Here is a 48,098-nt window from a genome sequence, read left to right as displayed (position 1 = left end):
AAACTTGTGGTCACATGTCTACGAATTTCACTTTGTGAACTTGCTTTAAGCGACCTTTCTTTAATGTAAGAGTCGCAAACTTCGCGCAACGTAATAGACATTAATGCATGTGCTTTTGCCTGCGCTGTTGGGCTTGTACCCATACGCATTGTGCGTAAATGCTCGCGGGCAATATCACGTGCTTGGTCAGGGGCAAAGACACCATACTGCCCGATAGTAATACGCTCCGAGCGACCATTAACACGGTTTTGAACAATAAAGCTAACACGACCTTTCGGGGTAACTCGAATACCGAAACCTTTTAATTCAGTATCCCATTCAAATTTATCTTTGCTAATTGGTGCAGGGTATTTGTCGATGAAGCTCTTAGTCAACTTAGGCATGATAGAACTCCTCACCGACATTGTAGTTGGTGATAAATGTAGTATGATTCATTTGTTGATTCCTAGTAGGGATATAACCACAGGCAAGGGCTATTGGCGTAGTCGCTTGCCTTTTGTTTGCACTGTAACTCGTAAGCAATTTGTAAGCGATACAGGGAAAGCATAAACAAGCTACATAAAACAAAATATAGCTTCAAGGCATTGTTTTGTAAAGGAATGTATGGCTTACTAAATGTTAATAAAGCCTAGTAAAGTGTAAGTCCCAATAACTTGAAAACCGACGAGGGTGTGAGTCCTCCGTGAGTTCGAATCTCACCGCTTCCGCCAAATTTTGAAAAAGCCCTTGTATTTGCAAGGGCTTTTTTCTTGCTTAAGGTTTTACCTCTCAACCTACCCCTCATCAAATTTTGAATTGACTCAAGCCTCAAAACAACAAAATAAGACAGAGCAAGACGGCTAGTTTATTTGGTATAACTTATTCTCAAGTTATCCGAGTCAGATTTGGTATTATTCTTTTAGAATGAATAATCAAGATTTTTATTGTAGAAACAAATGTTAAGAAGTTTAGATTTCCCTAAACCATCCCAACTGCGTCGATAACAATTTGCCTATTTTCCATATCTTTCTGCCTAAATGCTTAATGATTTTAGCCATTTATTTCGCTCTAATGAATGAGTCCTTGTATATTTGCAAGGCATCGCATTGTTTCTTGGCGGAATCACTGCATGTGTTTGTCGATCCCAAATGACCTGTCGAAAGGATTTTGTGTCATAAGCACCATTAGTATAGATGGAGTCAATCCTTTCATTATTTTGAATTTGATCAAGCGAATTTATGAACATTTGTGAATTACTAACATTATTTGTCGTGAGCGAAACAGCACATATTTGCGGGGTTTTAGTATCTATACCGATATGAAGTTTACGCTATTGACGACGATATTTATTTTGATGTTTTTTTGGCTTCTATTTGACATTATCTAAAAATTTCAAACCAATAGATCTTCTATGAACAGTATACGGCTCATAGAACAAGACCAATTTATTCTGCGGTAGATTTTTGATGAAGCTTATGTAGCTAAGCATTATATTGCTGAATAAACCTTTAGACATAAGTTTGTGAAATAAAGATTTTATGAATTAAAAAATTAAGTTTTGATATCAATGTTTTGGAAATAAAAGAGCCTAAAAAACATATTTTTTTTAACACTTATATGAAAATATGTGTTTCATTTCACATAAACATAGATATTATGTAGAGGTAATGAAAAAAAGATTTGTTTTATTGTAAGTGTGTCAAGTTTGTTTAGAAGTGAAATTTAAAATACAAAGCAGAACTTTTTCAATCATTACATAAATTTTTCTGTAAAAAATTCGATTGATTTAAAAAGGTTTTAGTGATGAAACGATTTAATTTAGCTTTACTTGCAACAACTTTATGTGCTGCTGGTGCAACAACTTCTGTTTTCGCTACTGATGGTACGATTACGATTAATGGTCGAGTGATTACTAGTACATGTACTTTAACGGGTAGTGGTACGGCTGGTACTGGTATTCAAAATGTGACAGTGACACTTCCAACAGTACCGAATTCAGTATTTGCGGCAGCAAATAGTTCAGCTCAGGCAACTAATTTTAATTTATCACTAACGAATTCTGCTGGAACTGCTGCATGTGATGCAGTCACCATTGCGGGTTTGCAAGGGATTACTTTGGGTGGACCTACGAATGCAAGTCAATATGTAAGTGGTGGTACAACTCGATTGGTTAATACTGTTTCAGGATCAACAGTAAATGTCCAACTTAAATTGGCTTCAGTATCTTCACCAATTGATTTTGCTTTAACGAATCAATTGACAAATAGTAATGCTACTAGTACGACAAGTGGTATTTGGAATATGCAAGCACAGTATTTTTCTCCTTCAGCAACACCTACTGCTCAACAAGTAAATTCTGTTGTTAATTATATCTTGAACTACAACTAAGCGTTTGGGTATGAGGAAAAATATGCGTAAGTTCAGTTTTATTCTTTCGATATTCTTGATTAGCCATTATACAAATGCTGGTGTAAGTATAGATGGTACTCGCATTATTTTTCCTTCCAATGCTAAAAGTGTTAGTGTGCAATTACGTAATGAATTTGCAACGCCAGCCTTGGTTCAGACATGGATTGATCAGGGCGATATGGGAACTATACCCGCAGCTGATCAAATTCCTTTCGTACTTACTCCACCTTTATCTCGTGTTGAGTCTAAAAAAGGGCAGATTATCCGGATTATACCTACAGGTTCACCCACATTACCTCAGGATCGTGAATCCTTGTATTGGTTTAATATGTTGGATATTCCACCCGAAGATCCAGCAAATGAAAGTAAGAATGTACTGACTTTTAATGTGCGCAGTCGAATTAAACTGTTTTACCGTCCGACTAGTTTAAAAATTTCGTCCGATAAAGCTTTTGCCAGTGTTCGTTACAACTACAATAACAGTACTCAATCTGTCACTTTGGATAACCCAACGCCATATTTTGTCACAGTCACTAAAGCGGATTTTAAAAATCAAAATCAAACAGCAAGCTATACCGCAGATGCCGTTATGCTGGCGCCTTTTTCACAACAAACATTGAATAAGTTTCAGTTGAAGTTTCAGCCTGATCAAATGAGTTATACAATTATTAATGATTTAGGTGGAAATCAGACTTTTGAGGTGAAATAAATAACCACTCACTGAGTATTTAACGGTATGAAAATCAGATATTCAAGTAGTTTTCTATTGCTTATTCTTCTTGTAAGCAAATCTTATGCTTCTTCCGAATTGGATATTTCTGGTCAAAATCCGGATAAAATATTGGCTCAAAATAATAAAAATATTTTAACGTTTAGTTCTTCTTCACTATTTGGAGGGCAAAATCAAAGTGTTGACTTGTCGATATTTCGTAGTGCGAATTATGTTGCTGAAGGTACTTATATTGTAGATACAACAGTCAATGATCGTTCGATTGGCGAGCTAAAACTATTATTTAAGCATTTGGATGCAAATCCCACCGCAGTTTTATGTATTGATACAGATATGTTAAAACGTTTGGATTTGCAGTCACACTATTTGAATTCTCTGACTAAAAAAGACTGCTTGACCATTAAAGATGTTAGTCCAGATGCATATTATGATTTTGACCTATCAACTCAAAAAATAGCGATTTACATCCCGCAAAAATTTGTTGTAGATCGACCTAAGGGCTACATTGATCCTGCGCTATTTGATTCAGGTATTACTTCTGCTTTTGTTGGTTATAATGCCAACTTCAACCAAAATGATCAGGAAGACAGTAAATATTTGGCTTTAACAGCAGGATTAAATCTAAATGGTTGGTATTTTCGTCATGCAGGGAATTTTGACTCGAAGGATTCTGGTTTAGGAACGTATCGCTCCTATCAAAATGTACTTTATCGTGATATCACCGCGATAAATGCGCGTATAAGTAGTGGGCAGTTTAATACATCTAGCTTACAAACTGAAAGTTTACCAATTGTGGGAGTACAACTCGCTTCAGATTTGTCGATGTTACCTTGGTCTATGCGTAGCTACGCACCAGTAATTGAAAATGTTGCCAATACCAATGCGCTGGTCCGGGTTTTTCAAAATGGCCAAAAAATCTATGAGAAAACAGTTCCCGCGGGCCCATTTCGTATTACTGATTTAACTTCTTTTGCTTCAGGAGTGATGACGCTAGAAATTACAGAGAATGGTGGCGAGAAGAAAACCTATATTATCCCTGTGCAAAATAATATGAATTTATTAAAGTCTGGACAAAAGACATTTAGCATTGCACTTGGGAATTATAAAACTATTGAAAAATTGACAGATGACAGTGTGTTACAGGGTAGTTATAACTATGGGTTAAATAACTATTTAACATTGTTGAGTGGAATTAATTTAACTGAAGATTATCAGGGTGTATTACTAGGGGCAGGCTTAAATACCTTTTTTGGTGGGGTAAGTATTAAGGCAAATGCAAGTTCTGCTACATGGCAGGATCAGGACTATAATGGTCAAAAAGTTGCGTTGGATTATTCTTATTATATGCCTGTATACAAAATGAATTTTTATGCAAATGCGCAAACTCAAACACGACATTATTTTTCGGTATCTAATTTACTTTCTTATAAAAATTACGATGATTTAAATCAAAATGAGTTAAATGATTTATATTTAACTGCTGATTTAAAAAATCAGATCAATTTCAGTTTAAGTAAAAGCTTCGATAACCCAAGAATAGGTGCGTTTAGTGTAGGGTTTTTAGTAAGTGATTATTGGGATAAAGATAATAATAGGTACCAATATAACTTGAGTTATGGCAATTCATGGAAACGCTTGTCTTATTCGATTGGATTTTCTCAAACTAATTATAAAGAGAATAATTTTGACAAGGATCAAAGTGTTTATGCTAGTCTCTCTTTGCCTCTTGACTTTCGAAAGTCTAATCTCAACCTTAACTCGACTTATCAGCAGGGTGAACAACAAGGACGCGATAGCGATAGCTTTGGTACTTATTTGTCTGGTACGGCAGGTCATAATAACAATCTTAACTTTGGTTTAGGGGCAACTTCCAATCGTTATGATGGCAGCACCAATACCTCATACAATGCCAATGTAAACTATCTATTGCCTTATGTGAATTTAGGGGCAACGGTGTACCATGCTAATCAAGATACCCAATATTCAGTTTCAGCACAGGGTGCAATTGTAGTACATCCTTATGGTATTACAGCAACCAATACTGCAGCAGATACTTATACTATTATTCATGTTGATCATGGTGCTGGTGCAAGTATTGACAACGCATGGGGGATAAAACTTGACCGTTGGGGAAATGCAATTTATCCAAATGCTTTAGCCTATTCGATCAATACGATTTCGATCAATCCAGATCAATTGCCGCCTGAAATTACTTTGGATGGTAACCAAGCTCAAGTTATTCCGCGTATGTATAGTTCAACTCTTGCGACGTTCAAGGCGAATCAACAAAGCAATATTTTAATGCGTATTCATGGTAAAAACATACAACAATTTCCGATGGGAAGTCGTATTGAAACATCAAGTGGTCAGTTAATTGGTTTGATGGGACAGTCAAATCAATCCTTACTTACTCATGATATTCGTGATTTAAAAGAACCTTTAAAAGTTGTATGGGGGGATCAGTTAAAACAAAGCTGTAGTATTCCTATAACAGAGTTTGGTTCAATCGTTAAGAAAAAGAATAGTCAATTAGATATTCTTAATGTGGAGTGCCATTAAATGTATAAGAGAATAGCGCTAGTCATAATGTGTCTATTGGCTTTTGCCTCCAAAACTCATGCAGTCTGTACGGCCAGAACAAACCCTGTTAACTTTGCTGCAAATTTAACCAAAGCGCACAGTGATAATGCTTATCTACAGCTTGTATCTCAAACTATAGCTGCGTCATCACCGCAACCGATTGATTCATGTAGTGGATCAGGTCCGAGTACTTTCACCATGAATGGGGGAACTGACTTAATGACCAGCAGTACGATTTCCAAAGATGGTTATACCTATTATCAGATTCCCTCTGCTAAAATTACTCCATCAGCAGCCTCAGCAAATATTAAAGTCTATATCGCTTTTAGCGTTAAGGATAATCAGACTACTGCAGCAGACTTCTGGATCAATAGCCCAACGGCCTCTTATGTAATCTATAATGGGAGCAGTGATACACGTGGTTTGAGGCTACAAGATGTTCGGCTATTAGTATCGGGTTTGGGAAATACAGCAGGTACCTATACGATTTCCAACTTAAAATTAGGTAATTTTTCAGCAAAAGGTTCTAGCAGTACGATTGCAACTACAGAGATCGTATTAACTAACACTACGTTTCAAATTACAAAATCTACCTGCGTAATTAATAATGGTTCAGCGATTAACGTCACTTTACCCACTGTGCCGAGTAGTAGCTTTACTGCGGCAGGTCAAACAGTCGGAGATACGACATTTACTGTAAGTGTCACTGGTTGTGGGAGTGGTGATGCCAGTAAAACTTTAGTTGCTTTGTTAACTGATAATAATAATACGACCGTAAGTAATATCAGTGGATTATTAAAAAATACTTATTCTACTAATGTGTCAGTTCAAATTACTGACAGTGCAGGAAGTGCTTTACCTATTGCACCGAAAAATATTGATAGTTCAAGCAGCTTTTTTAGTTTCGGAACCATTGATTCAGGTGGTACGGTTTCCAAAGCATTTAAAGCGCGTTACTATTCTAATGTCGCAGCTGTAACAGCTACGTTAGTTCAGGCACAGGCTACTATTACGCTGATATATAATTAAACAGAGAATGAAAGGTTTTTAATTTTTGCTATTTGATGTGTTTGGCTTCATGACCAAAGGTTTATACGCAATGACTAATTAGACAATCTTTATAAAACCAAGAAATATCAATTTAGGTAGAATCAGATATTTTTGAGTTTTAGGATTATAGTTGCACAAGTATTTAAAATCTGAAGGTATCTAAATTTACCGAATTGAATACATGAGAAGCATAGCCTCGCAGGGAGGTATGAGGTCTATTCAACTCCGTTGATAACAACCTAGCCATTTTTCGGTATTTTCCTGACTAAATGGTTAATTATTATTAATAATTCATTTCGCTGTAATGAGTGAGTTATTGTATTTTTCCAGAACTCAGCATTTTTTAGTGGAATAACGGCATGTTACTGATAAGATTTTCAATATGTAAACCTGGTTTTTAATTTAACTAAAATATAATAATGTTGAAATATTCATGGAAATAACAGGTCTATATTTTTTCATTGATTTCATAATTATAAGGTTTAAAAAAAACTCAGTTAAAATTAAGATTAAATACATTTAAATGTGGTTATATGGTTTGAGATTTTTATAACAATAAGTTGTAGAGCAGATGAGATTATTTGAGTGCGAATTTTATTTTAAATTTTATAGCTGATAAATATAAACGTGTGTGTTGATTTATGTTGTATAGATAAATTATATCGAGTCAATTGACTCATTATCATGTTGTTTTAGCGCTATTGTTGTCATTCTTTTGAGTATATATCCAGTCATTTTAAAAATGATAACCAAAGTGCTGCTCAAAAACTTGTTTAAAATATTGTGTGCTACTGTAGCCGATTTGGTTGGCTACGTTGTCTAAAGAAACACCTTCTTTTAATAATAATTGGGCATGTTTCATTCGAACATCACGTAAAAAATGGCCGATGGTTTGCCCTGTATATTGTTTAAATAAGCGTTTTAAATCACATTCATTAATTCCAGCTTGTTTAGCCAAAGTACGAATCGTAATTTTCTTATCAAATTGGTTTTCTAATATAAAGATACTCTTTTGAATGGCGAGAGGGAGTGAATTTTCTTTAGCGTTTTTATGCAAAATTAAACTTAATAATTCAAGCGCAGCACCTTCGAGGTGCAGTAAATCTATTGAACTCTGTGCAGGAGCTAAATTGAGTAAATAATGTGCCTGATGCAAAATATCTTTATTGGGAATATTACATGTCTGTATTGTGGGTGAGGACGGGTCTAAAAAGAAACGTGTTACATCGCAATCTCGGATGTTTGATGTAATCATTTTCAACATGGTTTCATTAAAATCTAAACTAATGAGAGACATCATTTTCTGAGGTTGTAAGTAGATCGTCTGTAAGCCTAAATTCCCTTTGCGTAGAATAATCATTGGTGAATGGATTTCATATTCCATTTTATTTTTATGATTTTGAATATGATGAGTGCCAGAAAGTAACAAGGTTAAGCCGAAAGAATGAAGAGACGCTTCGGCACTCATGGTCAAAGGTTGGGTTAGCCAATATTTACCTTTACCTACACAGAGCTTACCGAAATCATAGAGCTCACTATAACCTTCACCATCAGATGGATTAAAATGATTAAGTTGGTGGTTGGGCAACTGAGAATGAGCATCCAAAAATATATTGCCCACTTGTTCTAATACCGATTTATGAGAATCAATGTAGATCGACATCCACAGCGCTACTTTAAATTACAAATGATAATTATTTTCATTTTAACGATGGGGATTGTCAATCCTTAATTGATGGGTATATAGGATTTAAGCCCCAATTTTTCTGTAACGTAATCGGTGATTGAAACCGATTATGATTAAAAAATAATGTATAGCTTTGCAATCAAGTTTAAATCCTGCGGTTAATTTTTATATTAAAAAACAGACACTTTCCCAATTCTGTAAACATATTTCCAATATTATTTTTTATTGAGAATGATTCTTGATAGTATTCCTCAACTTTCAAATACACTTGTCCCGTTTAAGGTGAAAAATGAATACAGTGTTTCAGGTAAAAAGATCCATGTTGTCTTTGAGTATTGCATTGTTATTAACCCAAAATGTGGTTGCAGGGGAAAGCATAGACATCCAAGGGGAAAAAAACAGTCAAGGCGCGAGTCAGTTAGCAACGATTGTGAGTTCGGCCGTTTCTGAAAATGAATTGGCAAGTGGTCAAGTAAGTAAAAAAAGTCAGATTGGGATTTTAGGTGAAAAAGAGGCATTAGATACACCATTTAGTATCACGAGTTATACCTCAAAATACATAGAAGATCATCAGGCGAAAACGGTTGCAGAAGCACTACAAAGCGATCCTTCTGTACGCACTGTAATGTCCTCAAATGGTCTGGGAGAATATTTTAATATTCGTGGTTTATATACCCAAAGTCATGAACTGGCATGGAATGGTGCTTTTGGCTTAGTCCCTCATAATCGTGTTCCAACTGAGTTTTTAGATCGTGTCGAGGTGTTTCGTGGCACCAGTGGGTTGTTGTATGGAATGTCATTAGGCGGGGCTGTTGGAGGGGTTATTAATGTGGTGCCAAAACGTGCAACAGATGATCCGATCACACGATTAACGACCACCTATTCTTCAGATTCGAACTTAGGGGCGCATGTCGATATTGGCCGACGTTTTGGTGAAAACAATGAGTTTGGTCTACGCGTGAATGCGTTGAAATCGCATGGCGATACGGCTTTGGATGGTCAAACTGAAGATCGACGTTTAGGTTCGATTGCTCTAGATTATCGCGGGGAAGATTTACGTGCGTCTTTAGATATTTATGATATTAAGGAAGAGCTATCAGGCGCTATGCCCTTAATGCTGTCTTTTGCGTCATCTAATATTCCTAAAGCACCCGATGCGTCTATTAACACGATGCCAGGTTCATACGGTGTTACAGAAACAACGGCTGCAATTGGTCATGTTGAATATGACTTTGTAGATGATTGGACGGCTTATCTAACAGCAGGAACTAAGCACCAAAAAGCACATGGTTATATGGCGAATAATGCACTTGGTATGAATGCTCAGGCCAATGGCAACTATACGGCTGTTTCTCGAAGTACAGCAAATGTAACCGATGTCGATTCGGCTGAAGTAGGGATTCGTGGCCATTTTGCGACAGGGAATATTAATCATCAGTTGGTTTTGAGTGCCAATGTGATTGATCAAGATGTGCATATGGGTCTTTCGACCAAAAACGCAGCTGGTACAGCAGCAATGTGGTCTTCAAATATCTATTCTCCATCTACCCCTGCTGCATTAGCAGTAACTCCAACGTATGTTCCTAAAACATCAGATGTCACTTTAACTAGTGTTGCACTCGCAGATACTCTTTCATTTAAGGATGATAAATATCAACTTATTCTTGGACTTCGTCACCAACAAGTTAAGTCTCAGAGCTTTAGCATTAATGATGGAAAACCTGTAGAAGGCTCTGCATACAATAAAAATGAAATCACTCCAGCAGTCGGTTTTGTTATTAAACCATGGAATAACTCAGTGGCATTGTATGGTAACTATGTTGAGGGTTTATCGCCTGGGGAGTCAGTGACAGATACGACTGCATCCAACTATGGAGCAACACTTGCACCGTATAAATCGAAGCAATATGAGCTTGGTACGAAATGGGACAGTGGGACTTTTAGAAATACCTTAAGTATTTATCAGATTACGAAACCGCTGATCATGGGTGATTCTCTAACGAATTACTACAGCATGAGTGGAGAACAGCAAAACCGAGGCGTGGAGTGGACTACAGCGGGCGAGCTCCGTGACAACTTACGAGTTTTAGGTGGCGTGGTGTATATGGATGCAGAGCAAGCCAAAACAACACAAGGAAAATATGATGGAAATGATGTCTATGGCATTCCACATTGGCAGTCGAATTTAGGTTTTGAGTGGGATGTAAATCAGTTACAGGGGCTCACCTTAACTGCAAATACGATATATACAGGCAGTATGTATGTTAATGCTGCAAATACACAAAAGCTACCAAGTTGGGCTCGTTTGGATTTAGGGGGACGTTATGTAACGTCACTTGCAAATCGAAAGGTCACGTTTAGAGGTGGAGTAGACAACGTTTTTGATAAACAGTATTGGGCAGGTGTTTGGAATGGTGCTTTTGTTTCTGTAGGTCAGCCACGTACTTACAAGCTTTCAATGCAGTTCGATTTTTAAAATCAAAATCATTCTCAACATTGGAAAATTGTTTATGAAAGCAAATACGAAGCCTTGGCCACTTTTGATTAGTGTATATACCACGCAATATATTGGTATCGCTTTTATGATTTCTGCCACATTTGCCATTTTGAGGCAAAGTGGTATTGCACTCGATAAATTGGCATTAATGAATTTAATTGCACTTCCAATGTTGGGCAAAGTTTTATATGCACCATTTATTGATAGTTTCCGTTTTTTCTTTCAGGGGCAGTATCGTAGTTGGCTTATTCTTGCTCAGATGTGCATGACTCTACTATTGTTGATTTGTGGCATATTGGATATTCATAAGCAATTTAGTGTGATCTTAATTCTGTTTATTGTTTATACCTTGTTTATGAGTATACAGGATGTCTCAATTGATGGATTAGCATGTAAAATTTTTAGTGCACCTGAACGCCAATTTGCCAATAGTATTCAATATGCCAGTAATTTATTGGGCAATATTATTGGTGGCGGTCTATTACTCATTTTATACCCTTGGTTGCAGTGGCAAGGAGCCTTATGGTTATTGGCTGGGCTTACGGCAATGACATGGTTCCAGCTTATTTTCTATTCAGAACCTGAAAATAAATGGGAAAACCCGCATCAAGGTATAGGCCCTCAATTTAAGAGCCTATGGACGCAACTTAAGCTCTTTTTAATCCAACATCGGCTTTGGTTTTTCCTACTGTTTTTATATCCAATCGGTTTTACTGCTGTGTTTGGCATTCTAAATCCGCTGTTGGTCGATGCAAAATGGTCTATGGCTGATATTGGTTTTGCGACCAAAGTATTTGGTTCGATGATCGGTGTCATTTCTGCTTTTCTCGCCACAGTATTCATCAACAAATTAAAGCGTAAAGCAGCACTTATCACTTTCACCTTATTACAGGGTGGGACACTTTTATTATTCATTCCATTAACTTTAGGGTATACATCTAAGGCTTTGGTTTATCTGGCTATTTTTGGATATTTTATTGCTAACCCCGGCTTAATGGCGACCTTATCTACATTGATTATGGATCGCGCATCAACTATGCCAGCTCGAGCTACATTCTTCAGCTTACAGTTAAGTCTAATTGTATTTATGGGCTTTGCCTACTCAGCGATGGGGCTCATGTTAGCCCAACATTTTGGCTACACATTTGTGGTGGTCATGACCTTTGTTTGCGCAGTAATCGTAGCAGGACTGGTATGGAAACTATTACCCAAGAGCTCTCCAGAATTGACGATTTGAAGCAGAGATTTCTTTAGGCATATTTAGGCAATTTTTATGAAACATTACACCACGATACAAGATCAAGATCGTAAGCTCGATATTATGGATCATGTGAACCAAGATCATAGCAAAGAGCTTTTAATTATTGCTCAAACCTATGGTAAAAACGATCAAATCAGTAACGCCACAATTGCGGATATTTATGAAGAGGGGATTTTGCTACATATTCAAGATTTGACAGGAGAGCAACCGCTTTTTGTTGAGTTTGAATTAAAAGGTGATCTTGAGGAGCAAATTTTATATTTAGCTTATAACTCTTTTGCAAAACAAAAAATTGAGTTTAGTCATAACGCACGCCAATTTTTTGAGGTAATTCAAAAAGAGCAAGTCAGCAAGAATATGACACGCTTGACGATTAAAAGTCAGCGAGCATTACCGCGATATTATGCAGGTTATGCTTATGGATTTATTTTAAAGGCTTTAGAGAAAGTCCCTGTGCTATCCCCAAAAAAGTCGAATAAAAGTGGACGCTTAAAAAATGCGTTTGATCATGGTTTTTTATGGCTCATTAAGCATCTTTCTAGTCCAAAGCGTCAGAAATTATTGGAATCTATGAATAAAGACATTCGTTTGTACACGTTACGTCAGGCTTTTAGTCTAGATCAGCAAACTGCAGATTTGCATTATGGTTATGTCGATATTTTTACACATGGTCGCAGCCCTGGAAGTCTATGGGTGGAACAACTACAAGCAGGCTCATTAATTTCAAGTCGAACAGAAACAGATGATAAACATGAGCATTTACTTGAAGGACAAACGGTCTTAATTGCGGATGAGACTGCTTACCCAGCTTTGGCTGGTATTTTAGATTTTTGGTCAAATCCTATTCACCCAATCATTATTTTGTTATGTGCAGATGAAAAGGATCTTGAATATTTTCAGACATTTACTTTCCCTGAGCATTGTACGCTTAGAACCGTCGTTGGTACTTTAGAGCAGCAGGCGGATGAAACAATCCTAATACTTCAGGCATGTCCGCAGATTGATGCCGTATGGGGAGCAATGGAAAATAAAGTTGCCAAAACAATCCGTCATTATGTACGTAATGACCTAAATCTACAGGGTAAAAATAATCATATTAAAGGTTATTGGCGCTTTCAAACGAACGCACGTATTCAGTGATTTTTAGCAATTTGTGAGTATGAGTAACCAAATTATCTATGAATATTGTTAAAGATATCACAGTACCCATTCTTCAACTTGCACTACCTTTGATTCTTATTCAGTTGTGTCAAGCTTTATTGGGTTTAGTTAATACAATTGTGGCAGGTCGTTATCATTATTTAGATTTAGCTGCTATTGGCTTGGGTAGTAATATTTGGGCACCTGTTTTCATTCTATTTACTGGGATTTTATATGTATTGGTGCCAAAGTTTTCGCTTTTAAAATATAAAGAGGATAGCCAACAGACAGCACAATTATATCAGCAGGGAAAGAGAGTATCTTTTCTGTTGGCGATGTTGGGTTTTGTGTTTATACAGACTCTCGCATATTTATGTCCATTGTTTATCCCAGATACTGATGTTGCAAAAATTTGCAAGAATTACTTACATTTGATTGCATTTGCCATGCCTGCATTGGTTTATATGGTTTTTTACCGTTTTATCAGTGAAGGATATAGCCAACTTCATCCAATTCTAATGAGCTTTATCATCATGCTGATATGCGATGGATTATTGGGTTATGTTTTTGTTCATGGGATTGGTATTTTCCCCGAAATGGGAGGAATGGGCACGGGTTTGGCGACGATTATCAGTGCTTACATTGGTTGTTTGAGTATGCGTTATTGGGTTCATAAGCGTATACCAGAAATGAGTATTTGGACTGAGACGAGCACTGCTGATTTATCTGACAGTATAGAACTGTTGAAACAAGGTATGCCGATTGGATGTGCATTAGTTTTACAAGTTTTAGCACTCGCGACTTTGGCCTTTTTTGCAGCCAGACTTGGAACACAAGTCATCGCAGCACATCAAATTGTAATTAATATTGCAATGGTGATTATTATGATCCCTGTTGCCATGAGTAGTACTGCAACCATTCGAATAGCTCATTTTAATGGGATGAAATATCGGAAAGAGAGGCGCTGGTCATATTACATCGTTACTGCTTTTACTCTTTTTTATGCAATCGTTGTGGCAGGGATTCTAAGTCAATTTGCAAGACAAATGACAGCACTTTTCAGTCAGGATAGCGATGTAGTAACGATTGCTGCAACGCTGATGTGCTATGTGGCTATTTTTCTTATATTTGATGCTTTACAAACAGTTGCAGCAGGAATATTAAGAGGAATGCAGCAATTCACGCAGCCCTTGTTTGTCATTTTATTTTGTTATTGGATGGTCATTATTCCATTCAGTTATATGTTTGGTATAAATGGGGCATTTCAGGTTGAAACCTCTGTCATGACGATATGGAAGATTATGATTATGGGGATTTTTTTGGCAGCATTATTATTAACTGCTCAAAGTTATCGTTGGGTACTCAAATAAAATCTTGATACCAATCAATATAAGAGTTTCTAGCTAGGCTCAACTAAAAGAGTGATTGGTTATTTCGCATGGATAAGTTTATTTGTACTTCATTATTCGAATAATGAGTTCGATACATTGCGATGAGAAAGACCAATAAGAACTTACTGCTGATGGTCTAATCCATCAGCACGCTTTGTTTTAAGTCTGCTTGTTTGCGTAAATAGTCCCAAACCAATTTAATCCGTGGCTCGTGTTGTAGGTCGACAAAAGTCAGCATCCAAAAGGTATGTGTGAAACGTACCTGATCGGGTAGAACTTGTACCAAATCAGGTTGATCATGCGCCAAAAATTTCGGCAAAAGGGCCAATCCTGCCCCTGCATTGACTGCAATTTGCTGGGCCAAAATACTACTACTGCGGAAGTTTGCAGTCAGAGGAATCGGTAGGCGTTCCAAGCAATATAGCTCCGAACTATAAATTAGATCATCAATATAATTCACAAAGCGGTGATGGGCTAAATCGTCCATATTTGGAATGGGTGGATGTTGTGCCAGATAGCTTTTGCTGCCGTAAATTTTTAAACAATAATCTGTCAGTCGGGTAATGATGTATGGCCCCGATTTTGGGCGGTCAATTGAAATCACAATATCCGCTTCACGATGCGACAGTTTGATCATCTTCGGCACAGGAATTAGGTCGATCGTGAGCAGTGGAAATTGCAATGACAGTTCGGCCAATAGTTGAGTTAAAAATGCTGTGCCGAAACCCTCAGGTGCGCCAATTCGCACACGACCTTCGAGTGGCTGTTGTGGTTTTTGAATTTGCAAAAAAGCCTGTTCCATTTGCTCTACACGGGGAACCAATGCCATGCCATCGGCAGTGAGTTCATAGCCAGTGGCTTCACGTTTAAACAGGGGCATGCCTAAAGTGACTTCTAAAGACTGTACGCGTCGTGCCACTGTACTGTGTTCGACGCCAATAATCCGTGCTGCATTGGTCAGGGTTTTAGCGCGTGCCAAGACCAAAAAAAACTGCAGATGATCCCAATCTACTTTCATTTTTATTTTCCACATCCTGTGCAAAATTGCACAACTATCGTGCACCAATCTGCATTGGTGGTCAAAGTTTTCTTTGCTAGTCTAAGTTGAAAAGCAGAAATTGAATATACGGTTTAAGTCGTATGTTTTCACAGTGACACAATAAAAATGAAGGCCTATGGAGAGGTTATGAATACGGTTTCTAAAATCCAAATTACTACAGCTAAACTTTTGATTAACGGTGAATTTGTTGAGTCTAAAACCCAGCAGTGGCAAGACATTATTAACCCTGCAACCCAAGAAGTGATTGGTTTAGTCCCTTTTGCAACACCAGAGGAAATACAAGCTGCGATTAGCTCAGCAAAATCTGCCTTTGCGAGCTGGAGAGAAACCCCGATTCAAGCACGTATGCGCATTATGCTGAAACTACAGCAACTGATTCGTGACAATGCCAAGAAAATTGCACAGGTGCTCACAGCCGAACAAGGTAAAACCTTGGCCGACGCGGAAGGCGATATTCAGCGTGGTTTAGAAGTGGTAGAACATGCCTGTTCAATTGGCACGTTGCAAATGGGCGAATATACCGAAGGTGTGGCACGTGGTGTAGATACCTATACCTTACAACAACCTTTGGGAGTATGTGCGGGCATTACGCCATTTAACTTCCCAGCGATGATTCCTTTGTGGATGTTCCCCATGGCAATTGTCTGTGGCAATACCTTTGTTTTGAAGCCATCTGAACAAGATCCGCTCTCCACCATGATGTTGGTCGAGTTGGCAATCGAAGCTGGTATTCCCGCAGGCGTACTGAATGTGGTGCATGGTGGTAAAGATGTGGTCGATGCCCTGTGTACCCATCAAGACATTAAAGCCATTTCTTTTGTGGGTTCGACCGCTGTTGGCACGCATGTCTATAACTTGGCAGGCCAACATGGTAAGCGTGTGCAATCCATGATGGGTGCGAAAAACCATGTGGTGGTGATGCCTGATGCTAATAAAGAACAAACCTTAAATGCCATGGTCGGTGCAGCCTTTGGCGCGGCAGGACAACGTTGTATGGCGCTTTCAGTGGCAGTCATGGTCGGTGACAGTAAACACTGGATCAATGAATTGGTCGCAAAAGCGAAGACCTTGAGCGTGAATGCAGGGCATGAACCGAATACAGATATTGGTCCTGTGATTTCACCGCGTGCTAAAGCCCGTGTGATTGATCTGATTAACAGTGGTGTAGAGCAAGGTGCCGAACTGCTACTAGATGGTCGTGATATTCAAGTCAAAGGCTATGAAAATGGCAACTTTGTCGGGGCAACGGTGTTTAATAATGCCACCACGGATATGCGCATTTATAAAGAAGAAATCTTTGGGCCAGTACTCACGATTCTCTGTGTCGAGACGTTGGATGAGGCGATTGAACTGGTCAATGCCAATCCATTTGGCAATGGTGTGGGCTTATTTACTCAAAGTGGTGCAGTGGCACGGACTTTCCAAAGCCGTATTGATATTGGTCAAGTGGGTATCAATATTCCAATTCCAGTCCCTGTGCCATTCTTTAGTTTCACAGGTTCACGTGGCTCGAAGTTGGGTGATTTAGGTCCTTATGGCAAACAAGCAGTTCAGTTCTATACGCAAACTAAAACCATTACCAGCCGTTGGTTTGAAGACAGCCAAGAAGCAGGGGAAGTGAATACCACCATCAGTTTACGCTAAGGAGAGGCGAGATGAAGATAGCTTTCATTGGTTTAGGGAATATGGGTGGTTCGATGGCACAGAACCTGCTCAAAGCAGGGCAAATAGTGTTGGGCTATGACCTGAGTGAAAAAGCCTTACAACAGTTTGCTGAAAGTGGCGGTGTGGTGTGCGATAGTCCACATGCTGCGGCTGAGCAGGCAGATGTGGTTATCAGTATGTTGCCTGCAGCCAAGCATGTACGTGACGTGTATTTGGGTGAAACGGGAATTTTAGCAGTGATGCGGGCAGGTAGTCTCTGTATTGACTCGAGTACCATCGACCCGCAAACCATTAAAGATGTTGCTGCCGAAGGACAGCAGCGCCAGATTCAGGTTTGTGATGCGCCCGTTTCTGGTGGGACCATTGGCGCCAAAGCAGGTACCTTGACCTTTATGGTCGGTGCCGATGATGCGACCTATGAGCAAGTGAAGCCCATTCTTAGTTTCATGGGAAAAAACACTGTGCACTGTGGTGCAGTCGGTGCAGGGCAAATTGCTAAGATTTGCAATAACATGATTTTGGGCATTTCCATGGCTGCCGTGGCAGAAGGCATGGCTTTGGGCAGTCGACTGGGGATTGATACACATGCGTTGGCAGGGGTGATCAATAGTTCAAGTGGCCGTTGTTGGAGTTCTGAAATCTGTAATCCATGGCCAGATATTAGTCCAAATGCACCCGCAGGACGTGGCTATACCGATGGATTTGCTTCGCAACTCATGCTCAAAGATTTAGGTTTGGCCATTGAAGCGGCAGGTCAAGTCAAGCAACCTGTATTACTCGGTGGTTTGGCCCAGCAGCTTTATCAACAACTATGTTTACAAGGCAATGCACATTTAGATTTTTCTAGCATTATCCAGCAGTATTTACCCCGAGAAAATTGATTTAAAAGAAATGAAAGGGTGCAATGAGTGCACCCGATAAAAAACCCTTGTCGTGAATAACAAAAATGTGACTGAGGTGAAAGGATGACTTCAAATTATCAACAAGCGCAGCAAAATTTTGATTTGCAACAGGCTGCGCAACGGTTTCTATCAGGTTCAGTCGATGCACTGAATGCGTGTTATGAGTGCTGTGATCGGCATGCTTTGCCAGGGCGAATTGCTTTATTTTGGCAGGGTAAAGATGGTCGTAAAGAGCAATATACCTTCCGAGAGTTACAACAACGTGCCAGCCAATTTGCCAACTTTTTAAAGTCGCAAGGCGTGTCTAAAGGCGACCGCGTTTCGGGTTTATTGCCACGTACGCCTGAGCTTATCATTACTATTTTAGCGACATGGCGAATTGGTGCCGTCTATCAACCGCTATTTACTGCATTTGGCCCGAAAGCCATTGAGCACCGCTTACAGTTGGCACAAAGCAAACTGGTGGTGACCGATGTGGGCAATCGTGACAAATTAAATGAAGTAGAGGATTGCCCTGCAATTGTGACGGTCACGGGAGCCAAAGGCACAGGTTTGTATCAAGGGGATTATAGCTTTTGGGCAGAGGTCAATCGCCAGTCTGATCAGTGTGAATTGGAGATGATGAACATCCAAGATCCGTTCTTGTTGATGTTCACTTCAGGCACGACAGGCCCTGCTAAACCTTTGCAAGTGCCACTGAAGGCTCTGATTGCATTTGGTGCTTATATGCAAGATGCGATTGGTTTAAGAGCTGAAGATTCGTTTTGGAATATTGCCGATCCGGGTTGGGCCTATGGATTGTACTATGGCATTACTGGCCCGCTTTTATTGGGTCATCCGACCATTTTTTATGAAGGTACATTTACCGCTGACAGTCTATGCCAGATTGTAAATGACTATGGCGTGAATAACTTGGCGGGTGCACCAACAGCTTACCGCATGATGATGGCGGCCGATCCGAAGCAAATGGTGAAACTCCGTGGCAAATTCCGCGTTGTGAGCAGTGCAGGTGAGCCATTGAATCCTGAAGTGTTCCGCTGGTTCAAGCAAGTATTAGATGCCCCGATATTTGACCACTATGGCCAAACCGAAGTGGGAATGGTGGTGTGTAATCACCATGCACTGGAACATGAGGTGCGAGCAGGCTCGGCAGGTTTTGCCAGTCCCGGCTATCGTGTCGTGGCACTAGATGAACAGGGTCATGAACTCGGTGCCGATAGCCCAGGAATTTTAGCGGTGGATATTAGCCAGTCTCCGATGATGTGGTTTGGCGGTTATCAAGAAAGCCGTAAATCACCCTTTATTGGGCATTATTATTTAACCGGTGATACGGCCGAAATACATGCCGATGGCAGCATGAGTTTTGTCGGACGCAGCGATGATGTGATTACCACTTCAGGTTATCGCGTAGGTCCCTTTGATGTAGAAAGTGCATTACTAGAGCATGATGCAGTGATTGAAGCCGCCGTGATTGGTGTGCCTGATCCTGAGCGTACCGAAGTGATTAAAGCTTTTGTGATTTTATCTGGTGAGAGTGCAGCCAGTGCTGAGCTTGAAAATGAACTGAGCCAATTTGTGAAAAAACGCTTATCTGCCCATGCCTATCCGCGCTTGATTGAGTTTGTGACTGAACTTCCCAAAACACCAAGTGGGAAGATTCAACGCTTTTTATTGCGCAATCAGGAAATTGCTAAGCAGCAAACTGTGGCTACTGTTTAAATTGAAGAGATTGTAAGGAAAGGATTTATGCAATTCACTGAGGAACACGTCCTGAGTCAGGATAAGGCGAAAAGTTTTGCCCAAGAGCAGATGAAACCGAATACCAGTGAGTGGGATCGACAAGGCATGTTTTTTGAAGAACAAGTCCTGATTCAGGACATGGCAAAAAGCTTTGCCCAAGAACAAATTAAACCCTATGCCAGTGAGTGGGATCGACAGGGGACTTTCCCTGCGCAAGCTTTACAGCAAATGGGGCAATTGGGTTTTATGGGCATGTTGGTGCCTGAAGAATGGGGTGGTTCAGCAACAGGCAACTTGGCCTATGTACTAGCGCTAGAAGAAATTGCCGCTGCTGATGGTGCAACTTCAGCCATTATGAGTGTGCATAATTCGGTGGGTTGCGTGCCGATTTTGAAATTTGGCACCGAAGAACAAAAGCAACAATTTCTGGTGCCTTTAGCCAAAGGTGAAATGATCGGTGCTTTTGCACTGACTGAGCCACATACCGGTTCTGATGCTGCAGCCATTAAAACCCGCGCCGTGAAAGATGGTGACCATTACATCATCAATGGTGCCAAGCAATTTATTACTTCAGGGCACAATGCAGGCGTGATTATCGTGTTTGCCGTGACTGATCCGAGCGCTGGGAAAAAAGGCATGAGTGCTTTTTTAGTCCCGCGTAATACACCCGGCTACGAAGTCATTCGGGTCGAAGAAAAATTAGGTTTACATGCATCTGACACCTGCCAAATTGCCTTGACGGATATGCGTGTCCACAAAAGTATGTTGTTGGGCAAAGAGGGCGAAGGTTTAAAAATTGCCTTGTCTAATTTGGAGGGCGGGCGCATTGGGATTGCCGCGCAGGCTGTTGGGTTGGCGCGAGCCGCTTTGGAGGAAGCGACGCGTTATGCCAAGGAGCGTGTGGCATTCGGTAAGCCCATTTTTGAACAGCAAGCAGTGTCGTTTCGACTGGCCAGTATGGCAACAGAAATTGCCGCAGCACGTCAGTTGGTACATCAGGCTGCGCGTTTAAAAGAAGCAGGTCAGCCGTGTTTGACTGAAGCTTCGATGGCCAAGTTATTTGCCTCTGAAATGACAGAGCGGGTTTGTTCAAATGCTCTACAAATCTTTGGTGGTTATGGCTATCTAAAAGATTTCCCGATAGAGCGAATTTATCGTGATGCCCGAATTTGTCAGATTTACGAAGGCACCAGTGATATTCAACGCTTAGTAATTGCCCGTAGTTTATAAACCCAATATCGAAAAAAACTGACCCTTGCACATGTCAACGATCGCGAGATTTTTCAAGAGATATGTGCACTGGTTTATAGAAGAAGGATCGCAACATGCAGTGGGAAAAAACTTTCATTGAAGATTTACAGTGGGACACAATTTTAGTTGAAAAGCGTAAAGGCGTAGGGGTGATTACCCTGAACCGTCCTCAAGCGTTGAATGCCTTAAATAGTCAACTGATTGCTGAAATTAACCAAGCCTTAGACCAGTTTGAGCGCGATGCTGAAATTGGCTGTATGGTGTTGGCAGGTTCGGAAAAAGCCTTTGCCGCGGGTGCTGATATTAAAGAAATGGCCGAGCTGAATTTCCCGAATATCTATTTTGACGATTTTTTCCATTTGGCAGATCGGATTGCGCAGCGTCGTAAACCCTTGATTGCTGCGGTAAGTGGCTATGCGCTGGGGGGCGGCTGTGAGCTGGCGTTAATGTGCGATTTTATCTATTGTGCGGAGAATGCCAAATTTGGTTTGCCTGAAGTAACTCTTGGTGTAATTCCTGGCATTGGTGGAACGCAGCGTTTAACGTTGGCATTGGGTAAAGCCAAAGCCATGGAAATGTGTTTAACCGCACGGCAAATGGGCGCGGTTGAGGCGGAACAAAGTGGTTTAGTGGCGCGTGTGCTACCGAAAGATGAATTATTGGCCTATACCCTAGAGGCTGCGGAAAAAATTGCACAGCGATCCCTGACTGCAACCATGATGATTAAAGAAAGTATTAATCGCGCCTTTGAGGTGAGTTTGAGTGAGGGATTACGCTTTGAACGTCGTACTTTCCATTCCATCTTTGCAACGTCTGATCAAAAAGAAGGCATGAAAGCCTTTGTGGAAAAGCGTCCAGCACAATTTAAAAATCAATAAAAGGAGTCTTCGCATGGAAAATAATTTACAGATTAGCATGCAAGGGCATTTAGGCGTGATTACGCTAGATCGAGCGAGTCATCTGAATGCACTGTCCTTAAACATGATTCATGGCATTAGCCAGCAGCTAGAACAATGGCGAGAGGATGATCAAGTTCAAGCCGTCTTGATTAACTCCAAAAGCCCTAAAGCCTTTTGTGCAGGGGGGGATATTCGCTTCCTCTATGACAGCTATCAAAATGGAACTGCCAACTATCAACGCTATTTTGCTGATGAATATCACATGCTGAAGAGCCTGCGCCAATATGCGAAACCTGTGCTGGTGTTTTTAGATGGCTATGTTTTGGGCGGTGGTTTTGGTTTGGCACAAGCCTGCCATATCATTGTTAGTAGTGAGAAATCTCGTTTTGCCATGCCAGAAACCGCGATCGGCTTTTTCCCCGATGTGGGCGCAACCCATTTCCTGTCTCGTTTAGACGATGTGGGCGTGTATATGGCGGTGACGGGTGAACAGATCAGTAGTAGCGATGCCTTACATTTAGACTTAATTGATTATCTGGTGCCGAGTGACCACTTAGCACAGCTACAAACAGAATTGGCGCATGCTACGCAATTAACCCAACAGTCGATTGAGCAGACCATTGCGCGTTATTTAAAAGAACCTGCACCTAGCGAACTAAAACAGTATGAAGATGCGATTCGGCATCATTTTTCACATGCAGATTTGCAGGATATTGAAGACAGCTTAGCCAATACATTAGACAGTGACTATATGGATTGGGCTGAAAAAATCCTAGCCAATTTACAACAACGTTCTTTGTTGGCCAAGCAAATCAGCTTAAAACTTCAATATGTAGGTCGTGGATTATCTTTAGAGCAATGTATGCAGTTAGAGCGTGATTTACAAGATATCTGGTTTGAGCAAGGGGACATGATTGAAGGTGTTCGTGCCTTACTGATTGATAAAGACAAGCAACCGAAATGGCAAACAGAAAATCTTGAATTGATGCAAATGTTCGAAAATTTATTGCCATCTTCACCACAGCAACGGCAGGTAAGTGTGAAAATTTAGTTTGATCTTAAGGGGATAAAAATCTTTCAGGTTGTTGAAGGATTTTTGATCAGAAAAATCATGCAGTAATTAAAGCAGATTACCATTAATGTTGAAATGTACCTTGATGGTCTGTCGCTATCAGGATTTAGTGGTTTGTGCTTTCAGCAAATAAAAAAACACGTAGGCCACTATAAAATATTTTTACTCTTCTAATTTTACTAGGGTTTGATAGTCATTCTATTTGTATTTTAGCAATCAGCTCAGCTTAATAAAAAGCTAAATTCACTTAAATGATTTTGTAAATAACCGTTTACATCGCGCTGAATTTGCCTCTTTTATAGATTAAATTTGTTCCAGATAGCGATGATTTTGCAAAGAGGAGGGTATTTAAGAACTGATATTTACGTGAAAAGTGTTTTTTATTGATTGGAAAAAAAGTTTAACATATATTTAATTATCTAATAAAAAGATTGATTTTTGCATGATAAAAAATGCCAATCTAATACTAATTGATTATGATTCTTATTTGTGAAAATTATTATATATAAAATACATATACTTAGCATTATTTAATATATAGAAATGCATCTAAATAAGATTAAAAGGTATACAAAAAGTAGGGAAATATGTAATTAAGTTTTACTAAATGGTTTATAAAATGATGTTTTTTGTCAATCAAATAAAATATAATGTGAACCAGTACACACTTTTTCGCTATTTGGGACTTCTGAATGATATTACAGCAATATAAAATTGTTTTTGGAGGAACAATGGGGGCAGGAAAATCTGCTGCTATCCAAGCATTATCTGATATTTCTGTAGTAACAACCGAAGCTGTCAATACCGATACAGAAGCACACCATAAATTTTTGACGACTGTCGGCATTGATTATGGGGAAATTAGTCTAGATGACGGTACAAAAATTGGTTTGTACGGGACACCTGGTCAAGATCGTTTTGACTTCATGTGGTCCATTGTTTGTAAAGGGGCAATAGGGACCGTGGTATTAATTGATCATAGTCAAACTGACCGTTTGAAAGATCTTGAATTTTATTTAAATGCTTTTGCAGATTATGGCTCAAATATTGTGGTGGGAATTACTCATTTAGATGAAGAGCATGAGCATAAGCTGAAAATTTACCGTGATTGGATGCAAATACATCAAAAACAATTTCCACTATTTGCGGTAGATGCACGTAAAAAAGATGATGTCTTGCTGATGATAGAAACGTTAATTGCAACACTAGAATTACAAGCAGAGCCAGTCATTTAATAGGTAGCTAAAAATGAATAATCCTCGTGAAATTCCGAAAGAGTTGATTGAATACGCAAATTCAGAATTACAGCATTTTTTAAATACTGTTGCTGGTATTGATTTTGTCATGCTATGTTCATCGGATGGCTTTGAACTTTGCTTAGCTTCGAAGAAAAATATAGAAAATAAAGGAAAAATAGCAGCGGTTAGTAGCTCTATTTTGGCGATGGTTTCTGCTTTTATTTCAGAAATCCAACTTGTGGGTTGTCAGACAATTACGCTTGATGCTGAAAATGGAAAAGTATTTTTAACGGCAGTTAATCACTCGAAATATCCAATGGTGATGGTTGCTGTAACCAGCACAGATATTTTGATTGGACAAATGTTGTATTACTACAAAGAATTAAGTGAAAAATTGGCAAGCCAACAATTGAGCATTGCCTCATAAAATGGATGCGGTTGAACTTTTTTTGTTTAGAGTGAAATGGCGTGCAGTCATGATCTCGATAGATGATTTTTTAGTGGGTTCATGAATGAAAAATGTATTAAATATTGCGATATTTGGTTTAAGTTTGAATTCATTAGATCAAATCAAAACACAGATATTGCTTTCATTGCCTAAAAATATGAATGTGAATTGGGTAAATCTTGCTGAACAAGAAATTGATTTGTTACTCGTTAATGATGCCTTTTTTAACGCACCTGGCATTCAAAAACTTTTATCTCTTCAGAGTGTTGCTTATCTACGTTTGGTTAAAAAGGTAGAGAATGCAGGACGAATTGTAGGGGATCAGTTATTTTATCCTCTGCCTAATGCCGAATATTTACGTGATTGGTTATTCAAAAAAGTCATTCCACAGTCAGAGTTGATGTCATTTGAAATACCATCCATGGAAATGACACATACGCAGCTGACACCACTGACGGTTTTAAACCCTGAAATGACGACGGAACAAGTATTTAATGAAATCTTTATTCCACGCAATGGGTATATTCAGTTATTTGATGCACAAGGTTTTCTTGCATTGGTAGATACGCGTACAGAGCGTGTTTGGGTCAATCCGAATAAAACGATTCAATTTAATGAAACATTGAATCAAACCTATGCAACGGCACAAATTGTACAAGATACGATAAAAGACAAAGAAGTCTATGACTTAAGAGTGTGGTTATGGAAGGTTGTAAATTCCTCGCCATCAATGGATTTACCGAAGGTAGATCTTAATCAGAATTTTAAGCTTGATATTTGGCCACAGTTTGAAAAAGATTTGCAACGCCGTGACTTTTTAAAAATAGCTGCCTGTTTTTCACAGGGTGCTCATATTGCAGATGTAAAACAGGCTCTGAATTTAAGTAATGAAAAAGTATTGAATTTTGTAGCATGTGCTGTTTTACTGCAATTAGGTCGTTTTATTGATCAAAATGAAGTGAAGTATCATATAGATACAAAACAAGTAGAAACTGGTCAAATGAATAAACTACGTGGCTTTATTGGAAAGTTACGTAGAAAACTTGGTCTTTGATTTTTTCCGGGGTAACCCTATAACTAGAGGTAAAATAATATGGCGCGTATTAGTTTAGATGCGTTAACGGGTCTTGATGGTTTTGTTGCTGCTGCACTTGTTGATAGTGAGAGTGGTCTAGCACTTGCGACTCAAGGCGGTGGGGTAGACTTAGAATTAGCAGCAGCAGGTAATACTGAGGTTATTCGTTCTAAGCGTAAAGTTGCGAAGGCTTTACAATTAAATGACAACATTGAAGATATTTTAATTACTTTAGGTAAGCAGTATCACTTGATTCGTCCTTTGGATACGAATGAAGCGTTGTTCTTATATTTAGTTTTAGATCGTTCTAAATCAAACTTGGCAATGGCTCGTTATGAGTTAAAAGGTTTTGAAAAATCACTTGATTTTTCTTGATTTTCTAGAGTAATTAGCCATGCTAGTATATTTCGATATGCTGGCATTTTTTATGCGTTATAGGTTGGCACTGGTGAGTGTACTAAATACTGCTATCCCTACTTGGCATAGTAGGTTTTGTAGGCTGTTTGAAAGGTACTGACATGCAGTTTGACCAGTTCAGGTAGGCTTTGATAACCGCCAGCTAAAACAAACATTAGTGGAAATTGGTGCTTTTGGGCTAAACGAAATACGATTTCATCTCGTTTTTGAATAAGTTCCGTACTAAACCATGAAGAACCGCAAGGGTCATTTTGATGGCAGTCCATGCCTGCCTGAAAAATAATCAAATCAGCTTTCCACTCCAAAGCGAGGCTAAAAGCTTGGTGAATCGCTAGGATATACTGACTAAAATTTCCATTGGTTTTATGAATATGATAGGTTTCAGCTCGTTCATAAGTTGGACAGCCAAAAGCCAAACCATAGATACTATAATTAAAAAGATTGCTCAAGCGACGAGTAAATTCTGCTGTTCCATTGCCTCCATGTTGATCACAATCAATCACAAAGATACGTTTATCTGGGAATTGTTGAGCCACTAAAGCCAGTCCATTAAAGCTACAAAAAGAGCCCCCAAACTCATAAACGGCATGATGAAATCCTTGAGCAATATTAGCTGAGATTTGGTGTTTCCAAGCCAACTCTGCAGCCAGAATTTGACCTGCATTGATGTGATAAACTGCATCACGGAGTTGATGATTCCAAGGTTTAAACCCTTGTAGTGTTGCTAACTTTTCAGGCAGTCCTGTATCAAAGGCTTCTACATACTTAGGGTCATGGAGTTGCTTTAGTATGTCTGTAGAAATTTTCTTCGGTGTATGAAATTGCACTATGCCCAAATCATTTAGTGCTTCCGCCACAGCCGTCAATTTTTCCATACTATTGGTATGAGTGCGAGCGTAGTATTGAGGTGAGTAGCAGACATTTAACATAGTTTAGTTCTTCACTTGCGCAGTGGCGACATCAAGCAGTTGTTGTAATCGCGTGGTTCCAGGACTATATAAACCATTGTCAATTTGCTGTTGATAGTGGGTTGTAAAGGCTCTTGACCGATTTTCAGGAGACACTGCCAAAGTCGTGAGTCGTAAGAACCAAAACCCACTTACTTCTGTGTAGGGGATGACATAGCCTTTAAACTGTTGATTTTGAGTTTTGTTTTGAATGGCATCTCGATCATAATCGACCGAAAATAATGAGCCTGCTGGCAAACAAACACCATTCATTAGTATAGGTTTGAGACTAATACAAGAGTGATCATCTCCCATGTTCAGTTTTTCTAGTAAGAGGGGTTGCTGTTCCTCATCTACAAAGATATTGATTTCACCTTGTCTTAGTACTCGTCCATGGGCAATTTTAAGGAAGAAGTTTTCAGCCATTGGGCATGAGCCGACTTTGGGCTTTTCTGTTCGAGTCTTTAATTCGACTAAACCTGTGTTAGTTGAGGTTTGAGGTAAAATAATATCTGCAATCAGTTGGCATAAAATCTGACTTTCTTCTAATTGAGCTTGTGCTGCAATGTGTCTTAAATTTTTCTGTCTTTCAAAATGGTCATGTACCTGTGCTGAAAGAAATGTGGAATTTGGGCCAGCCAAATGTTGTTGTAAATTTTCATTGAGGTCTAAGTTATGCCAGTCTGAAATTAGATATTGAGACTGTTCAAGTAGTGCCTTCAACGCTTTGGTATCATATTGATCGAACAATTTTAAGTCGATGAAGTCTTGGCTTAAGCGTGGGCTGTTGATGTATTCAGCTAAAACACGTGTGGCTTGTGTATAACCGCAACCTCGACGTTCAGTCTGATGTGAGAAATGTTCATTTAACATTTCAGCCAGCTTCGTAGACAGAGGGAAAACATGTTGTTTAAAGAGTTGAATAATTTCGTGATCTGTCTCGCGCATCCTTGCCCCAAAAATAACTTTAAGATCTGATTTATTATACAGTTTTATCAAGAACTGATTTGAATATTTAACTAAAAAATCTTAATCAGTACTGTATTTGATGTTTTTAAAATGTTTGGTTTTTTCATTGTATTTTAGATATGAACGGATAGTTCACTTAGCGGTGTTTGTTTGGAGCTGACGATGGGCACTATAGCGTTATGGTGTGTAGCAAACTCAGCCTTAAATGTTCTCAAAAATTGGCTGCTGAAGCATATATGCGCACTCAACTTGAGGATAGTTGGAACGATAATAATTTAGTCGCCCGCCTATTTTTATATCACAACGCCATTCAGATCATCATGTTTATCCAACACGTAGTTTTCAAACGCTGAAAAATTATGAAGATGTACCTCAACTTCCCGCAGGTTATGCCGCCATGCTTTTACCTGCCTTGATTCCGAAGTGGTGGTTTAAACTGATGGATCAGCGAGTAGTCGAACACTATGCAAGGATCTTAAGCAAAATAAATATTGATCCAAAAGCCAAAAAAGAATTCATCAGAAATTTACCACTTTACTGTCTAAATCATCCATTACATCAGAGTAAGTTAGGACTCAAGAGGATGTAGGATGAAACGTTATCAATGTTTGGTTTGTGGTTCATCTATGATGAACAATCAGGTTGGCCGCAAGAAGGTTTTGTAGCAGCTAGAGCGTGGCAGGATGTGCCTGAAAACTGGACTTGTCCTGACTGTGGGGGGGCTAAAGCTGACTTTGATATGTTAGAAATCTAAGCAGTAAATACGCACCACATTATGATATGGGCGCTGTGATTCACTTTAGCCGTGCCCAAAATTCTTCTATGGGATGATTTTTCTATCAAACCATTCTATAACCATTCTTTCGCATGGTTGTTCTTCATTTCAAGACTGTTAATCTTTTCAAGCAGATTTATTACTCAAGGACTGAGTAGAAGTCATAAGCCATATTTTAAAGAAAGCCATGGTCATGGAGGAGTGTGGATTCCTTTAAAATATTGAGATGATTAAAAAATAACGATGTGAAATCGAATGTGTAGAACTCAATAACTTCGAAAATCGCAAACATATTTTCTTTAAAGGATTAGAACAAAGATGGTTAATCAACTTGTTTGTATAACACTAGACGAAATTTTGGCTTCACCACGACTTAAAGTTACCAAGATTGCCCCCTTTTTTTATTGCTATGCCCTATTTTTAGTGAGTGGTCTTTAGCACATTATTTACTGTAAAAATAATTTTTAGCTATGCAGGTTTTGATACATAGACTGCAACATTTATTTATATAGAATTTAAAACTAAGAATAGATAAATAATTGAACTTTAATAAATTTTATACAGATTAAATTTCTAAGAAATAAGTTCTGGCAAAAGTCAGAAGGGATACTTTTATCTTAAAAACGGTCAAGGAGGATACCATGCGTATCATGAAGTCTAAGCTGTGTTTATCTATCGGCACTAGCTTATTGTCGGTAGCAATAACAACAGCACATGCTGCATCTGCGAAAACGTATCAAACAGGGAAGACGATTGCGAACGATCCTTTTTTGAAAGCAGTAGTCAGTTCTGAGTATATGGAACCTGCGATTATTCATCCTGCGCAGAGCGTGGTAGCCCAGAAAAAAATTGAGGCATATAAACAAAAAACAGGGCGTACTCCTAATATTTTGATTTTCATTGTTGATGATATGGGGTGGGGGGATATCGGTGCGAATGGTGGGGGTGAAACGGTGGGTGCACCGACACCAAATATTGATAAATTGGCACAAGGGGGTTTGCGTTTTACCTCATTCTATGCACAACCACTGAGTACGCCTTCTCGCGCTGCAATGATGACAGGTCGTCTGCCAATACGTACAGGGTTGGTCCGTCCTATTTTGACAGGTGAAAAACTCAAAGCAAATCCGTGGGAGGGTGAAGTTACTGCAGCAGGTCTTCTCGACAAAGCGGGCTACCGCACGGGCATGGTGGGAAAATGGCATTTGGGTGAAATTGATGGAGCTTACCCACAGCAAAATGGTTATGACGAATACTTCGGTTTCTTGCAAGTGGTATCGAACTTAACCGAGATGACCGATGAACGTTTATATCCAAATTTAATCCACGACCCTGAGCGTTTAGAAGCAATGCGCACGATTCAGCCTCCTGAAATTACCAGTGGCGTCAAAGGCGGGGCGCTAAAGGTTGAGCAGTCGATTAAAACCATTGATGACATCAGCAAAATGGATCAAAAATTTGCAGATTACTCCGACAGTTTTATCCGTCGTGCAGGTAAAAAGAATGAGCCGTTTTACCTGATACATTCATTTTCACGATTACATAATGATAATTATCCCGCTCCGGGTTATGCAGGCAAGAGCCCTGCAAAATATCCCTATAAGGATGGGGTGATTGAGGTCGATGATATCGTTGGTCGTCTTATGAAGACGCTGAAAGATACAGGTCAGCTTGAAAACACAGTCGTGTTCTTTACCTCAGACAACGGAGCCAATGAAGATGTTTGGCCAGATTCTGGGTTTCATCCATGGAAAGGGGGGAAAGGTACCACATGGGAAGGGGGAATTCGTGTACCGGGTATTGCGTACTGGTCAGGCATGATCAAAGAGGGACGTGTTAGTGACGGTATTTTTGACATTCTTGACATATTTAACACATCCGTTGCACTAGGTGGGCAAACAAATCAAATCCCGAAAGATCGTTACTTTGATGGTATCGACCAAACCAGTTTCCTACTGGCTGATGACGGTGAGTCAAACCGTGAAACTTCATACTTCTATTCAGGCAATCAGTTCACATCACTGCGTTGGAATGAGTTTAAAGTGCATTTCAAAGTGATGGATACTACTTCGCCACGTAAAAATATTGATAGTACTTTGTTGTCAGTCGCCAACCCAGCACCGTGGGCATACAACTTATACCTTGACCCCAAAGAGCAAATTCCAAGCCATCATGGGTTTGAATGGGGTTATCCACGTGCCCTGAATCTGGTGCGTTATCACATGAGCACCTTTCAGAAATATCCAGCCAAAGACATTGGTTTGGGTGTGCCTTAATTCAGTTTGAGCAACGATTCTATTCACTAGAACAAAAAGCGATGCAATCACTCACAGTGACTGCTTTTCAGCGGAATGAAACGTAGTCACTGGCTTAAATTTTCACTAAAGGATTAGACATGAAATCGAATCAAAAGTATCTCATAACTGCAATATTGTCTGTATTGGCAGGTCAAGCCTATACCGCAGGTTTAGAGCGTTCCCCACAACAAATTGATGCGCTTTTTGAACAGGGAACTTATGCAGAAGTAGGCTACACCCATATTTCACCTGATGTGACAGGTGACGATTCAAGCGGGCATTCTCTTTCTGACATGGCGGAAGATTATCAATCTCTGAATTATGCAGTAAAGACAGATTTAACCCCGAGTTTACGTTTAGCAGTCATTTATGACGAACCATTCGGCGCGAAAGTGAAGTTTGATGGGACAAATAACTTCATTGCAACAGACCGTCCAGAAACAGATGCTAAAACCCGTGTCGATGTGCAATCGAAAAATATCACTGCATTATTGGGCTATAACCTGAATAAAAATGTCATGATTTATGCTGGACCTGCACTGCAAGAGATTGAAGCTAATGTACATTTACGTGGTTTAACCTATGCTGCCAATAGTGGTTATAACAACAGCTTTGATGATATGGCTGTCGGTTGGGTGGCTGGTTTCAGTTATGCCAAGCCTGAAAAGGGCATTTTAGCCTCACTTACTTATCGTTCTGAAATTGAGCATAAGACAACAATTCAGGAAGATGTGCCATTGGCTGATAAATTGGGTATGGATTATTCACATTATAATCAAGGCAGTATTACTACACCTGAGTCTGTCAATTTAAACATGCAAGCAGGATTGAATATGACCACTGCTGTGTTTGCAAAAGTACGCTATGTGCCGTGGAGTAACTTTGCCTATTATCCACCTATTTTAAAAGCATCGACCGTGGCTGCTTTGGGCAAAGGTTTACCTTTAGTGGATTATTCTGACGATCAAACAGCAGTTGAAATTGGGCTGGGGAAACGTTTGGCTCCGAAGCTTGCCATTGCGGTTTCTGGTTTATGGGATTCAGGCGCGGGTGATCCAGCTCCGACTTTAGGGCCTGTGGATGGATATTGGGGCGCGGGTTTGGCAGCAAAATATAACTTTAATGAAAAACTCGCATTTAGTGTCGGTGGTCGTTATATGTGGTTTGGTGATGCCAAAGGTGAAACATCTGACCGTCGTATAGTGGGTGATTTTAAAGACAATACAGGTTATATCGTAGGCATGAAGCTGTCTTATTCTGCTAAATAAATTGACAGTGTAATAGTAAGTCGTTAGTTGTTTTAAAGAGAAAACCCCTACAGATTTTCTGTTCTTTGGAACAAAGTATCGTAGAGGTTTTCTCTTTAGCTTACCTTAAGTTGAATTAACGTCCAGCAGGCTGATTTTCAATCATACTTGCAACTTGGTCGACTTGGACAGACATACTCTTTTGACTTGGTGGGAAGTCTTTAAATGTTTTCACAAACTCTCCAATCTGCTCTCCAGCTGGACCTAAAATCCAGCTTCTGTTTTCAGCCCATTCATCATAACCACGCGCCTCGGTGAAGCGTTCAAATGGATCCATTTTCAGGTTAATGATATATGGACTGGTCATTGCTTCTTGAGTAGAGCGGAACCAACCATCTTGTTTGGTGAATAGTAATTTCCAATCTCCATAACGCATGCCATGGAAAGTAGTTTCCGTAAAGTAATAGAAATCTTTACGTTTAGTTTTGCCTTGGTTTAATAAAAGATCACTTTGATCATAACCATCTAAATGAACTTTATAATTTTTCCGACCAATACGCTTACCTTTTAATAAATCCTCTTTCAGCGTCTTATCACCCACCCAAGACATTAGTGTTGGCATCCAGTCTTCCATCGTCATAAATTCGCCAGTTGATACATTGGCAGGAATGTGACCAGGCCATTTGACGACTAAAGGAACACGGAAGCCACCTTCCCATCCTCCTACACCTTTTTCACCATGGAATGGTTGGTTACCACCATCTGGCCACGAATTTGATGCTGCGCCATTATCGGTTGAGAACATCACAATGGTATCTCCGCTTACTTTTAAGTCATCAAGAAGCTTTAAAAGTTCACCGACACCATCATCCATTTCAGCAACACCATCGGCATAGACACCATAACCCGTTTTACCATCATATTTCTTATTTAAGTGGGTTTTATAGTGTGTTCGTGTCATGTTGTGCCAAACAAAAAACGGCTTATCTTGTTTAACTGCATCTGAGATAAAACGCTTAGATTGTACCAAGACTTCTTCATCAAGATTACGTTGGCGTTCTATACCAAATGGACCTAAATCTTTAATTTGTTGTTTACCATTACCCAAAGCTTTAGAGTGGATCACACCACGCATTTTTAAGCCTAATTTTTGTTGTGTTGCTTCATCTTTCGGATAGTCTTGTTGCTCACCATACTCACCCGCATTTAGGTGATAGAGAATTCCATAAAATTCATCGAAACCATGTACAGTGGGTAAGTGTTCATCTCGATCACCCAAGTGATTTTTACCAAATTGTCCTGTGACATAACCTTTGGCTTTCAGCATTTCGGCAATGGTTGGATCTTTAGATTTTAGTCCCTGTACTGCTCCTGGAAGTCCGACCGTACTCAAACCTGTACGCATTGGGTATTGCCCTGTAATGAAAGCAGCCCGACCAGCTGTAGAGGATGCCTGTGCATAATGATCCATGAAGGTCATGCCTTCTTTGGCAATACGATCAATATTAGGCGTGGTACCGCCCATCATGCCACGGTGGTAGGTGCTTAAATTCCACATCCCAACATCGTCGCCCCAAATGACTAAAATATTAGGTTGCTTTGCAAATGTGGTTGCAGACAACAACGCTCCACCAATTAAGGCAACAGAGCGTGCAATTAAACTCTTCCGCATGTTATTTCTCCTTGTTAGGATTGTTATGAAGCAATAGAGATTCTTTTTCACTCAGTCCGCCTTAACGAACTTAGCGATGTTTTTTACGGTTGTTCTAAAAATAAAAATTTATAGTTATGTTAAAAGGATTTTTTTAATGTGATTGCAAGCGTTTCGCAATATCATGTTTAGATGAAGTTGCGGTGTGAAAAAATTTTTTTAGACCTGAGCAGAGGTAATGTAAGCCTGCTTCACCATCAGGCGTTTTCAAAAAACGATCTTTGGGGCAGTCACCCCAACAATACTGCAAATATGGACATTTTGTACAATATTTAGGCAGTGATTTGTACTTTGAAAAAGAAAACTGTTTTTGCTTTTCAGAAAAGACCAGATCACCTTGATGAAAGTCCTGAATATTTCCCAGTTTATATTCAGGATAGACAAAGTGGTCGCAGGAAAATAAGTCACCATTATGTTCTATAGCTAGCGCTTTACCACAAATTTGTCCTGATACACATTTTTGAGCACCATAGCCAAACATCATCGAAACGATATTTTCAAATTGATCGACAAAGACCTTACCAAAGTCTTTTTGTAACCATTCTCCCCATACCCGAGAAAGAAAGTAACCCCAATCATCGGCTGCAATTGACCAGTCTGTAACGACGGAATCGGCTGTCCCAGGTTGTGTTGCAGAACTGCCTAAAGTGGGTAAGTCATCTGGATTCCAATAACCCGGAGCTGTTTGCTGAAACTGTGCACTTTCCATCCCAGGTATAAACTGCATCATACGAGGTTGGACTTGATCGCGGAGAAAACGATATACGTCGATTGGACGCTTTGCATTATCACGGTTGACCACACAAAGTGCATTGAAAGGAATTTGGTAGAGATGCAGAAGTTTCACTGCATGCATGACTTTGGCGTGGGTCGGTTTTCCACCTTTGTTATAACGATGTTTATCGTGAAACTCGGCAGGGCCATCAATGGATAAACCGACTAAAAAATTATTCCGTTTGAGAAATGCACACCAGTCTTCATCGAGTAAAGTGCCATTGGTCTGTAAGTCATTTTCGATACGTTGATTGGCTTTTTGATATTTTCGTTGTAGCTCAACCACTCGTTCAAAAAATTCCAAACCCATAAGAGTAGGCTCACCCCCTTGCCAACTAAACACAACTTCATCTGCAGTTTGAGACTCGATGTATTGTTTAATGTGCAGTTCAAGAAGAGACTCTGTCATGCGGGGTGTTTTAGGTTGATGTAGCATGTCTTGCTTATGTAAATAGAAGCAATAACTACAGTCTAAATTACACTGCGCACCCGAAGGTTTGATCATGACATGATATCGGTAAACTTTTCCCATCAGTTGGGCCGTTTTAAGTGGTGGGGATTCATGTAGAGTTGGAATTCGCTGCATGGCGTTTAAGTCCCCTTATCGTTTTTAGTTAAATATTGTTTTTATCTTAATCGTTTATACTCAATCAATACTTAAAGATGCAATGCATAGGCTTATGCAGCATGGCACTTTATCGTTCAATATACTGAGTGAATTTTTTAATCATTCATGCTGAATAGTTATTTCACTTATTCTAATAGAGAATAAATGAAAAAGGCAATTCCATAAAACTATTATGTCTTTTATTTTTTAAAAATAAGTGTGGAATATATAGGTTTTTAACTTAATGAATGATAAGGCAACATAGTGTTGTACTCACTCAAGGGGTATCATAGCGCTAACAAAGCGTTGGAATAGATTATGAAAATCGTGGCAGATGAAAATCTCGCATTTACCGATTATTTTTTTGCTGAATTTGGTGAAGTCGAACAGAAAGCAGGGCGTACTTTGACCCGTGCCGATGTTGTAGAAGCGAAGGCATTATTGGTTCGCTCTGTGACACAAGTTAATCCAGCTTTAATTGATAATACAGCGCTTGAATATGTCGGTAGTGCAACGATTGGCACAGACCATTTAGATATTGAAGCCCTTGAAAAACAGAATATCCACTGGGCAAATGCTGCAGGCTGTAATGCACAGGCGGTGGCTGAATATGTGATTACCGCTTTACTGCATTTGAACCCAGCTTTTATAGATGCTAATGAACGTTTTACTTTGGGGATTATTGGCCTAGGAAATGTCGGTTCTCGCTTAGCCTATATGGCCAAACTATTGGGTTGGAATGTGATCGGCTATGATCCTTTTGTACAGCAAGATGTGATTCAGCAGGTCGATTTAAACACGCTATTAAACACTGCCGATGCCATTTCATTGCATGTTCCACTCACGAAAGCAGGGCAGCACCCGACACATCATTTAATTAATACGGATGCTTTAGCTGCAATGAAGCCTACTGCGATCCTAATCAACTCTGCGCGTGGGTCTGTTGTTGAAGAGCAAGCTTTATTGGCAGACATCGAAAAAACACAGCGTAAAGTGGTATTGGATGTCTTTGAGCATGAGCCTGTGATTTCTGAACAAGTATTGAACGCTGTGAGTCTAGTGACGCCACATATCGCAGGTTATAGCTTAGAAGGTAAAGCGCGTGGTACACAAATGATCTATGACGCCTTTTGTAAAACCTTTCAGTTTGAAGCACATAAAAGTTTCGAGTCGCAGTTGCCTGTGTGTGCTCAGTATTTTGAAAGGCAAGATTTGAAATCTACACTTCAACAGCATTTAAATGAAATCTATCCAATTTTACGAGATGACCACGCTTTACGTGCTTGTTTAAAAGAGGGAATGATTGACCAGAAAGCCTTTGACCATTTAAGAAAGACTTATCCATTACGCCGTGAATGGGCTGCACATGGGGGGCCAAAGGCATGAGTCAGGACGTGATCCACTATCAGCCAACCTGTGATTTAAAAGCCATGCGTGCTCGCGCGCAAATGTACAGCCAAATTCGTCAGTTTTTTGCTGAACGTGAAGTGCTTGAGGTTGAAACCCCTATATTATCTCAGGCTGGTGTGACCGATGTGCATTTGGCTTCGGTTCAAGCGCAGCGTCATGTACAGGGCTCGCAGCAAACGCATTATTTACAAACCTCCCCTGAGTTTGCGATGAAGCGCTTACTCGCCAGTGGCAGTGGGCCGATTTATCAAGTCTGTAAGGTTTTCCGTGATGATGAACATGGACGAAAACACAATAGTGAATTTACCATGTTGGAATGGTACAGACCGAATTTTAGTTTGAAGGATTTGATGTTTGAAGTGACCGATTTATTGAATGTCACATTAAAGCAGCGTTTTGGTGAAGTTCGTCCAACCATTTTAAGCTATAAACATGCATTTATGGATCGTTTGGATTTGAACCCACTGCTAGCTAGTTTGAAAGAGCTAAAAGACTGCTGCAATCGCGTGGGTTTAAATTTGGACTTGGGTGATGACCGATTGGGTTATATTGATTTACTCTTTTCGCATTTTGTAGAGCCAAGCTTAGGTTTTGATACCCCAGTATTTTTAACTGACTTTCCGCCAGAACTTGCTTCACTTGCCAAAACCAAAACAGATGAAGACGGTGAGCTAGTTGCAGCACGTTTTGAGTTGTACATCGAGGGTTTAGAGCTCGCCAATGCTTATGATGAGTTGATTGATGCTGACGTGTTACGTTCACGCTTTGCAGCTGATAACGCAGAACGGGAAAAGTTAGGTTTACATGTGATGCCGATTGATGAATTTTTATTGGCTGCTTTGCCTCAAATGACCGCATGTGCAGGTATTGCTTTAGGTGTGGATCGTTTGTTAATGGTTGCAACTGAACAGATGCGGTTAGAGAAGGTGATTACATTTCCTGCGGTTATCTCTTAAGTGAATTGAAAATAAAGCGCCAAATAGGGCGCTTTATTTTTTTGTTTATGAAGATTCAACTGTATTGAGTTTTCAGCACGCCAATGGCATGTATGCGACGTTCAATCAGCATTTCACCAATATCAGGGCCTTCGATATCTGCAGGCAGATCTTGAGCTTTAATATTTCGCACAACCTCCATCGCTTTTAAAACATATTGAGACTGCGGGTATTCACGATCTTCAAGTCCTAAACGACCACGTGAGTCGCATTCACAGGCCTGCACAAAGGCTTCAACCCGTTCAGGACGACGCAATACATCTAAGCGTTGCAGTAAGCGCCATAAAGTCCCTGGTTTTAAGGTGAGGGCTTGATGACATTTCAAATGTTCTTTGCAGACCGTAATTGCAAGTTGTTTCATCTGTGTTGGGACTTTTAGACGCTCGCACACTTCAGTCACAGGTTTAACCCCACGTTCTTCATGCATGATATGACGTGGTAATTCATCCACAGGTGTTAAGGCTTTACCTAAGTCATGTACGAGAACAGCAAAACGAACATCTAGTGCATAGTTGGCGCGGCACGCCTGTTGTAATGACATCATGGTGTGGATGCCACAGTCAATTTCAGGGTGATATTCAGGGCGCTGCGGAATACCGTAAAGTGCCTCGATTTCTGGAAAAAGTACTTTTAAAGCACCACAGCGACGTAGCACTTCAAAGTATTCATCAGCATGATCTTCCATTAGGGCGCGGGAGGTTTCTTTCCAAACGCGTTCAGGTGTTAGCGCCTCAAGTTCGCCCGAGTTTGCGAGTTGTTGCATCAGTGCCAACGTTTCCTCTGCCACTATAAATCCTAGGGTTTTATAACGTGCCGCAAATCGAGCAATGCGTAGGACGCGCAGTGGGTCTTCTACAAAAGCATCGGAAACATGCCGTAAAATACGTCGTTCTAGGTCTCGCTGACCGCCATAGGGGTCATATAGTGTGCCGTCATCATCCATAGCGATGGCATTAATGGTAAGGTCGCGTCGAATTAAATCTTGTTCTAGGGTGACGGAACTATCGGTATAAAACTCAAAGCCATGATATCCCTGTCCTGACTTACGTTCAGTACGGGCAAGCGCATATTCATCTTTGGTTTCAGGATGTAAAAAAACAGGAAAATCTTTACCTACAGGTTGGAAACCTTGGGCAAGCAGTTGTTCAGGCGTTGCACCGACAACTACATAATCTTTTTCGTGATAGGGATGACCCAGAAGCTGATCTCGGACCGCACCGCCTACTAAATAAACTTGCATGAAAAAACCTCTATTCTTGCAGCCATCATGCTACAGAATAGAGGTTTTCTCAAGTCACAAGACGAGACTATCTCAACAAGTGATTAGATAGCGTTTTTCTCAGCTTCTTGAACTTCGGCTACAGTCAGCGCTGTCATGTTGACCAAACGACGTGTTGTTGCTGTCGGTGTCAAAATATGAACTGGTTTAGCTGCACCTAATAGGATAGGACCAATAGTAACATTATTGCCTGAAGTTGCTTTTAACAGGTTAAATGAAATGTTGGCTGCATCCAAGTTCGGCATGATCAGTAGGTTCGCAGAACCTTTGAAGCGTGAGTTTGAGTATGCAAAGCTACGGATGTTTTCATCCAATGCTGCGTCTGCATGCATTTCACCTTCAACTTCAAGTTCTGGCGCAATTTGCGTTAAAATCTCAAACACTTTACGCATTTTTTGTGCGCTTGCATCCGTTTGATCTGAACCGAAGCTTGAGTGAGAAAGTAGCGCAACACGTGGTGTCATGCCAAAACGGCGCACTTCTTCAGCAGCTAAAATAGTCATTTCAGCCAGCTGTTCAGCCGTTGGATTACGATTGATGTAAGTGTCAGCAATGAACAGGTTACGGTCTTCAAGCATTAAAGCATTTAGTGTAAAGAAAGAGTTATGACCTTCTTTTTTACCAATGATGTTTTTAACGAAATCTAAGTGAATGTCGTAGCTTGAATATGTACCACATAACATACCGTCTGCTTTACCATGTTTCACCAACATCGACGCGATCAAGGTTGAACGACGACGTGCTTCACGTTGCGCATATTCAGGTGTTACACCTTTACGCTGCATGAGTGTGTAGTAGTCATCTGCAAACAGTTCGTAGTCAGGATTTTTTTCTTGATCCACAATCGTGATATTCACACCATGTTCAAGACGTAAGCCTAACTTTTTGATGTTCGCTTCAATAACTGCCGTACGACCGACTAAAATTGGTTTTGCAAGATCTTCATCAACAGCAATTTGTACTGCACGAAGTACACGTAGGTCTTCACCTTCTGCATAAGCAATACGTTTTGGGTCAGATTTTGCCTGAGCAAAAATAGGCTTCATCATGAACGCAGAGTTGTAAACAAACTCAGACAGACGTTGACGGTAAGCAGAGAAGTCTTGAATTGGGCGATCAGCCACGCCAGAGTCCATTGCTGCTTGTGCAACAGCTGGCGCAATTTCCAAAATCAGACGTTGATCGAGTGGACGTGGAATAAGGTAGTCACGACCAAATGATGCTGATTTTTCACCATAAGATGCCGCATCTGCTTCAATGTGTGCCATACGCGCAATCGCATATACACACGCGATTTTCATCTCTTCATTAATCGTCGTTGCACCTACATCAAGGGCACCACGGAAAATGTAAGGGAAGCAAAGTGCGTTATTTACTTGATTTGGATAGTCTGAACGACCTGTTGCCATGATGACATCATCACGAACTTCGTGAGCATGTTCAGGTAGAATTTCTGGATCTGGGTTTGCAAGTGCAAAGATAATTGGATCTTTTGCCATGAGCTTAACCATTTCTTTGGTTAAGATACCTGCAGCAGATAACCCAAGGAACATGTCTGCGTCTGCAATCACGTCAGCCAGTTGAGTGCCGTCGATGTCTTGTACATAACGCTTTTTAGACTCGTCTAAGCCTTCACGCTTAGTGGTAAGCAGACCGCGAGAGTCAGCTACAATAATATTTTCTTTCTTCGCACCAATTGCACAAAGAAGATCTAAACAAGACAATGCAGCAGCGCCTGCGCCTGAAGCAACGATCTTGATTTCATCAATTTTTTTGCCATTTAACTGTAAAGCGTTCAGCAAAGCAGAACCAACAATAATAGAAGTACCATGTTGGTCGTCGTGGAACACAGGAATGTTCATGCGTTCACGTAGTTTTTGCTCGATATAGAAACACTCTGGCGCCTTGATATCTTCAAGGTTAATACCACCAAAAGTCGGTTCTAATGCAGCAACAATGTCCACGATTTTGTCAGGATCATTTTCTGCAATTTCGATGTCAAAAACGTCAACACCAGCAAATTTCTTAAACAGTACGCCTTTACCTTCCATAACAGGTTTAGACGCTAAAGGACCAATGTTGCCTAGGCCAAGTACGGCTGTACCGTTACTGACCACAGCAACTAAGTTACCACGCGCTGTGTAAAGCGCAGCAGTAGACGGGTCGCGTTCAATCTCTAAACATGGTGCAGCAACACCTGGTGAATAAGCTAAAGCTAAGTCACGTTGGTTGACCAGCTGCTTGCTTGGTGTAACGCTGATTTTCCCTGGAGTTGGAAATTCGTGATAATACAAAGCTTGCTGTTTTAATGATTGATCGTCCATCTGAATCTCTTTGTAGCGTGGGTTAGCCAGCGGAGCTGGTGGTTTTTTAGTAGACAAGACCGAATATACCATTAGTTGCTGGCATATCCCAGTGATAGCTGATGGTTTTTAAGCCAAACTTAGAGCTAAAACCACCTGATTTATATTAAGTATGTATAAGCGGGCAGTTCGAGGTTATCTTTGAGATACTGAGTTGCGTCACGCTGGGCAAGTGGTTTGGAAAATAAGTAACCTTGAGCGATATCGCATTCAAGGTTTTGTAAGTAGTTTAGTTGCTGCTCAGTTTCGATACCTTCAGCGACGACAGTCATGCCCATGGCTTTCCCCATTGCAATCATGGCACTGACAATCGCTTCTTGTTTGCTGTGCCCAATTTTTGAAATAAATGTGCGATCAATTTTTAAAGTGTCGATTGGGAAGTCGGTCAGATAGGACAGGGATGAATAGCCAGTACCGAAATCATCCAAAGAAATGTGGATGCCACGTGATTTGATGGTCTCAAGTAAATTTTTAACTTCCACAGAGTTTTCTACTAAGGTGGACTCGGTTATTTCTAACTCTAGGCTACTGCCTTTGATTCCATAAAGGTGAAGCGCTTCATCCAAATCTTTGAGAAGTTGACCACGTTGTAACTGTTGTGCAACCACATTGACAGAGACACAAATGTCCTCGAAACCAAGTTTATTCCATTCTTGAATCTGTTTTGCGGTTTGTAGGATGACAATGCGCCCAATATCCGAAATCAGACTGGTTTTTTCCGCCATAGGAATGAACAGTCCAGGGGGAACTATACCTTTGGATGGATGATTCCAACGTACTAGCGCTTCAAAACCATAAATTTTTTGATCGTGAAAATTGATTTTTGGTTGATAATAGACCACCAACTCATTGTTTTGTATTGCCAGCCTTAAATCACGTTCTAAATAAATCCCTTCTTCTAAAGCAACTGTATTACTCAAAGTATAAAACTTGGTTGTATTGCCACCAAGGCGTTTTGCCTCGGTCAATGCTTGTTCTGCACAGTTATTTAAGTAGTCAAGTTGGCGACCGTGTTCAGGGTATTGAGAAATTCCCATTGAAAGCGTAATGATATGTTCCTGACCAAAGATGTCAAAAGGTAAGCTAAACGCTTTATGAATTCGCTCAATATGCTGTTGAATAGATGGCCGAATATGTGAAATTTCATAGACAATAGCAAAATCATCGCCGTTTAAGTGAGCAACAACTAGAGCTTCTGCATTGGTTAAACGAAGGCGTTGTGCAACTTGACGGAGTAATTCATCTCCACCATTGTTGCTTAAAAACTCATTCAATGGGCGGAAACGGTCAATATTGAGACGAATAATTGCCAGTTGTTTAATACTGTCTTTTTGAGAGACGAGATACTGATGCAGTTGATAGTTATAATAAAAACGGTTAGGTAAGTCCGTTAATGTGTCGTAGTTTTCTAAATAAGAAAGGCGTTGTTCTTGCAGTTTACGCTCAGTTAAATCAGACACAATCCCAATATAATGGGTCACACGATCTTGATCATCAGTGATGGCATTTAGATGCATCCAAATACACAGTTCTTTGCCTGAAAGAAACTTTTCGTCTAGTTCACCATCGTATTCACCTTTTTTCAAAAGCTGAGCAATGATTTGGTTGTGAGTGGTGCGTTGATGTGACTTATAGTTGGCCACAATATCAAATAGATGTTTACCATTTATGTGCGCGGCATTAAACCCAGTGAGACGCTCAAAGAATGGGTTTACGTCGATATAACGCAGGTCTTCATCAAGAATGAAAATACCTTGTTCTGCTTGTTCAAGTACGCTTGCTGCGAGTCGTAAACGTTCCTGATTACTTTTTTCATGTTGAATATCACGTCGAATACCCACCATTTGTAAAGGCTTTTGTGTCATAGGATCTCGGGAAATGACACGACCAGTGTCATGTACCCAATACCATTTCCCATTGTTATGTTGCACACGGTAAGTGGCTTCATAGCGATCTGAATGACCCCGTAAATGACTTTTCATAGACGACTTAAATAATGTAATGTCATCTGGATGAATCAAAAACTGTAGTTGGTTTTGATGTTCTGTGGAGTTTTTAACGACTTTTTCTTGTTTGTGATTGGTTAGTGAAATCAAACGATCTTTAATATTCCAATCCCAAGGGCGAATACCTGCAATTTTATGTGCAAGAGAAAGGTTTTCTTGTTTGTTTTTTAAATCTTTATTGATTTCATTAATGTCAAAAGTACGCTCACGTACTTTTTGTTCCAGTAACTGATTATTCAGTTGCAGTTGTTGCTCTATTTCCTTGGATTTATTCACTTCTGTTTGTAATTGTTTACAAAGATCATCGGTCCATGCCACTTGCATTTCAGCTTCTTTTTTCAGTTCGCGGTTTTTAATAGAGAGGCGCGAGGAATGCTGATTGATACGATTTGTTGCATTGGCACAGAGTAATATCACAATCAAAATAAAATTGACGGTAAGGTGAAAAATATTGTGATTGTTATCAAAGTAAATGAATTGAGAGAAGATATAGGGCGTAATTGATGGAATAAAGACTAGACAGAAATAATTAATTCGCTGGGTTAAATAGGTTAAGCAGACTGTTTGTGTAACAATGACCAAAAGTGCAGATAAAACCAATGCGTCAACAAAACTAAAATCACCTGATTGTTGGGGTAGATAATAATAAATACATACAACACCAGTCGCAACTAGACAGCCGACGGTTAAGCAAACACCTTGAATCCAACGATGTGCAGGATGAGTTGAATAGTTACTTGGCTTGAAATAGACTGTGCTAATCACCCATAAAATACTCAAAATAAACTCAGAAATGAAAAACCAAAGGTTAAAATAAAAAGAATCTTGAGAAAAATTATAGTGATATGTACAGAAAATATAAAAATTAAGAATCAGTAAGCTACTAATAAGAAAACGAATATGGCTAATGGAGTGCGATATCTGCGCAGTCTGCAAGTGCCGATCAAGATTTTCTGTAGAAATATCTGGCATGAATCGCGAAACCTTATTTTTTTTATGACCTAAAAATGTTCAGTTGTGAGTTTTTCAAGTTAAAAAAACACAGTACAAAAATAAACTCAAGTTATGTTTTGATATAAGTCAAGGGTAATATTGTTGTACATAATAAGCAATATATTAACAGAACTAAAGGATGACTCAACCGTTTATGTGATTTAAATCACTAAATTTGTAATTTAGAATCGCTAAAGCGACAACTGGCGCAGTCTCTGTACGTAACACCCGTTCGCCTATACACCAGTTTATAAATCCGTGGTCATTGGCTGTCGTAATTTCAGCCTCACTTAAACCACCTTCAGGGCCAATCAGTAACGCAATGTTCGGGTTAGCTTCTGCCAAAACGTCGAGTTCTTCTTTGTTTGGTGCAAGCACAAGTCGAGTTGTTGGTAACTCTGTCGCGAGCCATTTTTCTAAGCCGACCGGAGCATGAATAGTGGGAACAAGGTTCATGCCACATTGTTCACAAGCCGCTATGGCAATACCTTGCCAATGATCAATCTTCTTTTGGTCACGATCATATTTCAAACGCATTTCGCAACGTTCAGATGTTAAGAGTTGAATCTCCGAAACGCCCAATTCAACCGCTTTTTGAATGACATAGTCCATACGGTCACCTTTACTCATGACCTGACCGAGTAAAGTTTTGAACGCAGGTGTGCGATTGGTTGGGTTGAAAGCAGTGACCTGAACTGAGGCTGACTTTTTGGCAACGTCACTTAAGGTCACTTCATACTCGCCACCTTGTCCATTAAACAAGGTAGCCGTTTCACCGACTTGAGCGCGTAAAACTTTGACCCAATGATGAAACACCGTTTCAGTCAGTTCGACAGTGTGATCAACATTGAGTTCTGCTTCCATAAAAAAACGAGGCATTCGGTTTTACTCTCAAATAGGGTGAATCTGGTTTAAATCCTTATGCTAAACCAAGGTCTAGTACAAGTTGACGGGTAGGATCAGTGGTGTTCATGGTGTAGAAATGCAAACTTGGTGCACCACCTGCAATTAAGCGTTCACACAGTTTTACAACCACTTCATGACCAAATGCTTTAATGCTTGCGGTATCGTCACCATAGGTTGCCAGTTGCTTGCGAATCCAACGTGGAATCTCAGCGCCTGTACCATCTGCAAAGCGAATTAAGTTGCTGGCATTGATAATTGGCATAATGCCTGGTGCTACAGGAATATTCACCCCTTCTTTTTGAATGCGATCTACAAAGTAGAAGTAGGCATCTGGATTAAAGAAGAACTGAGTCAGTGCGGCATTCGCACCAGCATTGGCTTTGTCGCAAAAGCGTTGAATGTCTTGGTCAAAGCTATCTGCTTGAGGGTGCATTTCAGGATACGCAGCAACCTCAATTTTGAAATGATCGCCCGAATGTTCACGGATAAAACGTACCAAATCCGTAGCATAAGGCAATTCGCCTAGGCCAACTTGACCTGAAGGCAAGTCACCGCGCAACGCGACAATACGGTCAATACCTTGATCTTTATAAATGTCGAGTAACTCAGCAATACGTGCTTTGTCATCACCAATACAAGACAGGTGAGGGGCAACAGGTGTGCCTTTACCATTAAATTCAGCAATGGCTGCTAAGGTACGTTCACGAGTTGAACCGCCTGCACCATAAGTAATTGAGAAAAACTCTGGATTTAAGAGTTGTAGTTCTTGATGTACGACTTTGAGCTTCTCTGCGCCCGCATCCGTTTTGGTCGGGAAAAACTCAAAAGAAATAGGAATGTGTTTCGACATGTTCAAATCCTTTTTATAAATGCTTTTTATTTAGACCTCTTCCTAGCCCACTCTTGCGCGTAGCTTTAAAGCAGTGCTTAAAACTCGCTTTACAGGAGAAGGGGACTTTCACTATAAATTGAATTAATAATGAAAAGTCCCTTCTCTCATTGGGAGAAGGCTAGGATGAGGGGAAATATAAAACTTAGTATTTATAAGCGTCTGATTTGAATGGGCCTTCAACTTGAACACCTAAGTAATCTGCTTGTACTTGAGTCAAAGTTGTTAACACACCGCCAAAACCTGCAACCATTGCCGCAGCAACTTCTTCATCTAATTTCTTAGGAAGGAGTTCTACACGGATTGCTGCTTGTTTTTGATCTTCTGCAAGATCCGCAAATTTTTCCGCGAATAAGTGCATTTGACCTAAGACTTGGTTGGCAAAAGAACCATCCATGACACGTGATGGGTGACCTGTTGCATTACCCAAGTTCACAAGACGACCTTCAGAAAGCAGGATTAGGTAATCACTGTCATTTTCAGAACGATATACTTGGTGTACTTGTGGCTTCACTTCAACCCATTTGTAACCACGTAAGTAGTTGGTGTCGATTTCAGTATCAAAGTGACCGATGTTACACACTACTGCGCCTGCTTTTAATGTATCTAACATTGCCGCGTCACATACGTGGTAGTTACCTGTTGTCGTTACGATCAAGTCAGTGTTTTGAAGAAGGTCAAGATTGATGTCTTCTTTTTTACCAGTTTGAACGCCGTTTTTGTACGGAGCAACAACCTCAAAGCCATCCATGCATGCTTGCATTGCACAGATTGGGTCAACTTCAGTTACACGTACAATCATGCCTTCTTGACGAAGAGATTGAGCAGAACCTTTACCTACGTCACCGTAACCGATGACAAGTGCACGACGGCCAGATAAAAGCATATCTGTACCACGCTTAATCGCATCGTTTAGTGAGTGGCGGCAACCGTATTTGTTGTCGTTTTTAGATTTTGTTACTGAATCGTTGACGTTGATCGCAGGAACTTTAAGAGAACCGTCTTTCCACATTTCAAGTAGACGTTGAACACCTGTGGTGGTTTCTTCAGTAATACCGTGAATTTTAGCCAATACATTTGGATATTTTTCATGAATAAGAGCAGTTAAGTCACCGCCATCATCCAAAATCATGTTGGCATCCCAAGGCGTACCATTCACATTGATTTGTTGTTCTAAACACCATACATATTCTTCTTCAGTTTCGCCTTTCCAAGCAAATACTGGAACACCAGAAGCCGCAATTGCCGCAGCAGCATGGTCTTGAGTAGAGAAGATATTACAAGATGTCCAACGAACTTCTGCACCTAATTCAACTAGAGTTTCAATAAGAACCGCAGTTTGAATGGTCATGTGGATACAACCAAGGATTTTTGCGCCAGCAAGTGGTTTTGCAGCAGCATAACGCTTACGTAGACCCATAAGTGCTGGCATTTCTGCT

The 48,098-nt window shown here is 40.0% G+C and carries 35 protein-coding genes and 3 pseudogenes; 24 read left to right on the top strand and 14 right to left on the bottom strand.

From position 1 onward, the window contains the following. Both B4F08_RS06965 and B4F08_RS06960 read right to left on the bottom strand, forming a co-directional pair. On the bottom strand, positions 1-383 hold a 383-nt coding region (locus B4F08_RS06965), incomplete at its 3' end, for an Arm DNA-binding domain-containing protein (RefSeq protein WP_291373924.1). 564 nt (positions 384-947) lie between these two features. Beyond that, positions 948-1,384: pseudogene (locus tag B4F08_RS06960) on the bottom strand (transposase); the annotation flags it as partial. A gap of 398 nt (positions 1,385-1,782) precedes the next feature. Between B4F08_RS06960 and acuA the strand changes: the two are divergent. Genes acuA through acuG form a run of 4 tightly spaced genes read left to right on the top strand, consistent with a single transcriptional unit; the run spans position 1,783 to position 6,727 of the window. Next, a complete protein-coding gene (acuA, locus tag B4F08_RS06955; protein ID WP_291373923.1) occupies positions 1,783-2,367 on the top strand; it encodes a thin pilus major pilin AcuA in 585 nt (194 codons plus the stop codon). 22 nt (positions 2,368-2,389) lie between these two features. Continuing rightward, a complete protein-coding gene (gene acuD, locus B4F08_RS06950) occupies positions 2,390-3,097 on the top strand; it encodes a thin pilus assembly periplasmic chaperone AcuD (protein ID WP_291373922.1) in 708 nt (235 codons plus the stop codon). Between the two features lie 27 nt (positions 3,098-3,124). Next, positions 3,125-5,677 (top strand): thin pilus assembly outer membrane usher AcuC, encoded by a 2,553-nt coding sequence (gene acuC / locus B4F08_RS06945; protein WP_291373921.1) that lies wholly within the window; start codon positions 3,125-3,127, stop codon positions 5,675-5,677. Then, positions 5,678-6,727, top strand: a complete 1,050-nt coding sequence (acuG, locus tag B4F08_RS06940) for a thin pilus adhesin subunit AcuG (RefSeq protein WP_291373920.1) — start codon at positions 5,678-5,680, stop codon at positions 6,725-6,727. Between the two features lie 757 nt (positions 6,728-7,484). Here the strand turns inward: acuG and B4F08_RS06935 are convergent. Further along, a complete protein-coding gene (locus tag B4F08_RS06935) occupies positions 7,485-8,411 on the bottom strand; it encodes a helix-turn-helix transcriptional regulator (protein ID WP_291373919.1) in 927 nt (308 codons plus the stop codon). Between the two features lie 313 nt (positions 8,412-8,724). Between B4F08_RS06935 and B4F08_RS06930 the strand changes: the two genes are divergently transcribed. The 4 genes from B4F08_RS06930 to B4F08_RS06915 are packed head-to-tail and all read left to right on the top strand — an operon-like array spanning position 8,725 to position 14,703. Then, on the top strand, positions 8,725-10,911 hold the full coding sequence (locus tag B4F08_RS06930) for a TonB-dependent receptor (protein WP_291373918.1): 2,187 nt from the start codon (positions 8,725-8,727) through the stop codon (positions 10,909-10,911). A gap of 34 nt (positions 10,912-10,945) precedes the next feature. Continuing rightward, positions 10,946-12,169, top strand: a complete 1,224-nt coding sequence (locus tag B4F08_RS06925) for an MFS transporter (RefSeq protein WP_291373917.1) — start codon at positions 10,946-10,948, stop codon at positions 12,167-12,169. 36 nt (positions 12,170-12,205) lie between these two features. Continuing rightward, positions 12,206-13,333: a siderophore-interacting protein gene (locus B4F08_RS06920; protein WP_291373916.1), complete on the top strand. Its 1,128-nt coding sequence runs from the start codon at positions 12,206-12,208 to the stop codon at positions 13,331-13,333. A gap of 38 nt (positions 13,334-13,371) precedes the next feature. Further along, positions 13,372-14,703: an MATE family efflux transporter gene (locus B4F08_RS06915; RefSeq protein ID WP_291373915.1), complete on the top strand. Its 1,332-nt coding sequence runs from the start codon at positions 13,372-13,374 to the stop codon at positions 14,701-14,703. Positions 14,704-14,860: 157 nt separating this feature from the next. Here the strand turns inward: B4F08_RS06915 and B4F08_RS06910 are convergent, their stop codons facing one another. Then, the gene (locus B4F08_RS06910) at positions 14,861-15,742 is read right to left on the bottom strand and encodes a LysR family transcriptional regulator (protein WP_086208342.1); all 882 of its coding nucleotides are present in this window, start codon (positions 15,740-15,742) and stop codon (positions 14,861-14,863) included. Between the two features lie 168 nt (positions 15,743-15,910). On the opposite strand from B4F08_RS06910, the gene B4F08_RS06905 reads away from it, so the two are divergent. From B4F08_RS06905 to B4F08_RS06860, 10 genes are all read left to right on the top strand, one after another. Next, positions 15,911-17,428, top strand: a complete 1,518-nt coding sequence (locus B4F08_RS06905) for a CoA-acylating methylmalonate-semialdehyde dehydrogenase (RefSeq protein WP_291373914.1) — start codon at positions 15,911-15,913, stop codon at positions 17,426-17,428. 11 nt (positions 17,429-17,439) lie between these two features. After that, positions 17,440-18,330 (top strand): 3-hydroxyisobutyrate dehydrogenase, encoded by an 891-nt coding sequence (gene mmsB / locus B4F08_RS06900; protein WP_291373913.1) that lies wholly within the window; start codon positions 17,440-17,442, stop codon positions 18,328-18,330. Between the two features lie 84 nt (positions 18,331-18,414). Continuing rightward, positions 18,415-20,070 carry an AMP-binding protein gene (locus B4F08_RS06895; protein ID WP_291373912.1) on the top strand — a complete coding sequence of 552 codons (1,656 nt, stop codon included), beginning with the start codon at positions 18,415-18,417 and terminating at the stop codon, positions 20,068-20,070. Between the two features lie 126 nt (positions 20,071-20,196). Continuing rightward, a complete protein-coding gene (locus tag B4F08_RS06890) occupies positions 20,197-21,321 on the top strand; it encodes an acyl-CoA dehydrogenase family protein (protein ID WP_291373925.1) in 1,125 nt (374 codons plus the stop codon). Between the two features lie 95 nt (positions 21,322-21,416). Beyond that, a complete protein-coding gene (locus tag B4F08_RS06885; RefSeq protein ID WP_291373911.1) occupies positions 21,417-22,220 on the top strand; it encodes an enoyl-CoA hydratase in 804 nt (267 codons plus the stop codon). A gap of 13 nt (positions 22,221-22,233) precedes the next feature. Next, entirely contained in the window at positions 22,234-23,292 is a 1,059-nt protein-coding gene (locus B4F08_RS06880) for an enoyl-CoA hydratase/isomerase family protein (RefSeq protein WP_291373910.1), read from the top strand. A gap of 713 nt (positions 23,293-24,005) precedes the next feature. Next, positions 24,006-24,548, top strand: coding sequence for a GTP-binding protein (locus B4F08_RS06875; protein ID WP_086208336.1), 543 nt, complete (start codon positions 24,006-24,008; stop codon positions 24,546-24,548). Positions 24,549-24,561: 13 nt separating this feature from the next. Beyond that, complete coding sequence (locus B4F08_RS06870) at positions 24,562-24,978, top strand: roadblock/LC7 domain-containing protein (RefSeq protein ID WP_086208335.1); 417 nt, start codon at positions 24,562-24,564, stop codon at positions 24,976-24,978. Positions 24,979-25,063: 85 nt separating this feature from the next. Continuing rightward, positions 25,064-26,053 (top strand): hypothetical protein, encoded by a 990-nt coding sequence (locus B4F08_RS06865; RefSeq protein WP_086208334.1) that lies wholly within the window; start codon positions 25,064-25,066, stop codon positions 26,051-26,053. Positions 26,054-26,092: 39 nt separating this feature from the next. Further along, positions 26,093-26,449, top strand: a complete 357-nt coding sequence (locus B4F08_RS06860) for a hypothetical protein (protein ID WP_086208333.1) — start codon at positions 26,093-26,095, stop codon at positions 26,447-26,449. A 98-nt stretch (positions 26,450-26,547) separates the two neighbouring features. Here the strand turns inward: B4F08_RS06860 and B4F08_RS06855 are convergent, their stop codons facing one another. Further along, the gene (locus tag B4F08_RS06855; RefSeq protein ID WP_291373909.1) at positions 26,548-27,420 is read right to left on the bottom strand and encodes a histone deacetylase; all 873 of its coding nucleotides are present in this window, start codon (positions 27,418-27,420) and stop codon (positions 26,548-26,550) included. A 3-nt stretch (positions 27,421-27,423) separates the two neighbouring features. After that, the gene (locus B4F08_RS06850) at positions 27,424-28,386 is read right to left on the bottom strand and encodes a hypothetical protein (protein ID WP_291373908.1); all 963 of its coding nucleotides are present in this window, start codon (positions 28,384-28,386) and stop codon (positions 27,424-27,426) included. A gap of 254 nt (positions 28,387-28,640) precedes the next feature. Here B4F08_RS06850 and B4F08_RS06845 point away from each other — a divergent pair. The 4 genes and pseudogenes from B4F08_RS06845 to B4F08_RS06830 form a co-directional block, all read left to right on the top strand. Next, positions 28,641-28,996, top strand: a pseudogene (locus tag B4F08_RS06845) (hypothetical protein); the annotation flags it as partial. Between the two features lies 1 nt (position 28,997). Then, positions 28,998-29,161: pseudogene (locus B4F08_RS06840) on the top strand (rubredoxin). Positions 29,162-29,823: 662 nt separating this feature from the next. Next, a complete protein-coding gene (locus B4F08_RS06835; RefSeq protein ID WP_291373907.1) occupies positions 29,824-31,458 on the top strand; it encodes an arylsulfatase in 1,635 nt (544 codons plus the stop codon). Between the two features lie 119 nt (positions 31,459-31,577). Continuing rightward, on the top strand, positions 31,578-32,747 hold the full coding sequence (locus tag B4F08_RS06830) for an OmpP1/FadL family transporter (protein ID WP_291373906.1): 1,170 nt from the start codon (positions 31,578-31,580) through the stop codon (positions 32,745-32,747). 115 nt (positions 32,748-32,862) lie between these two features. Here B4F08_RS06830 and B4F08_RS06825 read toward each other — a convergent pair whose 3' ends face one another. Both B4F08_RS06825 and B4F08_RS06820 read right to left on the bottom strand, forming a co-directional pair. Further along, a complete protein-coding gene (locus B4F08_RS06825) occupies positions 32,863-34,398 on the bottom strand; it encodes an arylsulfatase (protein WP_291373905.1) in 1,536 nt (511 codons plus the stop codon). A gap of 133 nt (positions 34,399-34,531) precedes the next feature. Further along, a complete protein-coding gene (locus B4F08_RS06820; protein ID WP_291373904.1) occupies positions 34,532-35,797 on the bottom strand; it encodes an anaerobic sulfatase maturase in 1,266 nt (421 codons plus the stop codon). A gap of 339 nt (positions 35,798-36,136) precedes the next feature. Between B4F08_RS06820 and B4F08_RS06815 the strand changes: the two genes are divergently transcribed. Then, the gene (locus B4F08_RS06815) at positions 36,137-37,204 is read left to right on the top strand and encodes a 4-phosphoerythronate dehydrogenase (RefSeq protein ID WP_291373903.1); all 1,068 of its coding nucleotides are present in this window, start codon (positions 36,137-36,139) and stop codon (positions 37,202-37,204) included. Continuing rightward, positions 37,201-38,184, top strand: coding sequence for an EF-P lysine aminoacylase EpmA (gene epmA / locus B4F08_RS06810; RefSeq protein WP_291373902.1), 984 nt, complete (start codon positions 37,201-37,203; stop codon positions 38,182-38,184). The genes B4F08_RS06815 and epmA overlap by 4 nt, the downstream gene beginning before the upstream one ends. Before the next feature lie 55 nt (positions 38,185-38,239). Here the strand turns inward: epmA and B4F08_RS06805 are convergent, their stop codons facing one another. From B4F08_RS06805 to B4F08_RS06780, 6 genes are all read right to left on the bottom strand, one after another. Beyond that, positions 38,240-39,463 carry a multifunctional CCA addition/repair protein gene (locus tag B4F08_RS06805; RefSeq protein WP_086208325.1) on the bottom strand — a complete coding sequence of 408 codons (1,224 nt, stop codon included), beginning with the start codon at positions 39,461-39,463 and terminating at the stop codon, positions 38,240-38,242. A gap of 83 nt (positions 39,464-39,546) precedes the next feature. Further along, positions 39,547-41,826: an NADP-dependent malic enzyme gene (locus B4F08_RS06800; protein ID WP_291373901.1), complete on the bottom strand. Its 2,280-nt coding sequence runs from the start codon at positions 41,824-41,826 to the stop codon at positions 39,547-39,549. A gap of 140 nt (positions 41,827-41,966) precedes the next feature. Further along, positions 41,967-44,843: a bifunctional diguanylate cyclase/phosphodiesterase gene (locus B4F08_RS06795; RefSeq protein WP_086208324.1), complete on the bottom strand. Its 2,877-nt coding sequence runs from the start codon at positions 44,841-44,843 to the stop codon at positions 41,967-41,969. 165 nt (positions 44,844-45,008) lie between these two features. After that, positions 45,009-45,743, bottom strand: coding sequence for a 16S rRNA (uracil(1498)-N(3))-methyltransferase (locus B4F08_RS06790; protein ID WP_291373900.1), 735 nt, complete (start codon positions 45,741-45,743; stop codon positions 45,009-45,011). Between the two features lie 40 nt (positions 45,744-45,783). After that, positions 45,784-46,620, bottom strand: a complete 837-nt coding sequence (metF, locus tag B4F08_RS06785; RefSeq protein WP_119063670.1) for a methylenetetrahydrofolate reductase [NAD(P)H] — start codon at positions 46,618-46,620, stop codon at positions 45,784-45,786. A gap of 184 nt (positions 46,621-46,804) precedes the next feature. Beyond that, positions 46,805-48,098 (bottom strand): adenosylhomocysteinase (locus B4F08_RS06780; RefSeq protein WP_291373899.1); only part of this gene is annotated, 1,294 nt, incomplete at its 5' end.

Origin of the sequence: Acinetobacter sp. UBA6720, assembly GCF_002454215.1 — a bacterium.
Classification (GTDB): domain Bacteria; phylum Pseudomonadota; class Gammaproteobacteria; order Pseudomonadales; family Moraxellaceae; genus Acinetobacter.
This window is presented reverse-complemented; position numbering and strand designations above follow the sequence as displayed.

Coding starts and splice junctions, on each gene's coding strand:
- acuA (WP_291373923.1), top strand. CDS start 1,783: ATGAAACGATTTAATTTAGCTTTACTTGCAACAACTTTATGTGCTGCT.
- acuD (WP_291373922.1), top strand. CDS start 2,390: ATGCGTAAGTTCAGTTTTATTCTTTCGATATTCTTGATTAGCCATTAT.
- acuC (WP_291373921.1), top strand. CDS start 3,125: ATGAAAATCAGATATTCAAGTAGTTTTCTATTGCTTATTCTTCTTGTA.
- acuG (WP_291373920.1), top strand. CDS start 5,678: ATGTATAAGAGAATAGCGCTAGTCATAATGTGTCTATTGGCTTTTGCC.
- B4F08_RS06935 (WP_291373919.1), bottom strand. CDS start 8,411: ATGTCGATCTACATTGATTCTCATAAATCGGTATTAGAACAAGTGGGC.
- B4F08_RS06930 (WP_291373918.1), top strand. CDS start 8,725: ATGAATACAGTGTTTCAGGTAAAAAGATCCATGTTGTCTTTGAGTATT.
- B4F08_RS06925 (WP_291373917.1), top strand. CDS start 10,946: ATGAAAGCAAATACGAAGCCTTGGCCACTTTTGATTAGTGTATATACC.
- B4F08_RS06920 (WP_291373916.1), top strand. CDS start 12,206: ATGAAACATTACACCACGATACAAGATCAAGATCGTAAGCTCGATATT.
- B4F08_RS06915 (WP_291373915.1), top strand. CDS start 13,372: ATGAATATTGTTAAAGATATCACAGTACCCATTCTTCAACTTGCACTA.
- B4F08_RS06910 (WP_086208342.1), bottom strand. CDS start 15,742: ATGAAAGTAGATTGGGATCATCTGCAGTTTTTTTTGGTCTTGGCACGC.
- B4F08_RS06905 (WP_291373914.1), top strand. CDS start 15,911: ATGAATACGGTTTCTAAAATCCAAATTACTACAGCTAAACTTTTGATT.
- mmsB (WP_291373913.1), top strand. CDS start 17,440: ATGAAGATAGCTTTCATTGGTTTAGGGAATATGGGTGGTTCGATGGCA.
- B4F08_RS06895 (WP_291373912.1), top strand. CDS start 18,415: ATGACTTCAAATTATCAACAAGCGCAGCAAAATTTTGATTTGCAACAG.
- B4F08_RS06890 (WP_291373925.1), top strand. CDS start 20,197: ATGTTTTTTGAAGAACAAGTCCTGATTCAGGACATGGCAAAAAGCTTT.
- B4F08_RS06885 (WP_291373911.1), top strand. CDS start 21,417: ATGCAGTGGGAAAAAACTTTCATTGAAGATTTACAGTGGGACACAATT.
- B4F08_RS06880 (WP_291373910.1), top strand. CDS start 22,234: ATGGAAAATAATTTACAGATTAGCATGCAAGGGCATTTAGGCGTGATT.
- B4F08_RS06875 (WP_086208336.1), top strand. CDS start 24,006: ATGATATTACAGCAATATAAAATTGTTTTTGGAGGAACAATGGGGGCA.
- B4F08_RS06870 (WP_086208335.1), top strand. CDS start 24,562: ATGAATAATCCTCGTGAAATTCCGAAAGAGTTGATTGAATACGCAAAT.
- B4F08_RS06865 (WP_086208334.1), top strand. CDS start 25,064: ATGAAAAATGTATTAAATATTGCGATATTTGGTTTAAGTTTGAATTCA.
- B4F08_RS06860 (WP_086208333.1), top strand. CDS start 26,093: ATGGCGCGTATTAGTTTAGATGCGTTAACGGGTCTTGATGGTTTTGTT.
- B4F08_RS06855 (WP_291373909.1), bottom strand. CDS start 27,420: ATGTTAAATGTCTGCTACTCACCTCAATACTACGCTCGCACTCATACC.
- B4F08_RS06850 (WP_291373908.1), bottom strand. CDS start 28,386: ATGCGCGAGACAGATCACGAAATTATTCAACTCTTTAAACAACATGTT.
- B4F08_RS06835 (WP_291373907.1), top strand. CDS start 29,824: ATGCGTATCATGAAGTCTAAGCTGTGTTTATCTATCGGCACTAGCTTA.
- B4F08_RS06830 (WP_291373906.1), top strand. CDS start 31,578: ATGAAATCGAATCAAAAGTATCTCATAACTGCAATATTGTCTGTATTG.
- B4F08_RS06825 (WP_291373905.1), bottom strand. CDS start 34,398: ATGCGGAAGAGTTTAATTGCACGCTCTGTTGCCTTAATTGGTGGAGCG.
- B4F08_RS06820 (WP_291373904.1), bottom strand. CDS start 35,797: ATGCAGCGAATTCCAACTCTACATGAATCCCCACCACTTAAAACGGCC.
- B4F08_RS06815 (WP_291373903.1), top strand. CDS start 36,137: ATGAAAATCGTGGCAGATGAAAATCTCGCATTTACCGATTATTTTTTT.
- epmA (WP_291373902.1), top strand. CDS start 37,201: ATGAGTCAGGACGTGATCCACTATCAGCCAACCTGTGATTTAAAAGCC.
- B4F08_RS06805 (WP_086208325.1), bottom strand. CDS start 39,463: ATGCAAGTTTATTTAGTAGGCGGTGCGGTCCGAGATCAGCTTCTGGGT.
- B4F08_RS06800 (WP_291373901.1), bottom strand. CDS start 41,826: ATGGACGATCAATCATTAAAACAGCAAGCTTTGTATTATCACGAATTT.
- B4F08_RS06795 (WP_086208324.1), bottom strand. CDS start 44,843: ATGCCAGATATTTCTACAGAAAATCTTGATCGGCACTTGCAGACTGCG.
- B4F08_RS06790 (WP_291373900.1), bottom strand. CDS start 45,743: ATGCCTCGTTTTTTTATGGAAGCAGAACTCAATGTTGATCACACTGTC.
- metF (WP_119063670.1), bottom strand. CDS start 46,620: ATGTCGAAACACATTCCTATTTCTTTTGAGTTTTTCCCGACCAAAACG.